Origin of the sequence: Acinetobacter brisouioides (assembly GCF_004331075.1) — a bacterium.
GTDB lineage: Bacteria > Pseudomonadota > Gammaproteobacteria > Pseudomonadales > Moraxellaceae > Acinetobacter.
In genome coordinates, this window is sequence record NZ_SJNX01000004.1 from 173014 (window position 1) to 230684 (window position 57671).

Annotated in this window: 48 protein-coding genes and 2 tRNA genes (1 of these 50 running past the window's edge); 17 read left to right on the plus strand and 33 right to left on the minus strand. The window is 42.5% G+C overall.

Going from position 1 to position 57671, the window contains the following annotated elements; translation table 11 throughout:
* Nucleotides 1-3: 3 nt before the first annotated feature.
* From E0H77_RS07195 to tpiA, 4 genes are all read right to left on the minus strand, one after another.
* Nucleotides 4-1254: an NAD(P)/FAD-dependent oxidoreductase gene (locus E0H77_RS07195; RefSeq protein ID WP_131376327.1), complete on the minus strand. Its 1251-nt coding sequence runs from the start codon at nt 1252-1254 to the stop codon at nt 4-6.
* Nucleotides 1255-1784: 530 nt separating this feature from the next.
* Nucleotides 1785-1869, minus strand: a tRNA-Leu gene (locus E0H77_RS07200).
* 52 nt (nt 1870-1921) lie between these two features.
* Nucleotides 1922-2254 carry a preprotein translocase subunit SecG gene (gene secG, locus E0H77_RS07205; RefSeq protein ID WP_131376330.1) on the minus strand — a complete coding sequence of 111 codons (333 nt, stop codon included), beginning with the start codon at nt 2252-2254 and terminating at the stop codon, nt 1922-1924.
* An 11-nt stretch (nt 2255-2265) separates the two neighbouring features.
* The gene (gene tpiA, locus E0H77_RS07210; RefSeq protein WP_131313738.1) at nt 2266-3063 is read right to left on the minus strand and encodes a triose-phosphate isomerase; all 798 of its coding nucleotides are present in this window, start codon (nt 3061-3063) and stop codon (nt 2266-2268) included.
* A gap of 292 nt (nt 3064-3355) precedes the next feature.
* On the opposite strand from tpiA, the gene pilB reads away from it, so the two are divergent.
* From pilB to coaE, 4 genes are read left to right on the plus strand one after another with little or no spacing between them, the layout of a single operon-like run.
* Nucleotides 3356-5062: a type IV-A pilus assembly ATPase PilB gene (gene pilB / locus E0H77_RS07215; protein ID WP_131376333.1), complete on the plus strand. Its 1707-nt coding sequence runs from the start codon at nt 3356-3358 to the stop codon at nt 5060-5062.
* A 31-nt stretch (nt 5063-5093) separates the two neighbouring features.
* Nucleotides 5094-6320, plus strand: a complete 1227-nt coding sequence (locus E0H77_RS07220) for a type II secretion system F family protein (RefSeq protein ID WP_131376336.1) — start codon at nt 5094-5096, stop codon at nt 6318-6320.
* A complete protein-coding gene (locus E0H77_RS07225; protein WP_131376339.1) occupies nt 6320-7180 on the plus strand; it encodes a prepilin peptidase in 861 nt (286 codons plus the stop codon). The genes E0H77_RS07220 and E0H77_RS07225 overlap by 1 nt, the downstream gene beginning before the upstream one ends.
* Before the next feature lies 1 nt (nt 7181).
* Nucleotides 7182-7790, plus strand: coding sequence for a dephospho-CoA kinase (gene coaE / locus E0H77_RS07230; RefSeq protein WP_131376342.1), 609 nt, complete (start codon nt 7182-7184; stop codon nt 7788-7790).
* Here the strand turns inward: coaE and E0H77_RS07235 are convergent.
* The 3 genes from E0H77_RS07235 to ppnP all read right to left on the minus strand — a co-directional run bounded on the left by E0H77_RS07235 (nt 7782) and on the right by ppnP (nt 9903).
* Nucleotides 7782-8705 (minus strand): DMT family transporter, encoded by a 924-nt coding sequence (locus tag E0H77_RS07235; protein WP_131376345.1) that lies wholly within the window; start codon nt 8703-8705, stop codon nt 7782-7784. The genes coaE and E0H77_RS07235 overlap by 9 nt on opposite strands.
* Nucleotides 8706-8723: 18 nt before the next feature.
* On the minus strand, nt 8724-9473 hold the full coding sequence (gene rlmB, locus E0H77_RS07240) for a 23S rRNA (guanosine(2251)-2'-O)-methyltransferase RlmB (protein ID WP_131376348.1): 750 nt from the start codon (nt 9471-9473) through the stop codon (nt 8724-8726).
* Nucleotides 9474-9579: 106 nt separating this feature from the next.
* Nucleotides 9580-9903 carry a pyrimidine/purine nucleoside phosphorylase gene (gene ppnP / locus E0H77_RS07245; RefSeq protein ID WP_131313745.1) on the minus strand — a complete coding sequence of 108 codons (324 nt, stop codon included), beginning with the start codon at nt 9901-9903 and terminating at the stop codon, nt 9580-9582.
* Nucleotides 9904-10520: 617 nt separating this feature from the next.
* On the opposite strand from ppnP, the gene recN reads away from it, so the two are divergent.
* The 3 genes from recN (at nt 10521) to ruvX (ending at nt 13275) form a co-directional block, all read left to right on the plus strand.
* Nucleotides 10521-12197 (plus strand): DNA repair protein RecN, encoded by a 1677-nt coding sequence (gene recN / locus E0H77_RS07250; protein ID WP_131376351.1) that lies wholly within the window; start codon nt 10521-10523, stop codon nt 12195-12197.
* Nucleotides 12198-12290: 93 nt separating this feature from the next.
* Nucleotides 12291-12845: a YqgE/AlgH family protein gene (locus tag E0H77_RS07255; protein WP_131313747.1), complete on the plus strand. Its 555-nt coding sequence runs from the start codon at nt 12291-12293 to the stop codon at nt 12843-12845.
* Nucleotides 12838-13275 (plus strand): Holliday junction resolvase RuvX, encoded by a 438-nt coding sequence (ruvX, locus tag E0H77_RS07260; RefSeq protein WP_131376354.1) that lies wholly within the window; start codon nt 12838-12840, stop codon nt 13273-13275. Before E0H77_RS07255 ends, ruvX begins: the two co-directional genes overlap by 8 nt.
* A gap of 103 nt (nt 13276-13378) precedes the next feature.
* Here ruvX and E0H77_RS07265 read toward each other — a convergent pair whose 3' ends face one another.
* The 3 genes from E0H77_RS07265 to E0H77_RS07275 are packed head-to-tail and all read right to left on the minus strand — an operon-like array spanning nt 13379 to nt 16701.
* Nucleotides 13379-14395, minus strand: a complete 1017-nt coding sequence (locus E0H77_RS07265; RefSeq protein WP_131376357.1) for an HlyD family secretion protein — start codon at nt 14393-14395, stop codon at nt 13379-13381.
* Between the two features lie 30 nt (nt 14396-14425).
* Nucleotides 14426-14632: a DUF1656 domain-containing protein gene (locus tag E0H77_RS07270; RefSeq protein ID WP_131313749.1), complete on the minus strand. Its 207-nt coding sequence runs from the start codon at nt 14630-14632 to the stop codon at nt 14426-14428.
* A 2-nt stretch (nt 14633-14634) separates the two neighbouring features.
* Nucleotides 14635-16701, minus strand: coding sequence for an FUSC family protein (locus E0H77_RS07275; protein ID WP_131376360.1), 2067 nt, complete (start codon nt 16699-16701; stop codon nt 14635-14637).
* A 431-nt stretch (nt 16702-17132) separates the two neighbouring features.
* Between E0H77_RS07275 and E0H77_RS07280 the strand changes: the two genes are divergently transcribed.
* Nucleotides 17133-17921 carry an IclR family transcriptional regulator gene (locus tag E0H77_RS07280; RefSeq protein WP_004902451.1) on the plus strand — a complete coding sequence of 263 codons (789 nt, stop codon included), beginning with the start codon at nt 17133-17135 and terminating at the stop codon, nt 17919-17921.
* A 68-nt stretch (nt 17922-17989) separates the two neighbouring features.
* On the opposite strand, the gene E0H77_RS07285 is transcribed toward E0H77_RS07280, so the two are convergent.
* The 5 genes from E0H77_RS07285 to lpxO all read right to left on the minus strand — a co-directional run bounded on the left by E0H77_RS07285 (nt 17990) and on the right by lpxO (nt 24814).
* On the minus strand, nt 17990-20179 hold the full coding sequence (locus E0H77_RS07285; RefSeq protein WP_165491503.1) for a solute carrier family 23 protein: 2190 nt from the start codon (nt 20177-20179) through the stop codon (nt 17990-17992).
* Between the two features lie 361 nt (nt 20180-20540).
* Nucleotides 20541-21128: a CDP-diacylglycerol--glycerol-3-phosphate 3-phosphatidyltransferase gene (gene pgsA, locus E0H77_RS07290; protein ID WP_131313752.1), complete on the minus strand. Its 588-nt coding sequence runs from the start codon at nt 21126-21128 to the stop codon at nt 20541-20543.
* Nucleotides 21129-21308: 180 nt separating this feature from the next.
* Nucleotides 21309-23108: an excinuclease ABC subunit UvrC gene (gene uvrC, locus E0H77_RS07295; protein WP_131376363.1), complete on the minus strand. Its 1800-nt coding sequence runs from the start codon at nt 23106-23108 to the stop codon at nt 21309-21311.
* A 73-nt stretch (nt 23109-23181) separates the two neighbouring features.
* Complete coding sequence (locus E0H77_RS14045; protein ID WP_131376366.1) at nt 23182-23766, minus strand: DUF8200 family protein; 585 nt, start codon at nt 23764-23766, stop codon at nt 23182-23184.
* A gap of 130 nt (nt 23767-23896) precedes the next feature.
* Nucleotides 23897-24814, minus strand: coding sequence for a lipid A hydroxylase LpxO (gene lpxO / locus E0H77_RS07305; protein ID WP_131376369.1), 918 nt, complete (start codon nt 24812-24814; stop codon nt 23897-23899).
* A 704-nt stretch (nt 24815-25518) separates the two neighbouring features.
* On the opposite strand from lpxO, the gene fadB reads away from it, so the two are divergent.
* The gene (fadB, locus tag E0H77_RS07310) at nt 25519-27672 is read left to right on the plus strand and encodes a fatty acid oxidation complex subunit alpha FadB (protein WP_131376373.1); all 2154 of its coding nucleotides are present in this window, start codon (nt 25519-25521) and stop codon (nt 27670-27672) included.
* Between the two features lie 12 nt (nt 27673-27684).
* Nucleotides 27685-28857 (plus strand): acetyl-CoA C-acyltransferase FadA, encoded by a 1173-nt coding sequence (fadA, locus tag E0H77_RS07315; protein ID WP_131376376.1) that lies wholly within the window; start codon nt 27685-27687, stop codon nt 28855-28857.
* 42 nt (nt 28858-28899) lie between these two features.
* Here fadA and E0H77_RS07320 read toward each other — a convergent pair whose 3' ends face one another.
* The gene (locus tag E0H77_RS07320) at nt 28900-29403 is read right to left on the minus strand and encodes a GNAT family N-acetyltransferase (protein ID WP_131376379.1); all 504 of its coding nucleotides are present in this window, start codon (nt 29401-29403) and stop codon (nt 28900-28902) included.
* 39 nt (nt 29404-29442) lie between these two features.
* Nucleotides 29443-30537: an SLAC1 family transporter gene (locus E0H77_RS07325; RefSeq protein WP_131376382.1), complete on the minus strand. Its 1095-nt coding sequence runs from the start codon at nt 30535-30537 to the stop codon at nt 29443-29445.
* 361 nt (nt 30538-30898) lie between these two features.
* Between E0H77_RS07325 and E0H77_RS07330 the strand changes: the two genes are divergently transcribed.
* From E0H77_RS07330 to E0H77_RS07350, 5 genes are all read left to right on the plus strand, one after another.
* Entirely contained in the window at nt 30899-31594 is a 696-nt protein-coding gene (locus E0H77_RS07330) for a DsbA family oxidoreductase (protein ID WP_131376385.1), read from the plus strand.
* Nucleotides 31595-31765: 171 nt separating this feature from the next.
* Entirely contained in the window at nt 31766-31951 is a 186-nt protein-coding gene (locus tag E0H77_RS07335; RefSeq protein ID WP_131376389.1) for a hypothetical protein, read from the plus strand.
* 10 nt (nt 31952-31961) lie between these two features.
* Nucleotides 31962-33239: a hypothetical protein gene (locus E0H77_RS07340; RefSeq protein ID WP_131376391.1), complete on the plus strand. Its 1278-nt coding sequence runs from the start codon at nt 31962-31964 to the stop codon at nt 33237-33239.
* A gap of 66 nt (nt 33240-33305) precedes the next feature.
* Nucleotides 33306-34238 carry a hypothetical protein gene (locus E0H77_RS07345; protein ID WP_228258303.1) on the plus strand — a complete coding sequence of 311 codons (933 nt, stop codon included), beginning with the start codon at nt 33306-33308 and terminating at the stop codon, nt 34236-34238.
* 179 nt (nt 34239-34417) lie between these two features.
* The gene (locus E0H77_RS07350; protein WP_131376394.1) at nt 34418-35329 is read left to right on the plus strand and encodes a cation diffusion facilitator family transporter; all 912 of its coding nucleotides are present in this window, start codon (nt 34418-34420) and stop codon (nt 35327-35329) included.
* A 71-nt stretch (nt 35330-35400) separates the two neighbouring features.
* On the opposite strand, the gene htpG is transcribed toward E0H77_RS07350, so the two are convergent.
* The 4 genes from htpG to E0H77_RS07370 all read right to left on the minus strand — a co-directional run bounded on the left by htpG (nt 35401) and on the right by E0H77_RS07370 (nt 39564).
* Nucleotides 35401-37323 carry a molecular chaperone HtpG gene (htpG, locus tag E0H77_RS07355; RefSeq protein ID WP_131376397.1) on the minus strand — a complete coding sequence of 641 codons (1923 nt, stop codon included), beginning with the start codon at nt 37321-37323 and terminating at the stop codon, nt 35401-35403.
* Between the two features lie 100 nt (nt 37324-37423).
* Complete coding sequence (locus E0H77_RS07360; protein WP_131376400.1) at nt 37424-37771, minus strand: lysozyme inhibitor LprI family protein; 348 nt, start codon at nt 37769-37771, stop codon at nt 37424-37426.
* A 161-nt stretch (nt 37772-37932) separates the two neighbouring features.
* On the minus strand, nt 37933-38538 hold the full coding sequence (locus E0H77_RS07365; RefSeq protein WP_131376404.1) for an OmpW/AlkL family protein: 606 nt from the start codon (nt 38536-38538) through the stop codon (nt 37933-37935).
* A gap of 669 nt (nt 38539-39207) precedes the next feature.
* Entirely contained in the window at nt 39208-39564 is a 357-nt protein-coding gene (locus tag E0H77_RS07370) for a YMGG-like glycine zipper-containing protein (RefSeq protein WP_004902478.1), read from the minus strand.
* Between the two features lie 239 nt (nt 39565-39803).
* On the opposite strand from E0H77_RS07370, the gene E0H77_RS07375 reads away from it, so the two are divergent.
* Together E0H77_RS07375 and E0H77_RS07380 are read left to right on the plus strand one after the other, a co-directional pair.
* Nucleotides 39804-41177 (plus strand): amino acid permease, encoded by a 1374-nt coding sequence (locus tag E0H77_RS07375; protein WP_131376407.1) that lies wholly within the window; start codon nt 39804-39806, stop codon nt 41175-41177.
* Between the two features lie 130 nt (nt 41178-41307).
* The gene (locus tag E0H77_RS07380; RefSeq protein ID WP_131376411.1) at nt 41308-42273 is read left to right on the plus strand and encodes a cation diffusion facilitator family transporter; all 966 of its coding nucleotides are present in this window, start codon (nt 41308-41310) and stop codon (nt 42271-42273) included.
* Nucleotides 42274-42331: 58 nt separating this feature from the next.
* On the opposite strand, the gene cysK is transcribed toward E0H77_RS07380, so the two are convergent.
* The 12 genes from cysK to tuf form a co-directional block, all read right to left on the minus strand.
* Nucleotides 42332-43333 carry a cysteine synthase A gene (cysK, locus tag E0H77_RS07385; protein WP_131376414.1) on the minus strand — a complete coding sequence of 334 codons (1002 nt, stop codon included), beginning with the start codon at nt 43331-43333 and terminating at the stop codon, nt 42332-42334.
* Nucleotides 43334-43507: 174 nt separating this feature from the next.
* Nucleotides 43508-44149: a hypothetical protein gene (locus E0H77_RS07390; protein WP_131376417.1), complete on the minus strand. Its 642-nt coding sequence runs from the start codon at nt 44147-44149 to the stop codon at nt 43508-43510.
* 226 nt (nt 44150-44375) lie between these two features.
* On the minus strand, nt 44376-48569 hold the full coding sequence (rpoC, locus tag E0H77_RS07395) for a DNA-directed RNA polymerase subunit beta' (protein ID WP_131315283.1): 4194 nt from the start codon (nt 48567-48569) through the stop codon (nt 44376-44378).
* Nucleotides 48570-48656: 87 nt separating this feature from the next.
* Nucleotides 48657-52742: a DNA-directed RNA polymerase subunit beta gene (gene rpoB / locus E0H77_RS07400; protein ID WP_131376420.1), complete on the minus strand. Its 4086-nt coding sequence runs from the start codon at nt 52740-52742 to the stop codon at nt 48657-48659.
* 307 nt (nt 52743-53049) lie between these two features.
* Entirely contained in the window at nt 53050-53418 is a 369-nt protein-coding gene (gene rplL, locus E0H77_RS07405) for a 50S ribosomal protein L7/L12 (protein ID WP_131315285.1), read from the minus strand.
* Nucleotides 53419-53466: 48 nt separating this feature from the next.
* Complete coding sequence (gene rplJ, locus E0H77_RS07410) at nt 53467-53973, minus strand: 50S ribosomal protein L10 (protein ID WP_004749884.1); 507 nt, start codon at nt 53971-53973, stop codon at nt 53467-53469.
* Between the two features lie 307 nt (nt 53974-54280).
* Entirely contained in the window at nt 54281-54976 is a 696-nt protein-coding gene (gene rplA / locus E0H77_RS07415) for a 50S ribosomal protein L1 (RefSeq protein ID WP_131315286.1), read from the minus strand.
* A gap of 3 nt (nt 54977-54979) precedes the next feature.
* Nucleotides 54980-55408, minus strand: a complete 429-nt coding sequence (rplK, locus tag E0H77_RS07420) for a 50S ribosomal protein L11 (RefSeq protein ID WP_131315287.1) — start codon at nt 55406-55408, stop codon at nt 54980-54982.
* 111 nt (nt 55409-55519) lie between these two features.
* A complete protein-coding gene (gene nusG / locus E0H77_RS07425; protein ID WP_004749886.1) occupies nt 55520-56053 on the minus strand; it encodes a transcription termination/antitermination protein NusG in 534 nt (177 codons plus the stop codon).
* A gap of 6 nt (nt 56054-56059) precedes the next feature.
* The gene (gene secE / locus E0H77_RS07430) at nt 56060-56500 is read right to left on the minus strand and encodes a preprotein translocase subunit SecE (protein WP_131376423.1); all 441 of its coding nucleotides are present in this window, start codon (nt 56498-56500) and stop codon (nt 56060-56062) included.
* 80 nt (nt 56501-56580) lie between these two features.
* Nucleotides 56581-56656: transfer RNA gene (locus E0H77_RS07435), tRNA-Trp, on the minus strand.
* A 50-nt stretch (nt 56657-56706) separates the two neighbouring features.
* Nucleotides 56707-57671, minus strand: partial view of an elongation factor Tu gene (tuf, locus tag E0H77_RS07440; protein WP_131376426.1) — the 3' portion only. Its footprint extends 226 nt past the window's final position; 965 of the gene's 1191 nt are visible here — the last part of the coding sequence; its start codon lies beyond the right edge, outside the window; its stop codon occupies nt 56707-56709.

Genomic DNA, 57671 nt, shown 5'->3' on the forward strand with positions numbered 1-57671 from the left:
TGATTAAACTGCAATTCGGTTCGGAGAAAAAATATTCGGGTCAGAAATTAACTGGACTTTCCCCGTCATCATTTCTGCCAATAAACGCCCGCTGGCTGCACCCAAAGTAAAACCCTGATGCCCATGTCCAAAGTTAAACCACAGCCCTTTGTGTCGTGGTGCCGCACCAATATACGGTTTCATATCGACACTACAAGGGCGGCGCCCCAGCCATGCAGGGCTTGGCAAGGCCTCGCCCAAGTCCAGCCAGTCACGGGCACATTGTTGGGTCTTTTCAAGTTGCACAGGCGTTGCAGGCGCAGAAAAATGCGCGAACTCGGCACCTGTAGTCAGACGAGTGCCTTTTTTCATCGGTGCAAGCACATAACCATATTCGGCATCCAGCATCGGACGGCTCAACTGACTACCGTGAGTATAATGCTGATGATAACCACGTTTAATAAATAATGGATTGTGATAGCCCAGTTCAGTTATAAATTTCGATGACCATGGACCAAGTGCCAGCACCACATTCGGCGCAGTTAAAGCCTGTTGATTGGTTTGGACTTGCCATCCATGGTCTTGTTGTTGTAATTGCTGAACCTGAGCCTGTACGATCACACCGCCAAGCTGTTCAAATAATCGGGCATAACGCTGTACCAGTTCGCCAGGCTCAATCACACTCCACGGCTGCGTCCAGTGAATCCCGCCAATTAAAGGGTGATCGGCTTTTAAATTTGGTTCAAGCTGGTTGATTTGACTCGTATTTAAAATCTGACTCGGCACGCCATAACGCTGCTGACGGCGCTCAGCATCTTGAATAGCTTCTTGCAATGCTGCTTCACTACGATAAAGCTGAATCCAGCCATTTTTTAAAATCAAATCTTCTGCCCGAGCCTGAGCAATCAACTGCTGATGCTCTGACAATGCCACCCGAATCAGCACCGCATAATCCTGCGAGATGACCTGATAATTTTGCGGACTGGAATTACGCCAGTATTGCAACAGCGGTGCAGCATATTCTGGCAAGGCATTCAAATGATAATTCACCGCACTGTCTTGTTTTAGTGCAACTTTAAATAAACTTGCCCAGTCACGCGGAAAGGCATACGGCTCGACCGCTTCACTTTGAATAATCCCAGCATTGCCATAGGAAGTTTCTGTGCTTGGCGCGGACTGGTCAATCACCGTGACAGCATAACCTTGCTGTTGCAAATGGATAGCGGTGCAGATTCCGACCATGCCTGCACCTAGCACCAAAACTTCTTTCGACATTTCTTATCCTTTTATTTTGGCAATCACAGTAATTTCAATCTTTGCCTCAATCACCCAATCTGCTATCACTGTGATTCTGGCAAGATCTAACTGGGTAAAAAAGTGCTCTGGACTTGGTTAAATGCTGCAAAATTGGTTTTATCGGTCAAATACACGATGGCACTGATCAGATCATTGAAACTGACAGGCTGTTGCAACAGCTTGCAATCAATCGTTGCCAAGTCGGTAAGTTAAATTTTAGGTCAATTATGATTTTGATCAAGACATTCATTTAACGACAAGCGCTTGGCACATCACCGACTATCCAATTTTTTGATCCATTTCAAAATTTAGCAGGAATTTATGGTCAGTTTATAAAAGAAAATAAAGCAATTCGACACTTCAAAATCAATTAAATAAAATTATTAATTTCAATATCTTAATTAAATATTGTGATGATTTTTTATTTTAATACAGACAACAAAAAAGGCTGAGTCTTATTCAGACTGAGCCTTTTTGTTTGGTAACAACATTTCATATCTTTGAAATGTTGGTGCGGAAGGGGGGACTTGAACCCCCACGCCCGAAAGCACTACCACCTCAAGGTAGCGTGTCTACCAATTCCACCACCACCGCATTTGCGTGCATTCTATTCTTTTCATTCAAAAAAGAAAAGTCTTTCTTGGCATTAATTTGCAGTTTTCTGCGTATTTGATGAAGTTTCAGTCGAATTTTTTGCAGGCGCTGTCACAGGTGCTGCGGCTGTTCCCAAGCTATATGCTTCCGCCGTTTGCTTCTTGGCAAGAACAGCTAAAGTAATACTGGTCACAAAAAATAGCGCCGTTAAAATTGCAGTTAACCGGGTAAGAAAATTACCTGAACCTGAAGCACCGAACACGGTAGCAGCACCGCCACCACCAAAAGATGCCCCTGCTTCTGCACCTTTACCTTGCTGTACCAAGATCAGGACAATCATCATTACAGCCAATAAAATATGCACAACCAATATAAATGTATGCATGTCGAATCTCCTTACGGTTGGTTTGCAGCAAATGCTTGAGCAATTTGATAAAAAGACTCTGCATTTAATGAAGCGCCACCCACCAAAGCACCATTGATATCAGGGCATGCTGCAAGTTCTTGAGCATTTTCAGGTTTTACACTACCACCATACAAAATTGCCACTTGCTGACCTGCCGCGTTTAACTGGATCAAACCTGCGCGAATTTTTTCATGCATGGCTTGAGCATCTTGTGCTGAAGCGGTTTTACCTGTGCCAATTGCCCAAATCGGTTCATAAGCAATAACCATCTGGTTTTGCCAATGCTGTTCAGAAATCACAGAGGCAACATCGCAGATTTGTTGCAATACCACTTGCTCAGCCACCCCTTGTTCACGCTGTTCAAGGGTTTCACCGACACAGTAAATCACGGTAAGACCTTCTGCCAATGCTTGTGTGATTTTTGCTTTCAGCACATCGGGTGTGTCTCCTAGCAACTCGCGGCGTTCTGAATGCCCGATCAGGACATAACCAATTTGACTATCGGCAAGTAAAGTCGCACTGATCTCACCCGTAAACGCACCTGTTCCAGAAAAGCGTGAAACATCTTGGGCAACAGTATGCACAGTCCGTGGCGCGTTGTCTAATTGCACCTGTACTCGATTTAAGGCAATTGCAATGGGTGCAACAGCTAAATGGCATTGTTGTTCTAAAATTGGAGATTGCTGTAAATGTTGCTTAAATTGTTCAATCCATTGTTGGGAACTCGCCCAAGCAGGGTTCATTTTCCAGTTACCAATCACCCAAGGCACAATTGTCGAACCCGACATACAAGAAAACCCTTTCACCAAAATGGGCTTATTTTACACAGTTTTTCTCAAATTGACGCTTTTTTTGCTTTTTTATACAATTTAATCTCACAAAGCTATTTTTTCTGTCAAAATAAACAACGCTGCATGCTCAAGAAGTTTTATATTTTTTATAATTAGGTTAAATACTCGTAATTCATTGTTGTAACATACTGTTAGCTTGCATTTTTGCATGGCACTTTGTTACAGCAACCGTATAATTTTTTTAATACTGAGTATTCGCAAACGATCAAATCATAAGGCAAATACATTTATGGCAAACATCTCTATTACGCCACGTTTATCAGGCTTTGCCCGTCGTTTAGTTGCAGATGGTCATATTTCTGAAGATAAAATGCTACAAGCGATTGAAGGGGCAAAAAAAGCTCGGCAAAACCTTGTACCTTATTTGATTGATCATTTGCATATTTCTTCATTAACCATTGCAGAAGCGATTGCAATTGAATTTAATGAGCCACTGTTTGATCTCTCTAGTTATGATCCTATACAACTACCTCGTGATTTAGTTGAAGATAAACATATCTTAAAGCACCGAATTGTGCCGCTCATGCGACGGGGCAATAACATCTATGTGGCGATCAGCAACCCGACTGATTTAGAAGCCATTGACGCGATTCGCTTCAACAGCAAGCTCAACCCTGAAATGGTGATTGTTGAGCATGATAAATTAGAAAAATTCATTGAACAGTTTTTCGCTCAGGAAGATCAATTTAGCTTCGGTGATGAAGAGCTGGATATTTCATTAGAGGAGTCTTCGCCCACAGAACCTTCTGAGGATCAATCAAAAGAAGACGAAGCTCCAATTGTCAAATACATTAACAAACTCCTTGTCGACGCGATTCGTATGGGTGCATCAGATTTGCACTTTGAACCTTACGAAAAATCTTATCGAGTCCGTTACCGTGTTGATGGTGTGTTACGCCAAATTGCCAATCCACCACTACAATTGGCAAATCGCCTTGCCTCTCGTTTAAAAGTCATGTCTCAAATGGACATTTCAGAAAAACGAGTTCCTCAAGATGGTCGTATTAAACTCAAGCTCTCGAAAACCAAAGCCATTGATTTTCGTGTCAACTCTTTGCCTACTTTATTTGGTGAAAAGATTGTATTGCGTATTCTTGATCCATCGAGCGCAATGCTGGGGATTGATGCGCTAGGTTATGAAGAAGAACAAAAAGCCCTGTTTTTAGAAGCATTGCACCGACCTCAGGGGATGGTGCTGATTACAGGCCCAACTGGTTCGGGTAAAACCGTATCGCTCTATACGGGCTTGAATATTCTCAACACTGAAAACTCCAATATTTCTACTGCCGAAGACCCAGTCGAAATTAACCTTGAAGGGATTAATCAGGTCAACGTCAACCAGAAAGTTGGCTTAAGCTTTGCAGCAGCCTTACGTTCCTTCTTGCGTCAGGATCCTGACATTATTATGGTCGGGGAGATTCGTGACCTTGAAACTGCCGAAATTGCGATTAAGGCAGCACAAACAGGTCACATGGTGCTTTCAACTTTACACACCAATAGCGCACCAGAAACCCTGACTCGTTTACGTAACATGGGTGTGCCATCATTTAACATTGCAACTTCTGTAAATCTAGTGATTGCACAGCGTTTGGCACGTCGTTTATGTTCTAAATGCAAAATCCCAGCTGACATTCCACAAAACAGTTTGTATGAAATGGGATTTACTCAGGAAGATTTAGAGAATCCAGAATTTAAAGTTTATCAACCTGTGGGTTGCCCTGAATGCCGCGAAGGTTATAAAGGTCGTTTGGGGATTTATGAAGTGATGAAAATCACACCTGAAATTTCCAAATTGATTATGGAAGATGGTAATGCTTTACAAATTGCCGAAACAGCAAAAAAACTGGGGTTTGCTGACCTTCGACGCTCAGGTTTAAAGAAAGTCATACAAGGGGTGACGTCTTTGCAAGAAGTCAATCGTGTCACTAGTGAATAATGCATAGCGAGATTAAAAAAAGGATAATACTATGGCGGTAAAAAAAGCTCAGGCGATGCCAATATTTGCCTATGCGGGGGTTGATCGCAAAGGTATTAAAGTCAAAGGGGAACTTTCGGCGCGCAATATGGCTTTAGCCAAAATTACGCTACGAAAACAAGGGGTTGATGTCAAGTCCATTCGTGAAAAACGAAAAAATCTGCTGGAAAATATTTTAAAAAAGAAAGTATCCACACTCGACATCACCATTTTTACTCGTCAACTTGCAACCATGATGAAAGCGGGTGTACCGTTGGTTCAAAGCTTTGAGATTGTCGCTGAAGGTCTGGACAATCCTGCCATGCGCGAAGTAGTTTTAGGGATTAAAGGTGAAGTGGAAGGCGGTAACACGTTTACAGGTGCACTGCGAAAATATCCACAGTATTTCGATCGACTATTCTGCTCTCTCGTTGAATCAGGTGAACAATCTGGTGCTCTTGAAACCATGCTGGAACGTGTCGCAACCTATAAAGAAAAAAGTGAACTATTAAAACAAAAAATTAAAAAAGCCATGAAATACCCTATGACCGTGATCGTGGTGGCGATCATCGTCACCATTATTTTGATGGTCAAAGTGGTTCCTGTCTTCCAAGACCTATTTACCTCTTTTGGTGCACAGTTGCCTGCCTTTACCCAAATGGTCGTGAACATGTCAAAATGGATGCAGGAATACTGGTTCATCTTGATTATTGGGATTGGCTTGACTGTGTATGGCTTTTTAGAAGCGAAAAAACGCAATCAAAAATTCAGAGATAGCCTCGACAAACTCGCCTTAAAACTCCCTATTTTTGGGGATTTGGTCTATAAAGCGATTATTGCTCGTTATAGCCGCACGCTTGCAACCACTTTTGCAGCAGGTGTTCCTCTGATTGATGCTCTAGAATCTACGGCTGGTGCAACAAACAATATCGTGTATGAAACTGCAGTCATGAAAATTCGGGACGATGTCGCAACAGGGCAACAATTACAATTTGCGATGCGCGCTGCCAATATTTTCCCTTCTATGGCCATTCAGATGGTGGCGATCGGTGAAGAATCAGGTTCTCTAGATGCCATGCTAGACAAGGTTGCCAGCTACTATGAAAATGAAGTTGACAATGCCGTCGATGGTTTAACTGCAATGATGGAACCCTTGATTATGGCAATTCTTGGGGTTCTTGTAGGTGGTCTGGTGATTGCCATGTACCTCCCAATCTTCCAGATGGGTTCTGTGGTCTAATGTTAGAACTTATCAGTTATTTTGCACAGAACTCTATAGCACTCTATCTCGCTATTGGTTTAATCAGCTTATGTGTGGGTAGTTTTTTAAATGTCGTCATTTTTCGCACCCCTCAAATGATGGAACAGGAGTGGAAGCAGGAGTGCCAGCTACTGTTACACCCTGAACAGCCCATCATTGAACATGCAAAACTTACGCTAAGCAGCCCACCTTCAACCTGCCCGAATTGCCATACAGCCATTCGCTGGTATCAGAATATTCCTGTCGTGAGTTGGTTAGCATTGCGTGGGCGCTGTGGCAGTTGCCAACATTCCATCAGCAAACGTTATCCACTGGTTGAACTACTCACCTGTCTCTGTTCTTTGGTTATCGTCGCTATGTTCGGTGCAACATGGCAAATGCTGTGTGGTGTAGTACTGACTTGGGTACTGATTGCCCTCACCTTTATTGACTTTGATACCCAACTGTTACCTGACCGCTTTACCTTGACGTTAGCAGGCGCTGGATTAGCCATTAACAGCTTTGGCATTTATACATCACCAACACTGTCGATTTGGGGAGCTGTGATTGGTTTTCTATGCTTATGGATTGTTTATATCCTGTTTAAGTTGATTACAGGTAAAGAAGGCATGGGCTACGGAGACTTTAAGCTTCTTGCTGCACTTGGTGCATGGATGGGCCCCATGATGCTACCGTTGATTATTTTATTGTCTTCTATGGTGGGTGCTATCATCGGAATCATTTTGCTGAAGATACGTAAAGAAAATCAACCTTTCGCTTTTGGCCCCTATATCGCGATTGCAGGCTGGATTGCTTTTTTATGGGGCAATGACATTATGAAAATCTACTTGGGTCAATAAGATGTATGTGATTGGTCTCACAGGTGGTATTGGTAGTGGTAAAACAGTTGCCAGCGACTGGTTTGCCAAACAAGGCATTCAAGTGGTCGATGCCGATGTGGTTGCACGTGAAGTGGTACAAGTTGGACAACCTGCCCTACTACAAATTCAACAGCAATTGGGTGACTGGGTCATTTTGGAAAATGGTGAACTGAATCGCCGTGCTTTACGTGAGTATATTTTTCAGCATCCCGATGCGAAAAAGACGCTAGAAAATATTACACACCCCATAATTCGGCAAAGCATCGTTCAACAGCTACAAACTGCTGGAAGTCCCTATGTGATTTTGGTATCGCCCCTGCTATTTGAGACGGAGCAAACGCATCTGACTCAGCGTAATCTGCTGATTGACACGCCAGAGCATTTACAATTACACCGAGCTACTCAGCGTGATCAAATTTCACATCAGCATATTCAAACGATTATGTCACATCAAATGCCACGTGAAGAAAAACAACAACGTGCCGATGATATTGTGGTCAATGATGGAGAGCTTGCACATTTATATGCACAGCTCGAACCCTTACATCTGCAATATTTAAACTATGCAAAAAAAACAGCCTCAATGTGAGGCTGTTTTTTTCTGTGCATTTAGTTGCTGTTGCAATGGGTCTTTACGGTTAAACCAGCGCCAAGGCTGTAACGCCCCCACACCCATACCAACCAGTCCGAAAATCATTGCGGTATTTAATGGTTCACCCAAAAGCGGCACAGCGACAATCGCCGCCATAAACGGGGCAAGCGTGACAATACTGCCCGTTTTAAATGCACCTAAACGCTCAATTGCCGCGACATAACTCAGGGTTGCAACAATTACCACCAACACACCATGAAACAAGCCCTGAATGGCTAAATGCATCAGGCTAGCTTCCTGAAAATGTTTCGGCAAAAACAGGATATAAATTGGCAGGTAAATCAGTGCCGACCAAATTGCCACACCACTCATCGACTGCCAAGCAGATAATTTCCAATGTTTAAGCAACACAGTAAAAATACCCCACCAAATGGCAGACAGGAAAAATAAGCCATCGCCAATACTCAGGGCAACATGCGTCTGCTCATACATCATCACACTCATGGCGGAAATTGCCCCGAGCATAATAATCAGGCTGATCCAGGTATGTTTATCAAAAGGTTGCTTAAACAACACATAAGCAGCAACCGCAGTACATAATGGAATACAACCATTGAGGAAAATCGCAGCGTGTGCTGCAGGGACATAATGAAATGCCGAGTACGACGTCAGACAGTACGCGACCCCACCGAGTAACCCTAAAATAAATGGCTCTTTTTTCCACAAAAATGCGGTTTCACGCCGCCAGATTAAAATCGGCATTAAAATCGTAAAACCAATGGCAAACCTGAGCGCACAAATATCCCATGCACTGATATGCCAACCTGCATTCAGTCGGGAAAAGATGGTAAAGCCACCCCAAATCAGCATGGTAATGGCAACAAATAAATACCCTTGGGTACGTGAAGTCATTATCGGCTCAAAGTTGACTTAAACGAGATTACGCTGACGGCAAGCTTCATAGAGTGCCATACCAGCCGCCACACTGACATTTAAACTTTGTAGATTGCCTGCCATTGGAATATACACCGTTTGATCACACTGACCTTGGGTAATCGGACGTAAACCTGTATCTTCTGCGCCCATAACAATCGTCACTGCGCCAGTAAAATCAAACTTTTGAATTGGCAGCGCTTTTTCATCAAGCATGGTGCCAACCACACGCACATGATGTTGGTCTTTGATATGTGCCAAAGTACGTGCCAAGTTCGTCACTTGAATAAACGCCACTTTTTCTGCCCCGCCTGCAGCAACCTTGCGTGCCGTTGGCGTTAAACTTGCAGAACGGTCACGCGGAACAATCACCGCTTGCACGCCCATTGCAGCGGCAGTACGAATACATGCGCCCAAATTATGTGGGTCAGTCACTTGATCGAGTGCCAACAACAATGCATCTGGGTTCTGCTCAAGCAAATCATCAAGGTCTTTTTCATTTAAAGTTGGATGTGCACGCACCGCTGCCACCACACCTTGGTGAAAAGGTAAACCTGCCAGCTTTTCCAAGCTATCACGGCTGGCTTTTTGCACACTAATTCCAAACGGTTCAGCCAACTGTAAAATACGCTGCAAACGCTGATCGTCACGTCCTTTAAGGGTAAATAAAGTCAGTACCCGTTCTGGCTCAAGTTCCAACAGTGATTCCACTGAATGTACGCCATAATAGTATTCTGGTTTTGCCATGAACGGGTGACCTCAAAAACGATACAAATAAAAAAATAAAATCCTGCAAAGCCAACTTTACAGGATTGATGATGAGCATAGTTTAACGGATTTTACCGTGATTTGCTTAACCTTCTAGATGGCAAACATAGTCCAGTACATCGTCAGTTTCAATTTTGAATTTGCTGTTGCCTGGTACATAAAATGATTGCCCTGCACGGAAAAGCTCGCTAGTTTCACTGTCTGCAATTGTTACGCGACATTCACCTGAAATAATTTCCATACGTTCAGGAACATGCGTTTCAAATGTAAGTGGTTGTTCTGTAGGCAAAATAACACCAAGCGTTTTTTTAGTGCCATCTTCAAATTGAACTGTATGGCTAATACATAAACCACCAAAATAAACATTTGATTTTTTTACGACAGAAACATGATCATACTGAGCAGACATGCATATTCTCCAAATAATGTGCATTTATTGTAAATACGTGGATCTAGTTTAAATAGGGCTGAGGCTTGAATCAATCACCATCTGATTTTAATGTAAATTAATATGAGTTCGATGATTTTTTACTCAACACATTGAAAATAAATGAATCATGATGGAGGAGCCTTACAGTTTTGACTCATATCTCAGGGTTAACCTTCAGTTCGACCTGAGAAGCACAACGTCACAAGGCTTTCGGGATGTATAGTATTGCCGCACAAGGACAACCCTCTTGCACACTCAAAATGTATTTTGAGAATGTGGATTGCAAACTCAGTCAAATACCATTATCTTTTTAATATATTGAAAAACAATACCTTAAAAATGCAGTCCTGATCTCAAACAGAGAACAGATGTTTCTGCACATCCTGTTCTTTCTATACATTTCATATTGGTCTCAGGTTAAATGAGCAAATCCTATAGCAAACTGGCTGTTTTACTGTACGAATTGCAGATTGATATAAAAATCTTGTTTACAGTGCCAAGATGTTTTGTATGATCGTTGTCAAAGATGAAGCCGGTATGACTTAAAACCTCATTTATTTCAAACATCATTTCTCGCAGTCTGGATGCGTCCATATATGTTGACTCACTTAACTCTGATTAACTTTGCTTTGGCTGATCATTTAGCCTTGGATATTGAAGCAGGCTTTCATGTCCTCACGGGAGAAACGGGTGCGGGTAAATCCCTGCTACTCGATGCACTTTCTGTCTGTCTTGGGGAACGTACAGACAGTCATATGGTACGTTATGGCACAGATAAAGCCGATGTCACTGCCATTTTTAGCTATGCTGAACATTCTGCCGAAGCACAGTGGTTGGCGACACATGAACTGGCTGATGAATCTGGCGAGATTCATTTACGTCGGGTGATTTTTTCCACAGGACGCAGTAAGGCATGGATTAATGGACGTCCAAGCAGCCTTGCAGAACTCAAAGATCTCGGGCGTTTGCTGGTTCAGCTTTACAGTCAGCATAGTCAGCAACAACTGCTTGAGCCGCCTTACCCAAAACAGTGGCTCGACCGTTATAGCAACTTTGCTGAACCTGCCCAAACAGTACGCGATGCCTACAGCGCATGGCAAAAAGCCATTCGTCAGCATGAGCATGCCTTACATGCTCAAGCCACTCGCCTGCAACGCATTGCCACACTTGAACTGCAACTTGAAGAACTCGAAGATACCTTACAGTACAATTATGCTGAAATTGAGCAGGAGTTTGACCGACTCAGCCACCATGAACATATCATGCAGGACTGTGCCTACGGTTTAAATGTACTCGATGAAGGCGAGCAAAACCTGACTCAGGAACTGGCGAGTGTCGTACGTCGCTTTGAAAGTCACGTCGGACGCAGTGAGCAACTCTCCAGTATTTATACGGCGCTAGTCAACGCACAAAGTGAACTCGAAGATGCAACGGCAAATCTGCGCCAGTTTATTGATCGTCAAAGTTTTGATCCTGAACGCATGGAACAGCTCAATCAGCAGCTAGAGATCTTTCACCGCTTAGCACGCAAATACCGTGTCCAACCCGATGAGTTACATGCTGAATATGCCAAATGGCAGCAAGAACTGGAGCAACTACAACAACTGGATAATCCTGAAACCCTTGCCGAACAAGTCAAGCAAACCGAACAGGAATTTATGGCTTTTGCTCAGCAACTCGATCAACAACGTCGTGATGCTGCAGCACCACTTGCCAAGCTGTTGACTGAGCAAGTCAAACCATTGGCACTACCTGAAGCCTATTTTGAATTTAAATTTGAGCCACTCGAACAACCGAATGCTGAAGGTCTAAGCTTTATTCAGTTATTGTTTACTGCCAACAAAGGTATTCCTGCACAGCCCCTCGCCCGTGTCGCATCAGGCGGTGAATTGTCACGGATTGCCTTGGTCATGCAAGTCATGAATGCTGAAAAAACTGATGCAGAAGTCTTGGTTTTCGATGAAATTGATGTCGGGATCAGCGGCGGCACAGCCGAAATTGTCGGGCGTTTACTTTCAGATTTAGCACAACATGTGCAAATTCTGTGTATTACGCATCAAGCACAGGTTGCCGCACAGTCCGATCATCATTTACTGGTTCAAAAACAACAAAGCGACCCTGCCAGCAGCACCATTTTTGCCCTGAACGAAGAGCAGCGTATTCAGGAACTGGCACGTATGACGGGTGGGATTGAAATCAATGACACGACTTTGCAACATGCCAAGCAGTTACGCCAATTGAAATTTCAGCACACGAAGATCGAAAAATCCTGAGTAAAAACTATTGGCGAAAGCGATTTACTCTTGTATGTTGATAAAAGGTCTCAATATAACATTGAACAACTAGATTTTAGGAGAACGGCTTAGGTGAGCAAACAATATTTGACGCATCGTTGTCTCATTGCTCCCCCTGATATGGCAGATGATTTTTTTGCCAACACCGTGATTTATTTGGCACGCCACGATGCCGATGGTGCACAGGGAATTATTATTAATCGCCCTGCAGGGATTCAGGTCAAAGAGTTACTCAATGACTTGGAAATTGACGCAGACAATGTACAACCGCACGAGGTGCTACAAGGCGGACCACTACGCCCTGAGGCAGGTTTTGTCTTACATACTGGACAACCCGTCTGGCATTCCTCAATTGCGGTCGGTGAAAATCTGTGTATTACCACCAGCAAAGATATTTTAGATGCGATTGCTCACAATGAAGGTGTTGGACGTTATCAGATTGCGTTGGGCTATGCCAGTTGGACCAAAAACCAGCTTGAAGAAGAAATCGCCCGTGGTGACTGGCTGATGTGTGATGCCGACATGGATCTGATTTTTAACCTGCCGTACCCTGACCGTTGGGACGCTGCCTATAAAAAAATCGGCATTGATCGTAACTGGCTTGCCTCCGAGATTGGTCATGCCTGAAGCGATGCAAACCCTTATGGCATTTGACTTCGGCACACAAAAAATGGGCATTGCCGTCGGTCAGTCAGCCATTCAGAATGTGAATCCGCTCCCTCTTTTTCCCATGAAAGACGGTATTCCCAATTGGGATGAGTTGCTAAAACTGGTCAAGCAATGGCAGCCAGATGTATTTCTGGTGGGGCTTCCTTTGAATATGGATGATTCAGAATCTGATTTATCCATGCGCGCACGCAAATTTGCCCGCCGCTTACGCCATCAAACCAACATTACGACGTGGATGCTGGATGAGCGTTTGACCACACGCGAAGCCCGTGAAGAACTCAGTGCCTTTCAGCGTCAAGGGCGTGCCAAACGCGTAGCTGCCGATAGTCTCGCAGCAGGATTATTACTAGAAAGCTGGTATCGTGAACCCGAAGGGATCACACCTTAAAACTTGAAGTTCAAGGCATAAAAAAACCTGCAATTTAATGCAGGTTTTTTTATTGGGAAAATAAGACAAAGTCAAAGTTTAGGTGATGTGCCCAAAGACTGGCTTATTTTTTGGCAGGCTGATTCTCTAAAATGTGAATCGTTGCGGTACGCCCTGCCACAAATGCCAATGTATTTTTTGGCTCTTCATCTAAAATAAATTTGACAGGAATACGCTGTGCCAAACGTACCCAGGTAAAGGTTGGATTCACATTTGCCAGCAAGGTTGAACTGGTTGAACGCTCACGGTCATCAATCCCCGAAGCCACGCCTTGTACATGTGCTTTAATTTTTTGTGAATCGCCCATGAGCTGAATGGTGGCATGATCACCCAAATGAATGCGGTTGAGTTTGGTTTCTTCAAAATAACCCACCACATATAATTGCTTACGGTCAATGAGTGCCGCGACATTATCACCGACTTTGATATAACTACCTGCACGCAAGCTAAAGTTGGATAATGAGCCATCTGCAGGTGCAACCACTTGTGAACGGTGCAAATTCAATGTCGCCAGATTTAATGTACTTTGAGCAACATCAACCGCTGCTTTTTGCTGCTGAATATTGGCTTTGGCTTCTTCAATTGCCGCTTTGAGCTGCCCTTCTTCCGCATGCGACTGATCACGTGTGGCAAACATTTGATCCTGTTCCTGTTTGGACACTGCACCATCCATTAAACTGGAATAACGCACCGCATTTTTTTCTGCCAGATGGGTATTGGCTTGTGATTTCACCAAATTGGCATTGGCTTGCAGCAAATTTGCCTGCATCTGTGCCAAACCTGCTTTAACTTTAGCAAGATCGGCACGTGCTTGTTCAACATCCAGTTGCTGACGGGCAACATCAATTTTGAACAATACCTGACCTTTCTTCACCGTCTGGTTATCTTGTACCAGTACATCAGTAACTAACCCAGAAACATCAGAAGACACCTGAATAATATCACCACGCACACGACCATCACGTGTCCACGGCTCCGCATTGTAGTAATCCCACAAATGCACCACGGCATAAATTGCAATCAGCAATGTTACCAGTGTCACGACAGGTCGAACGACTTTACGTGCATCAAACGAATTCATAACTTTATCCTAAACGTTCATCACCTAAAATTAATACGAGAACTGAGCAAAGACCCAGTGTGTCAATAATAGACAAACCATATACAAACTCAGGTTAAATATGCCTGGAAAGGCAACCCAGTCACGCTGAATCAGGCGATCCGTCCATTTACCCAGCAGCATAAAGACAATGTATGCCAGTAGCGCCTGAATCAACAGACTCGGCACAAAAACACCATATAGATTGAATTCACCCATGCTTATATCCCTGCCTGCGTGGTTGGCATATGAAAAATACTGCTACGGATATTATTGAGGCTAATGCGTAACCGTTGTTCAATATCGGCAGGACTTCCTTGCTGAAGTTGTTGTTCTAGCTGTGTAATCTGTTGCATGACCTGTGCAAGAATATTTTCTGCCAAATGCAATTGTTTTTCCTGATTGCGAAAAGCATCGTCTAATATGCTTTGCAATTCGCCAATCGCTGTTTTCAATTCTGTCGGTGTTTCTGCCCGATTCGCCAGTTCATCCAGGCGACTTAAATCTACAATTGCACTGGTTTCAATCAGTGCCAGATTCATGGCTTGCTTTAACTCAGCAGACTGCACCAACTTAGTATTTAGCACACCAATCCGATCTAGCATACTGCGTAAATGAATCCGAAAATCGACACCATAAGGCAAATACAATGCTTCGCGCATGGCTTTATAATGCAGAGATAAAATTCGGCTGGCACTTTGTTCGGGTGAAATGGCACGAATAAAATACACTGCCAATACTGCAATAACAGGACCTGCAACACTGCCCAAGCAACCTTCAAACGACTTTATAGGGTCAATGCTATAACGATTTTGCAAATTCAGACTCATAATGAACGTCACCATGGTCGGCAATGCCAAACCCGCCAAAGGTGGATGTGGATATAGCATGACAAAGAAAATCAGGACTGGCGCAAGAACTAATCCTAACTGCCAGAAGTCCTTAACCTCAGGCATAATGCCCAAGATATAAATCACCGTTAAAATTCCTGCATAAATACTACCGCGAATAAACATTTTTAGTGCAGGGACAGGGTTATCCATTGCCGTCAAAATACATGCTGTAACGGCTGCCAACTGCGCCATCATATAGCCTGCACTCCAGCCTGTATAAACCCATAATGAAAATGACACCAAAATAGCAACGATCGCGGCAAATGCACCACGCAGCGCCATACCATGATCGCGGTGCAAACTGGGGTAACTGGTGGTCAACGTCGCGACTGATTCTGGAATATGCTTGTCACCACGCTGAATCAATTGCCAGATTAACTTTACCGTAAAGATATTTTGGATCAGATGGCGAATATCCATTTTCAGGCCATCAAGCATCACCTGTTGCTCTGGACGTGCCAGTTGCTGTAAATGTTGGAAATCCTGTTCAAATTCGGGAGGTAATGCTGTTAAATCAGACTCTTGAATCTCTGTTTTACTTTGAATAAATAACCGAATATGTTGATGTAGATTCAATACCCCCTGTTGATAATGGGCATCAATGGTATTGAGCTGACGAATTCGTTCTGCCGCCGCTGTCAGGTTAGAAACAATCATGGTCACTTGATGCAGCAACTCCTGAATCGGTTTCGTCATCCCTTGCAGCTCGCCTTTTTCATACGCTAAATGCGCCACTAAAGCATGAATATCGGCAATATCACTGGTGATTGTACCCAATAGCTCATTATAGTTATTGTCAGCCGTATGCTCAGTTAAAATTTTCTGAAAAATCTGGCGAGTATCATTTAACGTTTTATCAACCCGCTGCTGAATGGCAGGTCCCAAATGCAAAGGGAAAATAGTGGCAAAGACCACCGCAGTACAAACGACCGCCAACGAAATTTCCAGTACGCGCCCTAGTGCCATATCAAAGACACTCACGGTTTCAATACTATTAATCGAGTTACATACAATCATGGCGGTGGTATAACCTGCCAGCATAAAGACATAACTACGTGGTGTACGGTCTAACAACGATATATATAAACAGAATCCCACCCAAGCCGCCACGACTGACATAAACAAAAATGGAGTATTGATCAAATGCGGGGTGATCAGCGTTGCAACCACCGCTCCTGCGGCAGTACCCAATAAACGATAAACTGCTTTGGACGACACCATACCTGAATATGGATTGACAATAATCATCACGGTGCCGATGGCCCACATGGGGTAGGTCAAATCTAAACAAAAGGCGATATACAATGCCAACATGCCTGCAATAAAGGTTTTTACCGCAAAGATAAAATCCATTTTTGAAGGGCGAAATGCCAACAACTGTTTATAGAGCAACATGCATATCTCTCGAATACTCGGTTAGATCTTGATGATGTATCACTCTTTGCTCAAATAAAAGACAATAACGCTCTAACATTTACTCAACGAACAGCAAATGTATGATCTGTCACAATGCCATAGCATACTTAACCCATAGACTTGTCTACAGGAATTGTATTTGGTCGGAGGTTTCTTGCCTGTTTGATGTGCAAGAAAGCAAAGAGTTGAATTCGTTTAATGCAAAGAAGATGCAATTTAACGTCTTCATTCGATATTTGGTTTGCCGATTTTTTCAAAAAAAAACATATTCGTCAACACTAATATCTTAATTTGATAATTTATGTTATTTTAGACAAACATCTTATGTTTTTTTTATGCGAAAAGATGTACCGTTTTATAAACTATAACGACTTCACCACCTTTATTTATTTTTGGGAAATCTATTCTCTATGGCTGTTACGAGCTTTGGTAAAATTTTAACCGTTTTAGATTTATTCTCGATTTCTCGACACGTGATCAATGTCGATATTATTAGTCAGGAACTCGGCTTATCCCGACCGACAAGCTATCGTTACTTAAAAGAGCTGGTTTCAGCAGATTTGTTGCAACGCATTAGCGGTACTTCAGGTGACTATACCCTTGGGCCGAAAATTGCGGTATTGGACTATATTTCGCGAACCACTGACCCGCTGGTTCAAGTCAGTATTCCGTATATGAAAGATATTGTTGAGCATACCGAACTCAGTTGCCTGCTCACATTCTTAAACCATGATTACTGTATTGATATTCATGATGAGTCTTTTCAAGGCAACTTACTGGTGTCGTATGGTCGCGGTAGCCCACGCCCTGTCTATATGGGTGCTTCACCCAAAATTATTGTGGCGCACATGAACAAGCAAGGCTTGCACAACTTCTATGAGCATTATGCAGCACAACTTGCCACAGTTGGTTTTGCTCAGGACGAAAGCCAGTTCATTCAGCACATGCGGAAAATTAAAAAACAGGGTTATTATTTTTCTCAAGGTGAAGTCAATCCGCTATATTCAAGCTTGTCCGTACCGATTAAATATTCTAGCAAAATTGCACCTGTTGCCCTAACGGTTGTTGGTTCTAAAAACCGCTTTGAATACGTCAATCTGGAAAAAATCATTCAGACGTTGAAAGAACATGCTACGGAAATTGAGAAAAAATACTTAAGTCTTGCCGAACAGGTCGAACAGCAGTCTCATCGCGACTAACCCACTTTTTAAAAATCACAAGGCGGATGTTTACATCCGCCTTGCTTGCATCAGATAAGATCTCGTGGTTACTCTAGAAAATCAACTTGACCCGTTTTCACATCGTAAATTGCGCCGACAATTCCAACTTCACCCTTCTCGACCATTTCACGTAGCACATTGCTATGTTTCAGAATATACGCCATGTTGTTTTTGACATTCATCATGGTCACTGCATCAATAAAACTGCGTCCTAGCTGATCATCGGTCATCTGATTTTTAACTGTATCAATTGCCGACATAATCGGTTTCAGTACATATTGAATGTTCGGTGTATTTTGAGCTTGGCTGACATCGAGTTGCTGCTGATGCATCTGACATGCTGCCGTTACTGCACCACAATCCGTATGCCCAAGAACCACAATCAGCCGAGAACCTTTACTTTTACAAGCAAACTCCAGTGAACCAAGTACTTTCTCACCTGCAATATTGCCCGCAATGCGCAAACTAAACAGATCGCCTACCCCCACATCAAACAGCATTTCCGTCGGAGCACGCGAATCCATACAGCCCAATACTGCAGCAATCGGATGCTGTCCATATTTGGCAGTAATCTGAATTTGTCGGGCAATATTATGTTGTAAACGCTGCTGCGAAACAAAGCGTTGATTGCCATCTTTAAGTTTTTGCAAAACCAGTTCAGGGGTCAATTGTTGCTGCATTTCACGAGTACTGACATCGACATCAATCACATCATCTTCATGCAATTCGGGATAATGTGCCTGAAAACCAATCAGCTTCAGATCAATCTGCTGTTGCGTGGCTTTATCTTGCTGAAACTCCTGAATCACCTGATACAAATCAGGATCAATATACGCTGTGTTACTGGCATCAATCACCACCGTTTTATGACGCTTAATTTTGTTGAGTACAGACAACAGCGCAGCGCGGTTTAAAAAGCTGACATTCTGTGCCAGTTCAATCCGCGTCAAACTGCCATGCAAATGCTTTTCATGAATCACTTTAACGCCACTATGCATATTGCTATGTAAAATAAATAGCGCACTCAACACTAAGCCGATCATGATTCCGATCAGCAAATCGGTCAGCAGAATTGCAACAATGGTCACAATAAACGGGAGGAACTGCTTCCAGCCTTTGTTATACAGCTGAATAAACAGCTTCGGCTGTGCCAGTTTATAACCTGTGAGTAATAGAATCGCTGCCAGTGCTGACAGCGGTACAACATTCAGCAAGGGCGTTAAAAACAGAATCGCAATAATCAGCAAAATGCCGTGAAAAATGGTCGACACTTTGGTCTTCGAACCACTGGTGGCATTGACAGAACTGCGTACAATCACCGAAGTCACAGGCATCCCACCCACAAAACCCGACAAGGTATTCCCAATCCCCTGCGCCAGCAATTCACGGTTTGGCGGCGAACTGCGCTTTTGCGGATCCATCTTGTCGGCAGCTTCCAGATTCAGCAAAGTTTCCAACGATGCAACCACAGCAAGCGTCACCGCGCCCACATAAATTTGCGGGTTATTCCAGTAGGAAAAATCTGGAAAATAAAAGATTTTCTCTTCCGAAGAAAATAGGTTGGGTAAATCAATCAAATGCTGATCACCTACCGCAAGGTTCGAACCAGCCTGAATCAACAGCCAGTTCAGTACCCCTGCAAACACCACCGCCACCAATGCCGATGGCAACTGCAACTTCTTTAAAGGCGTTTGATCCCATAGCAAAATCAATGCGACGGACAGTACACCAATCACGGCTGCGCCCACATCAATATGTTGTAAAACCTGAGGGAAATTTTGCAGCCCTAACTGTTTGATCGTTGCCATATGCAAACCAAACAAGTTCGGTAACTGATTGATCATTAAAATTAAACCAATCGCAACCAACAAACCCAAGATCACATTGGTTGGGACAAAGTTGGCAAAAGTTCCCAGCTTTAAGCAGCCAAAAACCATTTGTAGCAAACCTGATAAGATGACACACAGCAAAAATGCCGAATACTGACCATCCAGCGCCATGAGCTGCGCCAAAATAATTGCAGTTAAACCCGCAGCAGGCCCTGAAACACTAATATGTGAACCACTCAATGCACCGACGACAATCCCGCCGATTACACCTGCAATCACACCTGACAATAACGGCGCTCCCGATGCATGAGCAATCCCCAAACACAAGGGTAACGCCACCAAAAACACCACCAAACCTGAGATCAAATCGCTCGGATAAAACTTCCGATCTAAAAACATTGTTTTCATAAATAACCGTCTAAAATGAAATAATAAGACAGCTCGTTATTTGTTGTTCCTGATCCCTTCCCTGTTTTACAACACATCATCCCTAATTCTTGAAGGAAAACTTCACGTGCCGCACAGCATCTTGACAGAGCCCTTTTTAAAAAAAGGTAGTTTTTCTCAACACAGTTGTCAGCATCTGTAATGTTATGCGGTTTTATTGCTAACAACTCTTGCATAAAGCCCAGTTTTTCAATAAGGATTATTTTTATAAAATTTTACTCTATAAATCATTTATATATTTTTTCCATACATGCTATTTCAGTAAATACTCACACCCAAAAATCAGGCACAAAAAAGCCCTGAACATTCAGGGCTTTGGCTCTCAGGGCTGTTTTAAGTACGGCCATGCTGCCTTGAGATAAATAAACATCGACCAAAGTGTCAAAATCACCGCGGTATACAACAGGATATAAGCAAATGTATCGAGAGGCTGCCAGTTCAGCAAGAACACACTTATCGCGATCATTTGAAAAGCTGTTTTGTATTTACCCACTGTGGATACTGCAACACTGGTACGCGCACCAAGTTCAGCCATCCATTCACGCAATGCAGAAACTGTAATTTCACGCGAAATAATCACAATCCCAGCAAACGCCATAATAATGGTCGGTTTCCACTGCACCAGTACCACTAAAGCGGCTGCCACCATAAGTTTATCTGCAACAGGGTCAAGAAAACGTCCAAATGCCGAGGTCTGATTTAAAGCACGTGCCAGATAACCATCAAACCAGTCAGTGATTGCTGCTAAGACAAAAATGGAAGTCAGCAAGACGTGGCGCGATAAGCTACCTGTATGTCCTTCGACACCAATTGCAGGTGGCCAGTACGCCACAAGTAAAAATACGGGAATGAGCACAATTCGTGCAATGGTGAGAATATTTGGAATATTCAGGATTCGCCCTGTTGTCATAGCCACCGCCAATATAGCCCTTGCAAAGTCCGCATAGAGTGATTTTTAAACGTATTTTTGACTGATCAATACAGTCACACTTTATACGAAATGCACAGATGTGTCGACTATAAAGCCAATACAGCAAGGCAAAAGATTCATCGACCAGACCTTTCAGGAATAACCGTGAATTGATGCCCATCACTCATGCAATACCTGATAAATCGTGCGTGCCATGACCTCTCCAAGCCCAGGCACCAAAGTCAGTTCTTTTTCCGAGGCGTTTAGCACCCCTTGTATTCCACCAAAATGTGTTAGTAAATCGCGGCGGCGCTTAGGCCCAAGCCCTGGAATCACTTCTAATACAGAACCTGCACGGCGTTTATCACGTTTGGCACGGTGCTTGGTAATCGCAAAACGGTGTGCTTCGTCACGTACCTGTTGAATCAGATGCAACGCTTTATGATCTTCTGCCAACTGGATTTTTCGTCCATCGGTAAAGTGTAAAGTTTCCAGTCCTGGTTTACGCCCTTCACCTTTAGACACACCAAGCATGAACGCTTCAAGCCCCAAGTCTTGCATCACCTGCATCGCCATGTGCAATTGACCTTTACCGCCATCAATCAAAAGTAAGTCAGGCAAAGGTGCTTTTTTATAACGGCGGGTCAAGGCTTGACGCATGGCAGCGTAGTCATCCCCTGCCTGAATATCTTCAATTGCAAACTGGCGATAATCGCGTTTACGTGCCCCACCCTGATCGAACACCACACAGGATGCAATGGTGGCTTCGCCCATGGTATGACTAATATCAAAACATTCAATACGGTCGATCGGGCGTTCAATAATTTGCTCTAACTGATAAAAACGCTCGTGCAATTCCTGATGTTGATTCAGTTGCCCTTGAATCGCATGTTGTACATTCATTTGCGCCAGCTCAAGCCACTCGGCACGGGTTTCCCGTACATTCGGTTTAATCTGAATTTTCTTCTGGAACTGCTGACTGAGTGCCTGTTCCAGCTCACTACGATCAGGTAGATCCGTATTCACGATCAATTCCTGTGGAATTTCATCGGCCACCTGAAAGTAAAAATTGGCAATAAAATCACTGAGCATTTGCCCCAGATCATCACTGAGCATATCGGGGAAATAGCTTTTTCCACCGAGCATACGCCCATTACGCACATACATGATCTGTACACAGGTCACACCTGCCTGCTGTGCAATCGCCAAAATATCAGCTTCACCTTTGATTTTATACACGGCTTGCTGTGCTGAAACTTGACGCAATAATGCCAGTCGGTCACGATAAAACACGGCCTTTTCAAATTCTAATTGTGCCGCTGCTGCTTCCATATTTTGAATCAGTTCTTGATTTAACTCTTTCGTGTCACCCTGCAAAAAACGAATCGAGTTTTGCACATCTTGCGCATAGTCTTCAGGTGAAATCAGCCCGACACAAGGCGCGGTGCAACGTTTAATTTGATACTGCAAACAAGGGCGTTTACGCTGAGAAAAATAACTGTTTTCACACTGCCGTACATTAAACAGTTTTTGCAAAATCAATAAAGTATCGCGTGCAGCATAAGCACTCGGATAAGGCCCAAAGAATTTACCAATCTGATGTTTGCCCTTACCGCGTCCACTGGCAATCCGTGGATAAGGCTGATCGGCCGAAATGAAAATATACACATAAGATTTATCGTCCCGCAGCATGATGTTATACGGCGGGCGATGCAGTTTAATCAGGTTTTGTTCAAGCAATAACGCTTCAGTTTCAGAGCGCACCACCAGCGTTTCAATATCATAAATACGTGCAACCAAAGCCTGAGTTTTTGGATGTTCAATGGTTTTGACAAAGTAACTCGATACCCGATTTTTCAGGTTTTTGGCTTTGCCCACGTACAGCAGTTCACCCTCCTTACCCAGCATTTTATAAACCCCTGGCAATTGGGTCATTTGGGCAAGCAGTTGTTCAATGTGTTCGCGGGCGTTTGGGTTCACGGCTGACTCAGTAATCAAAACATTTATGACAGTATGTAACGCCTGAACCCACAGATTTCAAGAATAAAATGACTTAACGTGCCGCAGTATTACAATTCGCAAGTTCACGTGAACCACTGCGCCACTCAGCTCCTGCCGAATTGCTATAGCTACTGATTTTGCCAATTTTTGCTACTAAGTTACGGCAAGACTCAACCGACAAATCATTCCCCCAAGGGCCTGACATGCTGCATTCATGTCCATTACAGTCCCACATCACAGGCGCACCGCCTGAAATCTGTGTTTGAACTTTGCCACGATAGTGGCTTGCGGCATACCATATAGTTTCACCACGGTTGCTTGGGCGACTGGCTGCCTGATTACACTGATTCAAAGCAGGTGAACCCACTGACCACATGCGTCCCGCCGAATTGCCATAATAACGTAATTCACCGACTTTGCTTGCCAAGTTCTGACAAGACTCCAAAGACAAATCATTGCCCCAAGGGCCTGACATTTGGCATTCACGCCCATTGCAGTCCCATGTCACCCCTGCACCTCCTGAAATACGAATATTCACATTGCCGCGATGCTCTGAACCCGCAAACCATGTCGTGGCATGCCCCAACACACTCAGCCCCAATGCTGCCAATAAAACTGCCAGTTGTTTGGTTTTCATCTATTTTCCCCAAGATTATTCTGATGAATTTATCTCCAATTTTATGGATTATTTATTTTTAAACAATGAAAAAGAATATTTTTTATCCATAAAAAAACGCCCATCATTGGGCGTTTTAAATCACATGCTTTTATTTAAACACATAAGGACGAATAAAAATCAGGAAGAAAATTCCAAGCATCAGCGCCCATTTTAAAACGTAGTACAGCTGACGATTGGTTTTTTTCAAGGCTTTGGCTTTTAAACGAATCTGATACACATAAGCAAAGGCTTTATTTAACCCGCCTGTTTGATCACTTGTATCATTCGGTGAGCTTGCCGCAGTCATGACACTTTTACCAAACCAGTGGTTAAATTTTTCCATCAAACGGCTTTTGAGGGGACGTTCAACATCGGCAAAAAAGATAATTCGGTTTTGCTCTGTGGTATTTTCAGCATAATGAATATAAGTTTCGTCAAATACGACACTTTGCCCGTCACGCCAAGAATAGCGTTGACCATCGACATCAATAAAACAACGATCATCATTCGGCGTGATTAAACCCAAATGGTAACGCAGTGAACCTGCATACGGGTCACGGTGACGAACCAGACGGCTATTTGGAGCAAGTTCAGTAAACATTGCGGCTTTAATCGTTGGCAAAGTTTTTAGCAACGCCGTAGTTTTAGGGCAAAGCTCAGCTGCTGAAGGGTGTGCTGAGTCATACCATTTTAAATAAAAACGTTTCCAACCCGTTTTAAAAAATGAGTTAAAACCTAAATCGTTGTAGCTGTCTGCTGCCTTAATTCCGCCACGCGAATACAATGCTTTGGCTTCATCACGAATCATTTCCCAATTTTCATCAAGGACTTTCAGGTCTTTAAAGTATTGCGTTTCGATATAAGGCTGATTTGGCACTTTCGAAAAGGCATACATTAAAAAATTAATTGGTGCGAGCAAGGTTGAATGGTCAAAGAACTGACGATAAAACGAATGACGCACTTTGCCGCGATATTGGATATACAGTGCCGATATCACAAAAATCACTAAAATAATCCATTTAATCATAGTGTTACTCAGAATTAATCAATGATTCGATCAGCCTTAAAAAAGCAACTGATTATCATGTTGTGAAATTTTACCAAAAAAATAAAAACTTACTAGAGAAAAGGCTATTCTTAGAGGAATGTTTAAAAATAATTCTAACTTTGATTTTTATAAATTCAGGCAAAATCATTTTCATTGATTATTGGGTAGATTGATCAATCACGCAATGATTATGCTGCTTTCATCACGATTTAGCCCATGTTTATTGTTGGATAATACCGCCTTATGTCACTTCAGTGTGCAGTCTCAAACCTCCATCTGAATTTGCTGATCGGTAATTTCTGGCGAGCCGTGTATTCGAGTTAAAGCTCTGTGGAATTTTGTATGCATCCTCCTTGTAGACCATCTATATAATTGACTCAAATGACAAAAAATACATTTTTATAATTTTTTTAAAACTCCCAGATGATATTTCTTCAAGTCAATGATTTAAGTCATGATAAATTCTAGAAACCTGTATTTTGCGTATGCATATTCAACAAAAAAACTGTCCAGTTCGCTTTTGATGCAAAAAATCAGTGACCATTGCGTCACGGCTTGATACAACTCCAAGCATATTTTTTGTTTAGAGTTATCGTAAGATGAAAAGCATTCAATCATGCGTGCTTTGCACCATAACCCAATAACATCAACGTACAAGTCCTCCAAAAAAAGGAGATCAGGGCATGATCCACGCTGGCAATGCCATTACCGTCCAAATGCTACAGGACGGAATTGCAGAATTCCACTTTGACTTACTCGGTGAGTCGGTTAATAAATTCAATAAAGCCACCATTGATGACTTCCAAGCCGCAATCGCTGCGGTACAAGCGCATCCTGAAATTCAAGGCTTGGTAGTAACCTCTGCCAAATCGACATTTATTGTCGGTGCAGACATTACTGAATTTGGGGAAAACTTTGCTCAAGGTGAGCAAGTGATTCAGGACTGGCTGGTAAGCATTCATCAAGTGTTTAACAGCTTTGAAGATTTGAATATCCCGAAAGTGGTTGCGATTAATGGCATGGCTTTGGGTGGCGGTTTTGAAATGTGTCTGGTCTGTGACTACCGCGTGATGGCACAATCGGCACAAGTCGGCTTACCTGAAATCAAACTCGGAATTTTCCCGGGCTTTGGTGGTACAGTGCGTTTAAGCCGTATCATCGGGATTGACAATGCGGTTGAATGGATTGCCATGGCGGTTCCGAAAAAACCAGATGCAGCACTTAAAGATGGTGCCGTTGATGCCGTGGTTGCTGATGACAAAGTCGTTGCCGCTGCCCTTGATTTGGTGAAACAAGCCATTGCAGGACGCTTGGACTGGAAAGCTAAACGTCAGGAAAAACTTGATCCTGTTAAGCTTAATCAAATCGAACAAATGATGGCATTTACCACCGCCAAAGCTGCGGTGCTATCCAAAGCCAACCCTGCCCAGTACCCAGCACCAAAACTAATGCTGGACTCATTGCAAGCAGGTGCAACACTCACTCGTGATGAAGCAGTCAAAATCGAAGCGCAAGGCTTTGCTAAAGCTGCGGTGACGCCACAGGCAGAAGCATTAATTGGTTTATTCATTAACGATCAGGTTGTGAAAAAAGCCTCGAAAAAACACGAAAAAGGCGCACATCCGATCAACCAAGCTGCTGTTTTAGGTGCAGGGATTATGGGCGGTGGTATTGCCTATCAAGCTGCAAGTAAAGGCACGCCAATCATTATGAAAGACATTGGCAATCCACAACTCGCGTTGGGGATGTCAGAAGCCAATAAACTGCTGACCAAGCAAGTCGAACGTGGCAAACTGACAGCGGCAAAAATGGGTGAAACTTTGACCCGTATTCGCCCATCTTTAAGTTATGACGAATTTAAAGAAGTCGATATTATCATTGAAGCCGTGACTGAAAATCCAAAAGTCAAAGAAATAGTTCTTGCCGATGCTGAAAGCAAAGTGCGTGATAACACCATTCTTGCATCCAACACGTCGACTATTTCTATTACCCGCTTAGCCAAAGCGCTAAAACGCCCAGAAAACTTTGTCGGCATGCACTTCTTTAACCCTGTGCATATGATGCCACTGGTCGAAGTGATTCGTGGTGAACACACTTCTGAAGAGGCAGTTGCAACGACTGTGGTGTTGGCTCAGAAAATGGGCAAAACCCCGATTGTCGTCAATGACTGCCCAGGCTTCTTGGTGAACCGCGTTCTGTTCCCTTACTTTGGCGCGTTCGATCTGTTGCTTAAAGACGGCGCAGACTTCCAGCAAATCGACAAAGTCATGGAAAAATTTGGTTGGCCGATGGGTCCTGCTTACCTCATGGATGTGGTCGGGATTGATACAGGCGTACACGGCGCTGAGGTCATGGCGGAAGGCTTCCCTGACCGTATGAAACCAGACTTCAAAGGTTCAATTGAAACTTTATATGAAGCGAAACGTCTCGGTCAGAAAAATGATGTCGGTTTCTACAAATACGAACTCGACAAGAAAGGCAAAAAAGCCAAAATTGTTGATGCGACAACCTATGAGCTGATCGCCCCTGTTGTCACAGGTGAAAAACACGAGTTTGACCCGCAAGAAATTATTGACCGTATGATGTTGGCGCTATGCAACGAAACGGTTCGTTGTCTAGAAGATAAAATTGTTGCTACACCACATGAAGCGGACATGGCCATGATTATGGGTATTGGTTTCCCTGCCTTCCGTGGTGGGCCATGCCGTTATGTCGACCAGACTGGCGTCGCTGAATACGTGGCACTGTGCAACACCTATGCACATTTGGGCAAAGCCTATGAAGCACCGCAATTGCTGCGTGACATGGCTGAAAACAACAAGAAATTTTACGGTTAAGGAGCAGCGTGAATGACTACTTTAAATCCACGTGACGTTGTGATTGTTGATGGCGTACGTACCGCCATGGGCAAATCCAAAAACGGAATGTTCCGCAATGTGCGTGCCGAGCATCTGTCGGCTGCCCTGATTCGTGCGTTGGTGGCGCGTAACAACTTTGACGTCAATGAAGTTGAAGATGTGATCTGGGGCTGTGTGAATCAGACCCTCGAACAAGGCTGGAACATTGCCCGTAATGCCAGCTTGCTGGCTGGTTTGCCAAAAACCGTTGCAGGTCAAACCATCAACCGTTTGTGTGGTTCATCCATGCAGGCGATTCATGCTGCAGCAGCTCAAATCGCAACGCATCAAGGTGAAATTTTCATTATTGGTGGTGTAGAACACATGGGTCATGTCAACATGATGCATGGCGTTGACCTGAATCCTGAAGCCTCTAAACATTATGCAAAAGCCTCAAATATGATGGGCTTAACCGCAGAAATGTTAGGTCGCATGAATGGCATTAGCCGTGAAGAACAAGACGCTTTTGGGGTTGAATCACATAAACGCGCTTGGGCAGCCACCCAAGAAGGTCGCTTTAAAAATGAAATCGTCGGTGTTGAAGGTCACAATGCCGACGGCTTTAAAATCTTCTGTGATGTCGATGAAGTGATTCGTGCCGATGCGAACTTGGCTGCGTTCCAAGCACTTCGTCCTGCATTTGACCCGAAAGGCGGAACAGTGACCGCGGCAACTTCATCGGCGTTGTCTGATGGTGCATCTGCCATGTTACTCATGTCTGCTGAACGTGCCAAAGATCTCGGTCTCAAACCACGTGCCGTGATTCGCTCAATGGCAGTGGCAGGTTGTGATGCGGCAATTATGGGTTATGGCCCTGTACCTGCGACACAAAAAGCCTTAAAACGTGCAGGCTTAAGTATCTCTGACATTCAAACCATTGAACTGAATGAAGCCTTTGCTGCTCAAGGTTTGTCAGTACTCAAAGGCTTAGGTTTGTATGAGAAACAGGATATTGTCAACCTCAACGGTGGTGCAATTGCACTTGGTCACCCGCTCGGTTGTTCAGGTGCGCGTATTACCACGACCTTGCTCAATGTCATGGAGCAAAAAGATACTCAAATCGGTCTAGCGACCATGTGTATTGGTTTAGGTCAGGGTATTGCGACCATTATTGAACGTATTTAATTTAAGCTTGAAAGAGAATCCCCGCTGAGTGCGGGGATTTTTTTATACGTGCTTCACCAAATGCAACAACCGAATATTCTCAAATAACGGCTGTCCCACATTCGCATCGATTGGATAATCTTCAGTTTCACCTGTCAGCACATAACCCCGACGCAAATAAAACTCGATTAACTCGGTACGACAAGACAACACCGACATTTTAAACCCTGTAACCGCAAAATTTTCCTGAGCAAAATCTTCTGCAAACTGCAACACCTGTTTACCCAACCCTTGATTTTGCCGCTGTGGATGGGTGGTCAACATACCAATATAGGCCTGATCTTTATGTTTCTGCACATGCACACAGGCAACCAGTTCAGCAGCATCAAACAACAACAAGATTTTAGCGTCAGGAACAAATAAATCCTGAAGTTGCTGAGCAGATATCCGCTCGCCTGAAACCACATCAGCTTCTGATGTCCATCCACGCACATCTTGTGAGCGGTAAGATAGATTTACCAGTTTAACAATGTCTGGAATATGCTGTTTTGTTGCTTCTATAAACATGATCAATTCTGGTTTCTTGTATTTTATTTCAGCATTAGATCATGCTTTTTCAAGCATTGACATTAAACATGGTGAAAAAAACAATGAACCTCGATAAGCGCCTTGTATGGTTTTTACCATCACCATTGCCCATAACAGCACAATACATCCTGCAAAGCCTAAACCGATATACAACAAAGCCTGACTCTGGATTTGCTGGGCAAGATTTAAAATCGCCAGATCAAACACACCCAAAGGAAAAGTCAGCCCCCACCATCCCAGATTAAAGCTCAACCCTGTACGGCTATGTTTATAGATCGTAAACAATGCGATAGCGAACCACCACAATCCAAAGCCCAGTAAAATAAAACTGATCCAAATACCAGCATAGTGCATCAAATTGCCGAGTTCGACCAAATGACACGCTGCCAAAATACGAGGGGCTTGTTGTCCCAAAAGCAGCAATGCCAGCGCACCTGTACCAATAGGCCCTAATGCCAGACAAACCGACATTGCCATTTGCGCTTCAGGTAAGCGATGCAGTGCCAAACGCAGCAATAAAATCGTCAATACTGCAAATGCAGGTAAAACTGACATTCCCCATAAAACATAACAGCCAAAGAGTAAATTCATCGCAGCTTGACTGGCAGGAAAATGTGCCAACAGAACACCTCCAGAGCTTGCCACCACTTCTGCCGTCACAATGGGCAATAACCAAATCGCGGTCATGGTGTTTAACTGATGCTGCTGATATACAAACATCAGCATCGGGACACCCACTGCCACAATCACCGCCAAGACGACGTCGACTCCCCATAAGAACTCAGCCAAGGCCAAATGTTGCGGCATGAATTTAATCAGACCATTGATGATGGTTGCCAATCCCATTGGAATCGCGCCAAAGAAAAATGCCATGCTTGAATGTTGAAAAATCTGTTTGGCTTCATGAAAATAAAAAAGCCAACGCAAGCTATACAACACGGCAAATAAGATAAACAGCACAATATTTGCCAGCCACAATATACGCGCCAACTCCTCACAAGATGCTGTCATTATCGGAGATGCACTCAAGAGTAGTGCGACGACTCCAGTTCCCATATTGACCGTGAACCAGTTTGGTGTGAAATGTCGAATCAACTGTTGTGGCTGTTGCATCACAAACATCCTATGAATATTTGTGATTATCTTAGACCAAACCAATTATCAGTAAAATTGATTTATTTTTATTTAAAAAATAAGTTTTATAAATATAAAATACCTAAATCAAGCGGTCTATCCATCTATATACATTTATTCATTCGTCGACTATCCCGAGGCTTTCAATTGCCCGCTTAAATATCTCATTTCCACAAACTCATGAATCCGTCTTTTTCACTGAAGGGAAATCGACTATTTTGCTGATAAAAATAAATACCGTTCTGTTATCGCTCAAATATCAGCAGGCTGTTATGGCACAGCTTTTCATTCCCCGATCTAAGCTTTACTATGCAAAGTCTATTTATCAGAGAATCTGAATATGCGTGTAGATATTTGGTCAGATGTGGTCTGCCCATTTTGCTATATTGGCAAAAAGCGTTTAGAACATGTCGCACAAGAAGCAGGCATTGAACTTGACATTCATTGGCATAGTTTTGAACTCGACCCAAATGCACCTGCTAAACATATGCTCAGCAACACCGAGCGTTTGGCACAAAAATACGGACGTAGTTTTGCCGAAATGCAAGAAATGGAACGTAATGTTGCTGCGCTTGCTGCCAGTGAAGGCATTGACTTCCAGTGGGAAAAAGCCAATTCAGGCAATAGTTTCAATGCACATCGCATTATTCATTTGGCACAAAGTAAAGGCCTGGGGAATCAAGCCAAAGAAGCATTCTTTCATGCCTACATGACCGAAGGTTTGGCGATTGGTGAGCGTGAAGTCATCGAAGAAATTGCCTCACGTATTGGCTTAGATCATGCCGAAGTCGAGTATGTGCTCGATTCAGACGAGTTTGCTGAATTTGTGCGTCATGATGAAAAAATTGCGCATGAGCAACTGAACATTTCAGGCGTGCCTTTTTTTGTTTTTGAACAAAAGTTCGCACTTTCAGGTGCTCAGCCGCGCGAAATCTTCTTACAAGCCTTGCAACAGGCGACTCATATTCAACAGGATACCGATGCAGCTCGTTGTGATGATAAGCAATGTCAAATCCCACCTTCACCAGCGCAGTAAATCTGCGCTTTTCAAAAACCAGAAAATACCACACTATTCATATTAAATATTAATTATATAAACGAGTTATCAATTATTTAACGATCTAAAAATGTTTTTATTAAACATATGTTTTAAACTGAATGAACTTGTTTATAATTAAAGCCATCTGTGCTTTTTCATCAGGCTACCATGCTACAGTTACAAGAATTTTTACAAGAAAAAGTTCGCTATGATCAGCTGAATTTAGACGAACTGATCGAACTTGCAAACCACTATACAAATCAAGAGACTAAAGAATATCGGATGCTGGAATTAGCCCTGAATCAGATACTGACACAATATCTCAACAAAGCTAAAAACTATATTAGCAAGTGAGCTATTAACAATGAATTTATTAGAAAAAGCATTGCTGATTAAAGATATTCATCAAACCATTGCCACGATTGACAATGAGCATGTACCGCTGTTTAAGCGTGCTCAGGCAACCCACCATCTCAAAGAAATTTTTCAACTCTGTGAAAAACCAATTACCTTTCGGACACCGAAAGGTACACATGGTACGTCTGAAGTGCATGTAAATTTAAGCAATGAACTGCTGAAGCTGTCCAAATTTAAAAATAGCTATCGGGGTTTGTTTTATGATCGCTCCTTACTGTTACAGGCTCTGAATCAGAATCCCAACATGGGATGGGCAATTTTATATAATCAGGAACAGCGGCTTTGGCAAGTCTGGCTGATTCCACAAGCACGGCGTGGCGCTATTCATTGTAGTTGGAAAGGACATTTAAACGAAGGCTATCAATGGATGTTACAGCAACAAAACCTGTTGCAGTGTTTACTGACAGATGATGAGTTTAATGAACGTCTAGGTATTCAAACCCCAGTTCGAGTAGAACAGCAAACGCCCGACCAATTGCCAAATGTTGCACTACTAAACGATCTCCCCCAAAAGCTTTCTCCAGAAAAAACCGATCATTCAATCAATATTCACCAAACTTCACCGATTCGAATTGAGGGTTTTAGCCAGTTATGTTTTGAAGTCATTTTTCAAAGTCATGACCATATTTCCAGCTACCTCACCTGCTTTAGTTTGTCTCAGCGGGTCGATGAAATGCAGCATGCTCCGACCGTCGTTGCTGAACGCATCAATACAAACGGACAATTTTTAGGCTATATTGCTATTTTAGGCATTCGTGATATTCAGACCGCGGGGCAACTCGCACAGCAATACTGTTTGCAAACCGATACGATCTTAGCCAGCGTCAAAACTCTCTCATGGGGCCAGTTTCAGGCCAGTTATGAACGCATTGAACTCCTCTTCAATGAGTATTTACATGCCAAAAATCTGTGGCAACAGCAATATATGTACCCGTTTATTCCAGCCTCAATGATTTTGCCGCAGCGTTTTATTCCTTTTGAAGAAAGTGAAGCCAATTTAGAAACGCCCTTGCTTCTGATTAAAGAACGACAAAAGTATCGGGTCTTGCATGGTGAAAAACGGTTACAACTTGCCCCTGACGAGCTTGGTTATCCATGTATTTTATTTTCACGCCAAGATGGCGTGAGCTGGCAGCTATTTCGTGAAATTATCGAGGTATTGCCTCAGCCGATTCGTGCAGAAACCTTATATGCTCAAACCCAAAAACTGTTGGCAGAACATTAGTTTTTAAGCAGCTTTTAAAATAGCAGATTTATTCTCATATGCTACATCAATGTTTTTGATGCCTTTATGCCCATGATTTATTTCAATGCTTTTCTAGATCGAAAATTGCTGATTGTGGCACTACTTGTTTCTACAAATACTGCTGCCAACCAACTGCTTAGCCAAGAACAGCAACACCACTTATTCTCATTTTCCAATGAAAATATCTGCCGGTTACACAATCTGCAACCCACATATTTATGGTCGCTTTCGCCATTCCAAAATGTACCCGAAAATACGTATGCGCCTGAGTTTGACCCCTATTCACAACAGCTCAGCAATGAACTCATGGCTGTATTTTCTCAAGATTCTTTGTCACAAAAAGCACAAAAAGCTGAGCAAAATCGCCGTAAACGCCGCATTTTTGGCGAAAATCATACAGAGAAGACAGCGCGTAAAAAAATCAGTACAGACAATCACTGGGTCAAGCATGTGCTCTCTGATTTATCCCAAATGTTACCTTTTCAAAATGATATGAACCTCGGTTCAAATTCGCCTTCTGATGTCTATGTTGAACTCAGTGCCGAGAAAAACTGGAAGCTCACCCCCAAATTTAGCTTTGACGCAGCGCAAACTTTTCGCTATGGCGCACAAAGCCGTAACTATTCGGAAACCAATTTTAAACTGACACAGCACGAGTCTAAAACAACGCTTGCATCAACACAGTTTTCAGTCGTCAAAACCTTTGATGAAACCTACACTTGGGATAACCATCTCTTTCGTCAGCAGCAATTTCCTAACGACAAGCGTTTAACTTATGGTATTTATTCGAGCGGTATTTATGACAAGACCAAGCGTGATATCGAATTACAAAGCTGGGGACCTTATGTCTCTTGGCGAAGACCATTATTGTACAACTGGATTTATATCGAAAATGAAGTGTCTTATTACAAGGAGTTAACCAGTAATGAGGGAAAACATATTTTTAGTACCTCACTACAATTTGAAACTAACTTCTAAACCGACGAATGTGTTGATCAAGATAAGAAGCATTTCTAAAGTGAAATTATTTTCAATATCCTCAAGATTATTATTAATTAAATAACTGATTTTTAAATATTTTTTAAAAAATACCAATTCAATTTGGTTAAAAAATAGCGTAAACTTGGCTTTCCTTCTGCTGATCTTGCATTTTAATTATGTTGATACCGCATTTTGATGATACTCATGAAGATGATTTGATTCATCCAGAACAACGGGCTAAAGCTGCCAGTAAAACCACTTGGGTCAGCGTGGTCGTCAATTTATGTCTATCTATTTTGCAAATCCTGATCGGTATTTTTTCTAAATCGCAAGGTCTAGTGGCCGATGGTATTCATTCTTTAAGTGATTTAGTTGCTGACTTTATTGTATTAATTGCCAATCACTTTAGCCAGAAAGATGCCGATGATGATCACCCATTTGGGCATTATCGCTTTGAAAATGCAGCTTCTTTTGTGCTAGGACTTCTATTGATCGGTGTCGGGGTTGGCATGTCGATCTCTGCAATTAATAAAATTATGCATCATGAACAGATTGCACAAGTACATAGCGTTGCGATTTATGTTGCAGCGACTGCCCTGATCGCTAAAGAACTGCTATTTCGTTACATGCTTCGTATCGCCAAACAAGTCAAATCCAGCATGCTGGTCGCAAATGCGTGGCATGCGCGTTCGGATGCGGCGTCATCTTTGGTGGTGATGGTCGGGATTATTGGAAATCTCATGGGTTATCCGATTTTAGACCCGATAGCAGCCCTAATTGTTGGCTGTATTATTTTAAAAATGGGTGTTGAGTTTGGATGGGATGCACTCAGTGATTTAATGGATCGTGCTGCCGATGAACATGAAGTCGAAGCCATTCGTAAAACCTTTTTAACCACAGCAGGCATCAGTGGTGTGCATAATATTCGTAGCCGTAAAATGGGTGACATGATTATTGTTGATGCACATATCGAAGTGGATGGTTCACTCAGTGTACGTGAAGGTCATGATATTGCAGTCAATGTACGCAATCAGATTATGCAAAAACATCGCGTGATTGATGTGATTACCCATATTGACCCGGTATAAATCTAGCTTCATCTCGATAAAGAAGCAAAAAAGCCTCTGATTTACAGAGGCTTTTTAGATTTAACAAACTATTATTTTAATAACAGGCTGTTAATTCGTTTTACATATGCTGCTGGGTCTTCAGGCAAGCCACCTTCTGCAATCACTGCCTGATCAAAGATCACATTGGCTAAGTCATCAAACTGCTCTGAGTGATCAAGTTTTTTCACCAATGGGTGTTCAGGGTTAATTTCAAGAATTGGTTTACTTTCAGGAACCGCCTGACCTGCCTGTTTCAACATACGTAGCAACTGTGGTGATAGCTCGCCTTCACTCGTCACCAAACATGCAGGTGAATCGACCAAACGTGTAGTTACACGCACTTCCTTGGTTTTGGCTTTAAGTGAGTCAGACAGTTTGTCGACTATAGGTTTAAAGTCTTCGGCAGCTTTTTCTAGCGCTTTCTTCTCTTCAGTATCCTGTAAGTCGCCCAAGTCCACCGCACCTTTAGACACGCTTTGCATTGGCGTACCATCGAACTCATGGACAAAGTTCATTGCCCATTCATCGACACGGTCTGCCATGAGCAACACTTCGATGCCTTTTTTCTTGAAGATTTCTAGCTGTGGCGAGTTTTTCGCAGCCGCCAAACTGTCAGCAGTCACGTAATAGATGGCTTTTTGCCCTTCTTTCATGCGTGCTTTATAGTCAACTAAAGAGGTGCTGATCTCATCATTGCTTGAAGTTGCAAAACGTAAGATTTTTAAAATACGTTCACGATTACCAAAGTCTTCACCCAAACCTTCTTTCAAGACAGCGCCAAATTCAGCATAGAACTGCTTGAATTTTTCCTGATCTTTTTCATCTTCTGATTTTGCCAAGCCATCAATCACGGTCAAGATACGGCGCGCATTACCTTCACGAATAGTTTTTACATCGCGGCTTTCTTGCAGTAATTCACGGCTGACATTTAGTGGCAAGTCAGCACTGTCCACTACACCTTGTACAAAACGCAAATAGTTTGGAATCAGGTTATCCGCATCATCCATAATAAACACGCGTTTTACGTACAGCTTAATGCCTGCTTTGGCTTCGCGGGTGAAAATATCTTGGGATGCTTTGCTTGGAATATACAACAATTGTGTATATTCAGTATTGCCTTCAACACGGTTATGCGCCCACGCCAATGGTGCTTCATAGTCATGGGTTAAATTCTTATAGAACTCAACATACTGTTCTTCCGTCACGTCACTCTTGCTACGTGTCCACAATGCATTTGCCGAGTTAATTGCTTCCCACTCATCAGTTTTTACATACTGACCTGCTTTCGGTTCTTCACCCTCTACGGTTTCTTCTTGTTGCCAAACTTCTTTTTGCATTTGAATTGGCAAGCTGATGTGGTCAGAGTACTTATTGATGATTTGTTTAACTTTATAAGATTCTAAGTAATCGAGTGCATCTTCACGCAAATGCAAAATAATGTCTGTACCACGCGATGCTTTTTCAATTTGTTCAACTTCAAACTCGCCTGTACCACCACTAATCCAGCGAACCCCTTCAGAGGCAGCCACACCTGCACGGCGTGACTCGACTGTAATTTTATTGGCAACAATAAAACCTGAGTAGAAGCCAACACCAAACTGACCAATCAGTTGTGCATCGGATTTTTGATCACCTGTCAGCTTCGACATAAAGTCTTTAGTACCTGACTTCGCAATCGTACCCAAATTTTCAATGGCTTCTTGCGCGCTTAAACCAATTCCGTTGTCGGAAATAGTGATGGTTTTCTGGTCTTTGTCCAGACTGACACAGACATGTAAATCAGCATCATCTTCATAAAATTCTGGGTGATTGATGCCTTCAAAACGCAATTTATCACACGCATCTGACGCATTCGAAATCAATTCGCGTAGGAAGATTTCTGGGTTGGAATATAGTGAATGCGTCACGAGATGCAAAAGCTGGGCAACTTCTGCTTGGAAACTATAATTTTGTGAAGCTTTTTGTTCGCTCATGAATCACTCCTTTAAATATACATCGGTATTTTTTCTTGAATGCATTATGAATGGAGTAATTCTGAAATTTTTCAATGCTTACCCTATAATTTTTTTCACACTAAAAAGGCCCATGATTCAAAATACGTTGCTGAATGATTGTATCGAGCTGTTGTTGGCGCTGCTGATAAGCTTTGATTAAGCAAGAAATATTTGCTCCACAGGCATTACGTGATTTGAGCCATTGCCATTGAATTTCTTTCTGTTGGTCACGTCCACCCATTGGCAAAGCGTGCAGAATAATTTGATAGGTGGTTGCCATTTTCACGTCAGCATCATTCAGTGAACGTCGCTGGCAAATGGATTTTTCTGCCTTTAAACTGGCTTTGTCACAAGAAAAACTGGCAGCCTGAGCTTGCGAATAAACTCCCAAGACCAAAATACAAAATCCCATAGATAATCGAGTCATCACACTTTCCTCTACAATCCATTTGATCACTCTAATCTAAAGCTTCAAGCTTATCCAACCCATCATATTTATATGGCAATTCAGTACATCACTGTATCAGGCATAAAAAAACCTCATTCAAATGAATGAGGTTTTTAATTCTAACTCTGTTGCAAAGAGACTTAGAAACGGTAGCTATAACCGATAGTATAAACCCAAGGATTCACATCTAAAGTACCAATTTTTGTACCATTGAGTTTAAGGTCAGAACCAATATCTGCATAACGGACATCTACGAAGACACCCCAATTTTTCGCATCAGCAGGTTGGAAGTTAAAACCAACCTGACCAGCAACGCCATAAGCATTGTCGGCTTTAAGCTTAGCACCATCAACAGCAATTTTTTCACCCCATGGGATCACTGCTGTCGCACCTACACCAATATATGGGGTAAAGCGAGTCGAGTTTTTAAAATTATATTTAACAGTCAATGTCGGTGGTAATTCTTTAAAAGACGCAATTTTTTGACCATTTGTTTTTACATCATGCTTCAATGGTGTTGCCAACAACAATTCAGCAGAAACATTACTTTCACCAAAGAAATATTCTACAGATGGTGTAAAGCTGTATGCACTGTCAGCTTTAACATGCGTTAATGCACCATTTGCCAATGTATTATTATCTTCTGATGGAGCAACAACACTACCACCAACTTTCACTTGCCAATTACCTGCAAATGTTGCAGAAGAAGCCGCTAATAATGCTAGGACTAATGTTTTTTTCAACATGTTTACAACCCCTTTTATAAATTAACTAAATATTAAAAGCTGATTTAAACGAATGCAATACATTTTTTAACAACAATCAGAATATTATTTATAATATATTGTTTTAATTAAAATTTATTTTTAAATCATATTAATTTAGTTGGGTTTTTAAATCTCAATTTATTATATCAAACCATTTTAATCTGATTTAATTTTTATTAATCCAACCATTTTAATATGATTATAAAATCATTATTCAAACTATTTTAATCTGATTTATTATAATTAATTATCATAAACAAAATAGATTATGAAACAAGTTTATTTTAAAAATAATATTTGTGATTTGTGATTTGTGATTTGTGATTTGTGATTTGTGATTTGTGATTTGTGATTTGTGATTATTATGCTGAGCTTATTTTTTACTTTTGCAAAAAACCAGTATCTCTAATACAAGATTCAACCTGTACCAAGATCTGACTCCAAGACATTTCCATAGCACGGCACAACTGTTTCAATTTGGCAAATCTGGATTCACTTAAATAGCTGAACAGGCGTTAACCAAACTGATGTTTAGTTTTAAAAAAATTAAATAATTTATTGTTTTAATTAAATTTTATGACATGATTGTTGATTAAAAAAATAAAGGGCTATCCGAAGTATAGCCCTATGAACCCATACGAAAACCGTTTATTTGTTTTCTTGGATGGCAGCGCCAGCGCCCCCACCAATTGCACCACCGATTGCTGCGCCTGCATCACCACCTAATACCGCTTTACCAATGACCGCGCCCACACCTGCGCCAATTGCGCTACCTGTTGTGGTTCTTGAACTACCATTTTGGGTATGGCTAGCGATACCTGCACCTGCAGCAGCACCAACGCCTGCACCTAGACCACCGCCCACATGGTTCCCTGCACCACCACCAATTGCACCACCTAACGCTGCCGCACCAATACTTTGCTCAGAAGGTGACATACTTTGGCAGCCAACCAGCATCATGCCAGATAAGGCAGTAAGTGCGCATAAACCGAGTAATTTTTTCATCATTTTGCTCCTAATAGACTATGCTGTTGTTCAGTATCAGACTAAACTTTTTTGTAGTAAAAAATCATCACATTTTGTTACAACCAATCGTTTTATTACTTTTTTTTGTAATTGATCAAAAGACACGCATATAGCACAAATTCTTCAGTATTCATCAGGAAATACTGAAGCTGGGCAAATATTGTGTGAACTCACAGTCAAGCTTCTATACAATATGCGCGCATGAATTGGAGTGAACAATGTCAGAGACATCTACTTTACGGCGCGGGTTAAATACGCGCCACATCCGTTTCCTTGCGCTAGGTTCAGCGATTGGAACGGGGTTATTTTATGGTTCGGCATCTGCAATCAAGCAGGCAGGACCATCTGTTTTACTTGCCTATATGATTGCAGGTGTCGCCATTTATATCGTGATGCGCGCACTCGGTGAGATGGCGGTACACAACCCTGTTTCAGACTCATTTAGCCATTATGCCTCTGAGTATCTCAGCCCATTGGCAGGTTTTACCACGGGTTGGACGTATGTCTTTGAAATGGTCATTGTGGCGATTGCCGATGTGACCGCATTTGGTATTTACATGGGTTTTTGGTTTCCCGATGTTCCGCGCTGGATTTGGGTACTCTCAGTCATTTTATTCTTGGGCGCGATTAACCTGATTCATGTCAAAGTCTATGGTGAAGTCGAGTTCTGGCTGTCTATTGTCAAGGTCACGGCAATTATTGCCATGATTTTGGGTGGTTTTGGCATCATGCTGTATGGCATGCACATACCAAACAGTGACTTTACCCCAGGCATCGCCAATTTGTGGCAGCATGGTGGCTTTATGCCAAACGGAATTTCTGGTTTTATTGCCTGTTTCTCCGTGGTGGTATTTGCATTTGGTGGAATTGAAATTATTGGGGTGACTGCAGGCGAAACCCAAGACCCGAAAACTGCGATTCCACGTGCCATCAATGCCGTGCCGATCCGTATTATTCTGTTCTATGTCCTCACGATTTTTGTATTGATGTCAATTTTTCCATGGAACCAAATTGGAACTGCAGGTAGCCCATTCGTTCAGATTTTTAAAGGTCTAGGCATTAAATCAGCAGCAGCAATCCTGAACATCGTGGTCATTACTGCCGCTATTTCTGCCATCAACAGTGATGTATTTGGCGCAGGTCGCATGATGTACGGTATGGCACTCAAAGGTCATGCACCCAAAATTTTCTGTAAAACCTCAAAAAATGGCGCACCACTGATGCCTGTTGTGGTCATGACCCTCGTGCTTTTGGTTGGTGTGGTTTTAAACTATCTGATTCCAGAAAATGTCTTTGAAATCATTGCTTCAATTGCAACATTTGCAACCGTTTATGTATGGCTCATGATCTTACTGGCACAAATGGGCATGCGTAAAAAACTCAGTGCGGAAGATATCAAGAAACTGGATTTCCCAATTATCGGTTGGCCTGTTGCGCCAATCATTGCCACAGCATTTATGATTTTTGTGATTGCCATGATTGGTTATTTTCCAGACTCACGCCCAGCGCTCTATGTCGGAGCAATTTGGCTCGTCCTCCTTGCAGTCGCACATAAGTTTTTAGTTAAACCGAAAAACCGATCAAAACTCTAGAACTTATTTCACATGATTTGAATGCCTTGCTGGCACACCCAGCAGGGCATTTTTTATGATTATCAATTGGTCAAAGCGTACAATATCAATTAATCAAAACCAGATTCCTAGATTATTTTGAGGGCCATCTATGAAAAAAGCCTACAGCAACCGCCGTGTCATTTATATTGCTTTACTTGGCAATCTAATTATTGCGGTGGCTAAGTTTATTGCGGCTTTTCTCACCTCTAGTGCCGCCATGCTCAGCGAAGCGGTGCATTCGGTGGTCGATACACTCAACGAAATTTTGTTATTGCACGGTTTAAAAAAATCCCAGCAAGCGCCCGATGAAGAGCATCCGTTTGGTTATGGGCGTGAACTGTATTTCTGGTCATTTATTGTAGCGTTACTGGTTTTTGCACTGGGTGCAGTGGTGTCGATTTATCAAGGCCTTCATCATATTGCTGAACCTGAAGCCATTACTTCACCAATGATTAACTATGTCATTCTTATGATTGCGTTTGTGTGTGAAGGGTTTTCTTGGTTGCTGGCACTCAAAGGTTTTCGCAAATACAAAGGCAATATGGGATATTTTGAAGCCTTTCGCAAAAGCAAAGACCCCACCACTTTTACCGTTTTATTTGAAGATAGCGCGGCACTATTAGGTTTAATGATTGCCTTCTTGGGTGTATTTCTCTCGCATTATTATCACGCCCCTGTGCTGGATGGTGTTGCATCTATCCTGATTGGCTGTATTTTGGCGGTGGTGGCATTTTTTATGGCACGGGAAACCAAAGGTCTACTGATGGGAGAATCTGCCGATCCTGCGCTGCCGAAGCATATTTTAGAACTGGTACAGCAAGATTATGCTGTACTACATGCCAATGGCGTACTGACCCAGCAAATGGGTGCACATCAGGTGATCGCCTCACTCAGTTTGGAGTTTAAAGATAATCTGACTTCAGATGAGATCGAAACTTGTGTTAACCGTCTGGAAACCCATGTCAAACACATGCACCCTGAAATTGTCGGTTTATTTATCAAACCACAGACTAAGCAGGTCTGGCTACAACGCTTGGCAGAACGTCGCCGCAGCGTACAGCAAGATAAAACCTAAGATAAAAAAGACAAGGCATTTACCTTGTCTTTTTACAACTTCACTTTGTAGGCTAGGCTTATGCTTCAGCAAACAAACCTTCAAACAAGACTGAAGACAAATAGCGCTCGCCGCTATCTGGCAAAATCACGACTATAGTTTTTCCAGCATTTTCAGGACGTGCAGCCAGTTTCGCTGCTGCTGCCAATGCTGCACCACATGAAATACCCACCAAGATCCCTTCTTGGGTTGCAGTTTTACGTGCCCATTCCAAAGCTTCTTCACTGGCAATTGGTAAAACTTCATCGACTAAACTCAGGTCTAAGTTTTTAGGAATAAAGTTTGCGCCAATACCCTGAATTTTATGTGGTGCTGGAGTAAGATCTTCGCCACGTTGGTGTTGGCTAATAATTGGTGATTCTGCAGGTTCAACAGCAACTGAGTACAATGGCTTGTTTTGTACTTGTTCAAAGTAGCGTGAAATTCCCGTAATAGTACCGCCAGTTCCAACGCCTGACACCAAAATATCGACTTGACCGCCTGTCGCCTGCCAAATTTCAGGGCCTGTCGTGTCTTGGTGGATTTGCGGGTTGGCAGGGTTTTCAAACTGCTGTGGCAGGAAGTAAAGTTCTGGCTGTTCAGTGGCAAGGCGTACTGCTTCATCTACCGCACCTTTCATCCCTTTTGCAGGTTCAGTCAGTACCAAGTTTGCACCAAGTGCCTTCAGTACTTTACGACGCTCTAGACTCATGCTGGCAGGCATAGTTAAGGTAATCGGATAACCTTTTGCAGCCGCAACAAATGCTAAAGCAATGCCCGTATTACCACTGGTTGGCTCAACAATATGCATGCCTGCTTTCAGCACACCACGTTTTTCAGCATCCGCGACCAGTGCTGCACCCACGCGGCATTTCACTGAAAATGCAGGGTTACGGCTTTCAACTTTTGCCAGTACAGTTGCCCCACCTTGAATAATACGGTTAATGCGAACCAGTGGCGTGTTACCAATTGCTTCGGCGTTATTGGCATAAACCGCAATACCTAAATTGGCTGGCGTTGGAAATTGTGCATCTGTTGTCATAAGTCTTCCTGAATAGTTTTTTAAAGGCTATTTCAAGATCATAAACCGTTTTAATTCACAATCTCAAATAATCCAGAATCCTATTTATGAATTTTTATGCTAAACATATTCTTTAAATGGCTAAGCAAAACCTGTTCTACTTAATTAAGTTCTAAAGAGATTTAACTAAAAATTTTAATATAAATATTTGTCAAAATTTATTGGCTCTTTAGCATTTAGTACACTTTGAGAATTTGATATATTCTGAACCAGTAAGAATTTATTATGTTTCATTAATTTGATAATAAGAGGCTCAATTCTCAAAAAATCACATCGTATCAAACCATCTACAGTATGTAAGAATATTTCTCTTTTTATGTTCTGATCATCTAAATATCTATCAAAATTTTCAATTTCTTGTGCTTGAAAACAAAATTTATCTCCAGTAATTACCTTAACTAATGTTTCATAAGGTTTTACTATTTCAAAGTTGGTCACACTATGATTTGTACCTTCACATTCAAGTTGAACAAAGACTTTATTATTTAGTAATAAGTAAAATGAATTAATTATTAATGGCTTATCCTTCTTGTTTACAAGAATTAATGTTCTCTCTCCATTTGCAATCCCAAAAGCAGCTGCTACTTTATTTCCATGTTTCCTTAAATAATTTTTAATACTAATATACAAACCCAATAAAGTTAGAATTATTGTAAATAGCCCCTTAATTCCAGTAACTTGTAGAATAGCAACTAGATAACTCATAAAACTAAAAGTAGAGTGCTTATCTTGTAATTTACTAGCAATATTAATAACTTCATTGATAAATATTGCCAACTATCCTATAACAAGTATGAAGATAATATACCTTAGCGCTATTAATATCTTTTCTAAAAAAAATTCATTTTCCATTCTGTAAATCTCTTCTTTTTATTGAAGCTTAAGTTTTTTAACTACCTCTAATTTAAGCAATTTAATCATTATTAGATAACAATTACTTGCAAAGTATATAAACAAAAAAAGAGCCTCGAAAGGCTCTCTTTTTTAGTCAGTCAATTCAAACTTAGAATTGGCTTTCATTTAATGCTTGGCTAAACGCTTGGTCAACATCGCTAAAGTCGTTGTGAAGTTCAAACTCCGCAGCTTCAGCTTCTTGACGACGACGTTCCAAGTGATACGCAAGACCTGTACCTGCAGGAATCAAACGACCTACAACCACGTTCTCTTTCAGACCACGCAACTCATCTTCTTTACCTGTTACAGCCGCTTCAGTTAACACACGAGTGGTTTCCTGGAACGATGCAGCAGAAATGAACGAGTCAGTAGAAAGCGACGCTTTGGTAATACCCATCAATTGACGCTCAAATTTCGCTGGGAATTTGTTTTGCGCTGCAACTGCTTGGTTTTCTTGTACCATGCGGATGTAATCGACTTGCTCACCTTTGATGAAGCTTGTATCGCCACCATCAGTGATATCAACTTTACGCAACATTTGACGTACGATGACTTCAATGTGCTTATCGTTGATTTTTACACCTTGCAGACGATAAACGTCCTGAACTTCGTTCACGATGTAGTTGGTCAACGCCACTTCGCCTTTCAAGCGTAAGATGTCATGTGGGTTTTGTGGACCATCAGAAATGGTTTCACCACGGTTGACATGCTCGCCTTCGAACACGTTAATGGTACGCCATTTCGGAATAAGCTCTTCATAGATTTCAGAGCCATCATCTGGAGCAATAACCAAACGGTTCTTACCTTTGGTTTCTTTACCGAAGCTTACAACACCTGACACTTCAGCCAAGATTGCATGTTCTTTCGGTTTACGCGCTTCGAACAAGTCCGCAACACGTGGCAAACCACCAGTAATGTCACGAGTACGTGACGTTTCTTGTGGTACACGACCAATAACGTCACCCACACCAATCGTTTCACCATCACGTACGGTTACGATTGTGTTTTGTGGCAAGAAGTAGAACTGTTCAGTACCATCAGCCGTATCAAGCACGATCGCAGGACGCATATCTTTACCAGCGACAGGACGTGCAGTTACAGGCAAGATTTCAACTGTTGTCATACCAGTTGCATCATCAGTTTTAGATGTTGCAGTTACGCCATCAGCGATTTGCGAGAAGCGTACTTTACCAGCAACTTCTGTTACCAATGGATGGGTATGCGGATCCCAAGTCGCAACGATACCACCAGCTTCAACCACTTCACCATCTTTCAGTACAATGCTTGCACCGTAAGGAAGTTTATAACGCTCGCGTTCACGACCTAAATCATCTGCAATACCGATTTCACCTGAACGTGAAACAGAAACCAAATGACCTTTGGTATGTTGTACAGTTTTCACATTGTGGAAACGCACAGTACCTTTGTTACGCACTTGTACGCTGTTTGCCGCAGAAGTTCGGCTCGCTGCACCACCTACGTGGAACGTACGCATGGTTAACTGTGTACCTGGTTCACCAATTGACTGTGCTGCCATTACACCAACAGATTCACCTGGGTTTACCAAGTGACCACGAGCCAAGTCACGGCCGTAACAACGTGCACATACACCAAATGTAGATTCACAGTTTACAACCGAACGAACTTTAACTTCATCGACACCTGCTTCTTCAAGATAAGCTGCAATTTTCTCGTCAATTAAAGTACCACGAGGCAATACAACTTCATCATCAGATGCACGTTTTACGTCTTCTGCAGTTACACGACCCAATACGCGATCACGTAATGGCTCAATCACGTCACCACCTTGAATGAGTGGAGTCATGACTAGACCGCCCGCTGTACCACAGTCAGGTTCAGTAATTACCAAGTCTTGTGCAACGTCTACAAGACGACGTGTCAAGTAACCAGAGTTCGCAGTTTTTAATGCAGTATCCGCCAAACCTTTACGCGCACCGTGGGTTGAAATAAAGTACTGAAGTACTGTCAAACCTTCACGGAAGTTCGCTTTAATTGGCGTTTCAATGATCGAACCATCTGGTTTCGCCATCAAACCACGCATACCTGCCAACTGACGAATCTGTGCAGCACTACCACGCGCACCAGAGTCAGACATCATATAAATGCTGTTAAATGATTTTTGCTTCTCGTCTTCACCTTTCTTGTTTTTCACAAAGGTATAAGACAAGTTGTCCATCATCGCTTTAGCAACTTGGTCGTTGGTACGTGCCCAGATATCGACCACTTTGTTATAGCGTTCACCCGCAGTTACGAAACCTTGTTCGAACTGTTGTTCGATTTCACGAACTTCGGCTTCTGCTTTGGCAATAATTGCTTGTTTTTGTGGTGGAATGAGCATGTCTTCCATACCCACAGATACACCAGAGCGAGTCGCTTGACGGAAGCCCAAGTACATCAATTGGTCAGCAAAGATAACGGTATCTTTTAGACCTAATTTACGGTAGCAAGAGTTGATCAGTTTTGAGATGTTTTTCTTGGTCATCTCAAGGTTGATTGACTCGAAGCTTAGACCTTCAGGTACGATTTCCCAAAGTAAGCAGCGACCAGGTGTCGTATCAACAATAATGGTTTGTTTTTCACGTTCGCCATTTTCGTTAATTACAGTTTGGTGTACACGTGCTTTTACACGAGCGTGCATTGCCACTTGACCTGTTGCAAGCGCACGGTTCACTTCGTGAGTATCCGCAAACACCATGCCTTCGCCATTGGCATTTACCGCATCACGTGTGATGTAGTAAAGACCCAAGACCACGTCCTGAGAAGGTACGATAATCGGCTCACCGTTGGCAGGTGACAAGATGTTGTTGGTTGACATCATTAACGCACGAGCTTCAAGTTGAGCTTCAAGTGTTAATGGTACGTGTACCGCCATTTGGTCACCGTCGAAGTCGGCGTTAAACGCTGTACATACGAGTGGGTGTAGACGGATCGCTTTACCTTCAATCAGGATCGGTTCAAATGCTTGAAGACCCAAACGGTGAAGTGTTGGCGCACGGTTCAACATCACTGGATGCTGACGAATCACAGATGCAAGAACGTCCCAAACTTCTGGAGTCTCGCGTTCAACCATTTTCTTCGCAGCTTTAATGGTTGTTGCCTGACCTGAAGCTTGTAGTTTCGCGAAAATAAACGGCTTGAATAGTTCAAGTGCCATTTTCTTCGGAAGACCACACTGGTGCAAACGTAAAGATGGACCTACGGTAATTACCGAACGGCCAGAATAGTCAACACGTTTACCCAACAAGTTTTGACGGAAACGACCTTGCTTACCTTTGATCATATCAGCCAAAGATTTAAGCGGACGTTTGTTCGAACCTGTAATCGCACGACCACGACGACCGTTGTCTAACAAGGCATCCACAGACTCTTGTAACATACGTTTTTCGTTACGTACGATGATATCTGGTGCAGCCAAGTCAAGAAGGCGTTTCAAACGGTTGTTACGGTTGATCACACGACGGTAAAGGTCGTTCAAGTCAGAAGTCGCGAAACGACCACCTTCAAGTGGTACAAGCGGACGCAAGTCTGGTGGAAGTACTGGAAGTACATTCATCACCATCCATTCTGGCTTGTTGTTTGACTCTTTGAATGCTTCCATCAATTTCAAGCGCTTAGACGCTTTTTTCAACTTCGTTTCAGAAGTTGTTTGAGGAATTTCTTCACGTAAACGTGTGATTTCAGCTTCAAGATCGATGTCTTTCAACAAGTCTTGAACTGCTTCTGCACCCATTTTCGCAGTGAATTCATCACCGTGTTCTTCAAGTGCATTGAAGTATTCTTCATCAGTCAGAAGTTGATACTTCTCGAACGGAGTCATACCAGGATCGGTAACAACGTATGATTCGAAATACAATACACGTTCGATATCACGAAGTGTCATATCAAGAAGCAAACCTATACGGCTTGGTAATGATTTTAAGAACCAAATATGTGCAACTGGTGATGCAAGTTCAATGTGACCCATACGTTCACGACGAACTTTCGCAGTTGTTACTTCAACGCCACATTTTTCACAAATGACGCCTTTATATTTCATACGCTTGTATTTGCCACACAAGCATTCGTAATCTTTTACTGGACCAAAGATTTTGGCACAGAATAAACCATCACGTTCTGGTTTAAAAGTACGGTAGTTGATTGTCTCTGGCTTTTTAACTTCACCGTGAGACCACGACTTAATCATTTCTGGTGACGCAAGACCAATACGGATGCGATCAAACTCTACTGGAGCATGACCGTCAGAGTCCGTCTTCTTACGCATGATATCGAGCAAGTCTTTCAATTTTTTTCTCCGTGTGCCGAGGAGCATAACTCGCTCGGCTGGGTCACAAATATTGTTTTTTCCTGAAAAATCTAAGCAGTTTAGGGCTTAGTCACCATTTTTCAGTTCAATGTTGATACCTAAAGAACGGATCTCTTTGGTCAATACGTTGAATGATTCAGGCATACCTGGATCCATATAATGGTTGCCATCTACAATGTTCTTATAGATGCGGGTACGACCTTCAACGTCATCCGACTTCACAGTGAGCATTTCTTGAAGTGTGTATGCTGCACCGTATGCTTCAAGTGCCCAGACTTCCATCTCACCGAAACGCTGACCACCGAACTGTGCTTTACCACCAAGCGGCTGTTGAGTTACAAGCGAGTAAGAACCTGTTGAACGCGCATGCATCTTGTCATCAACCAAGTGGTTCAATTTGAGCATGTACATATAACCAACAGTGACAGGACGATCAAATTTCTCACCTGTACGACCATCGTACAAGTCCATCTGACCAGTCTTCGAGTAGCCTGCAAGGTCAAGTAACTCTTTGATTTGGCTTTCTTCAGCACCATCAAATACAGGTGTTGCCAAAGGCACGCCTTTACGTAGGTTACCTGAAAGTTTCAAGATTTCTTCATCAGTCAATGAGTCAAGTTCTTCTTGCTCGCCACCGACTTTGTTATAGATCTTGTCAAGGAAATCACGCAGTTCAGCCAGCGTGCGTTGCTGTTTAAGCATCTTGTCGATTTGCTCGCCCAGACCTTTTGCAGCCAAACCTAAGTGAGTTTCCAAAATCTGACCCACGTTCATACGTGATGGTACGCCTAGTGGGTTTAATACCACGTCGACAGGAACACCATTGGCATCGTGTGGCATGTCTTCTACAGGCAAGATGTTTGATACAACACCTTTGTTCCCGTGACGACCCGCCATTTTATCACCAGGCTGGATACGACGTTTCACTGCCAAGTAAACTTTTACAACTTTCAATACGCCAGTTGTAAGTTCGTCACCTGTTGCAAGTTTGCGTTTTTTCTCAGCAAATTTCTCATCAATTTCAGCGCTCTTCTCTTTCAAGAACACTTGAATTTGACTTAAACGTTCAGCGATTGCTTCATCAGTCGGTTGGATTTCAAGCAGATCAACCAGCTCAAGACCTGATAGAACAGATTCAGCAAGCTTGTCACCACGTTTAGTTGTACCGCCGCCATTAGATTCTTGATCTGTTAACAAGCGAATAATACGTTCACGTGCTGCTTCTTCAAAGATTTTGAATTCTTCTTTCAAATCTTTACGGTAAGCATCAAGTTGTGCTTTTTCAATTGCTTGTGCACGATCATCTTTCTCTAAACCATCACGAGTAAAGACTTGAACGTCGATGACTGTACCTTTAGTACCTGATGGCACACGCAAAGAAGAGTCTTTTACGTCAGCCGCTTTTTCACCAAAGATAGCACGAAGCAATTTTTCTTCTGGAGTTAACTGAGTTTCGCCTTTTGGTGTCACTTTACCAACAAGGATGTCCCCTGCTGTTACTTCAGCACCAATGTAAACGATACCAGACTCATCCAGTTTAGACAGTGCAGCTTCACCAACGTTAGGAATATCAGCCGTAATTTCTTCTGCGCCCAATTTAGTATCACGTGCAACACATGACAATTCTTGGATATGAATAGAGGTTAAACGGTCTTCTTGAAGTACACGCTCAGAAAGCAAGATCGAGTCTTCGTAGTTGAAACCGTTCCATGTCATGAACGCAACACGCATGTTTTGACCAAGTGCCAACTCACCGCCATCGGTAGAAGGACCATCAGCCAATACATCACCGCGACCCACTTTATCACCCAAGTTCACAAGAACTTTTTGGTTGATACATGTGTTTTGGTTTGAACGTGTGTATTTGATCAAGTTATAGATGTCGACACCGGCTTCACCAGCAATCATCTCATCTTCATGAACACGAATAACCACACGCGAAGCATCAACAAACTCGATTACACCGCCACGGTTAGCAATCACACACACACCAGAGTCACGTGCTACGTTTGCTTCCATACCTGTACCAACAAGTGGCTTGTCAGCAAGTAACGTCGGAACAGCCTGACGTTGCATGTTTGAACCCATCAATGCACGGTTCGCATCATCGTGTTCAAGGAATGGAATCAATGATGCAGCAACAGATACAACCTGCTGTGCAGATACATCCATATGCGTCACTTTTTCAGGAGGCATACGTACAGTTTCACCTTGGTGACGAACTGTAACCATCTCATCGATCAAGTTACCTTCAGCATCAACTGCTGAGTCGGCTTGCGCAATTACTGTACCCACTTCTTCAATTGCAGAAAGGTATTCAGTTTCTTCAGTAACACGACCATCAACAACTTTGCGGTACGGAGTTTCCAAGAAACCGAAGTCATTGGCCTTCGCATAAACAGAAAGCGAGTTAATCAAACCAATGTTTGGACCTTCAGGCGTTTCAATCGGACATACGCGACCATAGTGTGTATGGTGTACGTCACGCACTTCAAAGCCTGCGCGTTCACGTGTCAAACCACCAGGTCCAAGTGCTGATACACGACGTTTGTGTGTAATCTCAGACAACGGGTTGTTTTGATCCATAAACTGAGACAACTGGCTTGAACCAAAGAATTCTTTGATTGCCGCAGCGACAGGTTTAGCATTGATCAAATCTTGTGGAGACAAGTTATCAGTTTCTGCTTGGCTTAAACGCTCTTTTACAGCACGTTCAACACGAACCAAACCAACACGGAATTGGTTCTCAGTCATTTCACCAACAGAACGAACACGACGGTTACCCAAGTGGTCGATATCGTCAACTTCACCTTTACCGTTACGGATTTCGATCAAGATACGCATTACATCAATGATATCGTCGTTCGACAAGATACCTTCAACTTCGCGAGATTTCTGATCTGTACCCACTTCGTATGGGCGACCCAAACGACGGTTAAACTTCATACGGCCTACAGGTGACAAGTCATAACGTTCTGTAGAGAAGAACAAGTTATGGAACAAGTTTTCTGCTGCTTCTTTGGTTGGTGGCTCGCCTGGGCGCATCACTTTATAAATTTCAACCAATGCTTCATCACGACTAGACGTTGTATCTGCGCGTAAAGAATCTGCAATAAATGAACCACGGTCAATATCATTGGTAAACAGGATGTTAAATTGCTTAACACCACCTTCAGCCAATTTCACCATAATGTCATGGCTCAGCAAGGTATTTGCAGGAATCACTTCACCATCACGTAAAGTCACGTTTTCTGCAATAATACGCTCATACAAGTATTCATCTGGAACAGGCAGTTTAGTCAGGCCTGAAGCTTCCATTTGACGTACATGACGTGCGTTGATACGTTTACCTTGTTCAACAATCACTTTACCTGAGTTGTCTGCAATATCGAACTGTGCCATTTCACCACGCAGGCGATCTGGAACCAATTCAATCTGGTAACTACCCATATCGACATATACAGGAACTTTTTCATAGAACAAGTTCAGGATTTGTTCGTCAGTGTAATTCAGCGCACGTAAAATAACCGTTGCCAACAATTTACGACGACGGTCAATACGTACATAGACCAAATCTTTAATATCAAATTCGAAATCCAACCATGAACCACGGTAAGGAATAATACGAGCAGAATATAAAGTTTTGTTGGCGTGAGTTTTACCTTTGTCACTGTCAAAGAATACGCCAGGAGAACGGTGCAACTGAGATACGATTACACGCTCAGTCCCGTTAATCACGAACGTACCATTTTCCGTCATGAGTGGCATTTCACCCATATAGACTTCTTGTTCACGAACGTCTTTGATTGATTTAGTTTCGCGATCTTTAATGATCAAGCGAATTTTTACGCGCATTGGTGCCGCATAAGTTGAGCCACGAAGAATACATTCGCGAACATCAAACTCTGGCTTACCAAGGCTATACTCAACAAATTCTAAAGCAGCATTGCCAGAATAACTTTCGATTGGAAAAACTGAACGAAATGCGGCCTGAAGACCGATATCTTCTCGATTTTTTGGTGTTTTACCATCTTGTAAGAATGTTCTGTACGAGTCGACTTGAATCGAAAGCAAGTACGGAACGTCCATCACTTTAGGCAAATTACCAAAATTCTTACGGATCCGTTTTTTTTCGGTATATGAGTATGCCATTTGGAGTCCTCGGAAAGTACAAAACTAAATCCGCCTGCAGTTCAGATTTAGATGGAATGACGCAAGCCGATATGGCCACCACTACTTACAAATGCTGCAATTTAGAGTGGTAATAAAACGCTTAACAATATTTTTTATTGAAAAATATTGGTAAGCGTTTGATATATTGCGTTATTTTATAAAATATTCGTTTTCATTCGATAAGAACAAAAATCGAGCCGATTATTGTAACGCAAAAAGGCTGATGACCCAAGAGCCATCAGCCATTTTTTAGGAGCCAATTAAAAACAATTGACTCCTCTGCAAATTACTTAAGTGTAACTGTAGCACCAGCTGCTTCAAGTTTTTTCTTAAGTTCTTCGCCTTCTTCTTTAGAAACTGCTTCTTTAACAACTGAAGGAGCGCTTTCAACAAGATCTTTAGCTTCTTTAAGACCAAGGCCAGTAGCTTCACGAACTGCTTTAATAACCGCAACTTTGTTAGCACCGAAAGAAGTCAACTCAACGTTGAATTCAGTTTGTTCTTCAACAGCAGCAGCAGCGCCAGGAGCAGCAGCAACAGCTACAGCAGCAGCAGATACGTTGAATTTCTCTTCAAAAGCAGAGATAAGTTCAACAAGTTCAAGAACAGTTTTTTCAGCAACTGCGTTTAAAATTTCTTCGTTAGTTAAAGCCATGAGAATAACTCCAAATGGAAATTGAATGGTGTGTAAATAAATTTAAGCTTATGCAGCTTCTGGCTCGTTTTTCTCTTTGAGCGCTGTAATGAGGCGACCCAATTTCGAAATAGGAGCTTGAAGAACACTGGCAAGCATAGTAAGCGCTTTTTCTTGGTTCGGAAGATTTGCAATTACGCTAACTTCAGCACCTACATAAACCTTGCCATCAAATGCGGCAGCTTTAAGTTCAAATGCTTTGTTAGTTTTTGCAAATTCTTCGAACAAGCGTGCAGCTGCACCCATGTCGTCTTCAGAAGTTGAAAAACCAAGGATTGTTGGACCAACAAGGTTGTCGTTCAAGATATCAAACTGAGTACCTTCGAACGCACGTTTAGCCAAAGTGTTACGAACGATACGCGTATTAACACCTAGCTTACGAGCTTCAACACGTAATTGTGTCAATGCTTCTACAGTTAAACCTTGGTAGTCAGCAACAACAGCAGAAAACGCTTTAGAAGCAACTTCGTTTACTTCTGCAACGATCTGTTTTTTGTCTTCGATAAGAAGAGCCATCGTAAACCTCCTAACGGTGATCTATGTACTTTTTACAAGTACACTCCCAATTCGTAAGCTCTTTCGAACTTACACGCGGAGGATGAATAAATCACACCACCGCGTCTACTCGGACTGAATTTTTAAGAAAAAAGTTCTAAAAAAACTTTCCTCGCCCGAGGTCTTTGACGCTGATAAATTTACATTTATCAATTCAAAGTCCGCCTGATGAGAAAGCAATACATTGCTTAAGTGTAAAAGAAAATCAATGACTTACTATTAACACTTTTCCCTATCAGGGCTTTAAAATTCTGTTCTAAGCCGGAACTTAGTTAGAAACGTTGCTTACATCAACAGTAAGACCAGGACCCATAGTTGAGCTCAAAGTGATCTTTTTGATGTATACACCTTTAGAAGTTGCTGGTTTTAACTTTTTCAAGTCAGCAATCAAAGTTTCAACGTTTTGACGAACAGCTTCAGCAGAGAAACCTACTTGACCGATCGCAGCGTGGATAATACCCGCTTTGTCTACACGGTAACGTGCTTGACCAGATTTTGCATTTTTAACTGCATTTGCAACGTCTGGAGTAACCGTACCCACTTTCGGGTTTGGCATCAAGCCGCGTGGACCAAGAATCGTACCCAATTTACCGACAACGCGCATTGCGTCTGGAGCAGCAATGACTACATCAAAGTCAAGGTTGCCACCTTGGATGCTCTCAGCAAGATCATCAAAACCAACGATGTCTGCACCAGCAGCTTTAGCTGCTTCTGCATTTGCACCTTGAGCAAACACTGCAACACGTACAGTTTTACCAGTACCTGCAGGAAGTGTAGTCGCGCCACGAACAACTTGGTCAGATTTACGAGGATCAACACCTAGGTTTACCGCAACATCCAAAGACTCTTTGAATTTAGCAGCAGGAAGGCTCGCAAGAACTTGTACTGCTTCTTCCAAAGTGTAAACTTTGTTTGCTTCAACAGCAGCAGCAATGGCTTTTTGACGTTTAGTTAACTTTGCCATGTCTTATAGCTCCACTTCCAAGCCCATAGAACGTGCAGAACCAGCGATGGTACGAACACGTGCGTCTAAATCAGCACCAGTTAAATCTGGTTCTTTAGTAGTCGCGATTTCTTCCAATTGAGCACGAGTCAACTTACCAACTTTAGTTTTGTTTGGTACAGGTGAACCCTTTTGGATACCGGCAGCTTTCTTAAGAAGAATAGATGCAGGAGGAGTTTTCATGATGAATGTGAACGATTTATCGTTGTACACAGTGATCACGACAGGAATTGGCAAACCAACTTCAAGTTTTTGAGTCGCAGCATTGAATTCTTTACAGAATGCCATGATGTTTACACCACGTTGACCCAATGCAGGACCAATCGGTGGAGATGGATTTGCTTTACCAGCTGGAACTTGCAGCTTGATATAGCCGTCAATCTTCTTAGCCATTTTAAATTACCTCTGGGTGCAAACGCCGCTAGGCTCCCCAACTATCTTTTGCAACATAATTGTTACAATAACAATGCCCGAATAAATCGGGCGTTTTCCAACCAGTTCAAATTAAATGGTTTTTTCGACTTGGCGAAATTCCAATTCAACTTGAGTTGGTCGATTAAATACATTAATCGTCAACGTTAAACGTGACTTCTCGTATTGAACTTCTTCCACCACACCTTTAAAGTCTGTGAATGGACCGTCAATAACCAATAATTCTTCACCTGGTTCAAACATCGTCTTAGGACGAGGTGCTTCACCCGTACTACGTACACGAGCAAGAATCGCATCTGCTTCGCGCTGAGTAATTGGTGCAGGTTTTTCTGGTGTACCACCAATAAAGCCCAATACTTTTGGACATTCTTTAACAATGTGCCAAGTATCGTCATTCATTTCCATTTCGACTAACACATAGCCAGGAAAGAATTTACGCTCAGACTTGCGTTTTTTACCGTCCTTCATTTCTACCACTTCTTCGGTAGGAACAAGAACGTCACCAAAACTATCGGCAACAGTACTACGCTGGATTCGGTCTTTGAGTGAGCGCATCACTTGTTTTTCATAACCTGAATAGGCATGAATAATATACCAACGTTTCATAGCTTCTTACCCGATAATCAACTTCACTAACCAGCCCAAAGCGTAGTCAAAACACCACAACACAATTGAAGCAATAACAACAACAAGTACAACTTGCCATGAGGTTGTTACGGTTTCTTGCTTGGTTGGCCAAGTTACTCGACGTAATTCTACGCGTGCGTCCTTCAGTAAATGGATAAATCCTTTACCTTGGTGGGTGGCGTATAATAAACCTAAAGCAACGATGATACAAGCTAAAATTGCACCTATGCGCGTCCAAACATTATTGGCTGGCGCCCAGTATGCTGGCAGATACTGATTCACCAAGGTTGCACAAACAAGTAAAATAATCGCAACAATCCACAGGACAACATCCAGGGGGGAGCCAGAACGAACAACTTCAGCAGAATTATTTCTTTGAGGGATTGGCGCGTCGCTTAATGCGTCACGCGATTTATCATTCGACATGGGTGTACTCGTCGTAGAATTCGCGACTTATTATAAGACAATTTAGCTTAGTCAGCATCAAGCTTTAACTTTGAAATAAATGGCAGGTTAGGAGGGACTCGAACCCCCAACATTCGGTTTTGGAGACCGACGCTCTACCAATTGAACTACTAACCTACAAAGTAAACCGAGAATCTAAATTCTCGGTTTAAATATCACTATAAGTATTATGCAATTACTTTCGCAACAACACCAGCACCTACAGTACGACCACCTTCACGGATCGCAAAACGTAGACCTGGGTCCATTGCAATCGGGTGGATCAATTCTACTGACATTTCTACGTTGTCACCAGGCATAACCATTTCAACACCCTCTTTAAGAGAGATCGCACCAGTTACGTCAGTTGTACGGAAGTAGAACTGTGGACGGTAACCGTTTAGGAATGGAGTATGACGGCCACCTTCGTCTTTAGAAAGTACGTATACTTCTGCGTCGAATTTAGTGTGTGGCTTGATTGAACCTGGTTTAGCCAATACTTGACCACGTTGTACGTCTTCACGTTTTGTACCACGTAGAAGAACACCACAGTTCTCGCCCGCACGACCTTCGTCTAGAAGTTTACGGAACATTTCTACGCCAGTTACAGTTGTTTTAACTGTATCTTTAATACCAACGATTTCAACTTCTTCGCCAACTTTAACGATACCAGACTCAACACGGCCTGTTACTACTGTACCACGACCAGAAATTGAGAATACATCTTCGATTGGCATCAAGAATGCTTTGTCGATTGCACGTTCTGGCTCTGGAATGTAAGAGTCAAGTGCTGCAACTAGATCAAGAACTGATTGCTCGCCATAAGGACCAGCTTCACCGTTAAGTGCCGCAAGAGCAGAACCACGGATTACAGGAGTGTCATCACCAGGGAAGTTATAAGTAGAAAGAAGTTCACGAACTTCCATTTCTACCAACTCAAGTAATTCTTCGTCGTCTACAAGGTCGCATTTGTTCAAGAATACGATGATGTAAGGTACACCTACTTGGCGAGAAAGAAGGATGTGTTCACGAGTTTGTGGCATTGGACCATCAGTCGCTGCACATACAAGGATCGCACCGTCCATCTGAGCAGCACCAGTGATCATGTTTTTAACATAATCGGCGTGTCCTGGGCAGTCAACGTGCGCGTAGT

Coding starts and splice junctions, on each gene's coding strand:
- E0H77_RS07195 (WP_131376327.1), bottom strand. CDS start 1,254: ATGTCGAAAGAAGTTTTGGTGCTAGGTGCAGGCATGGTCGGAATCTGC.
- secG (WP_131376330.1), bottom strand. CDS start 2,254: ATGCATACATTTATATTGGTTGTGCATATTTTATTGGCTGTAATGATG.
- tpiA (WP_131313738.1), bottom strand. CDS start 3,063: ATGTCGGGTTCGACAATTGTGCCTTGGGTGATTGGTAACTGGAAAATG.
- pilB (WP_131376333.1), top strand. CDS start 3,356: ATGGCAAACATCTCTATTACGCCACGTTTATCAGGCTTTGCCCGTCGT.
- E0H77_RS07220 (WP_131376336.1), top strand. CDS start 5,094: ATGGCGGTAAAAAAAGCTCAGGCGATGCCAATATTTGCCTATGCGGGG.
- E0H77_RS07225 (WP_131376339.1), top strand. CDS start 6,320: ATGTTAGAACTTATCAGTTATTTTGCACAGAACTCTATAGCACTCTAT.
- coaE (WP_131376342.1), top strand. CDS start 7,182: ATGTATGTGATTGGTCTCACAGGTGGTATTGGTAGTGGTAAAACAGTT.
- E0H77_RS07235 (WP_131376345.1), bottom strand. CDS start 8,705: ATGACTTCACGTACCCAAGGGTATTTATTTGTTGCCATTACCATGCTG.
- rlmB (WP_131376348.1), bottom strand. CDS start 9,473: ATGGCAAAACCAGAATACTATTATGGCGTACATTCAGTGGAATCACTG.
- ppnP (WP_131313745.1), bottom strand. CDS start 9,903: ATGTCTGCTCAGTATGATCATGTTTCTGTCGTAAAAAAATCAAATGTT.
- recN (WP_131376351.1), top strand. CDS start 10,521: ATGTTGACTCACTTAACTCTGATTAACTTTGCTTTGGCTGATCATTTA.
- ruvX (WP_131376354.1), top strand. CDS start 12,838: ATGCCTGAAGCGATGCAAACCCTTATGGCATTTGACTTCGGCACACAA.
- E0H77_RS07265 (WP_131376357.1), bottom strand. CDS start 14,395: ATGAATTCGTTTGATGCACGTAAAGTCGTTCGACCTGTCGTGACACTG.
- E0H77_RS07270 (WP_131313749.1), bottom strand. CDS start 14,632: ATGGGTGAATTCAATCTATATGGTGTTTTTGTGCCGAGTCTGTTGATT.
- E0H77_RS07275 (WP_131376360.1), bottom strand. CDS start 16,701: ATGTTGCTCTATAAACAGTTGTTGGCATTTCGCCCTTCAAAAATGGAT.
- E0H77_RS07280 (WP_004902451.1), top strand. CDS start 17,133: ATGGCTGTTACGAGCTTTGGTAAAATTTTAACCGTTTTAGATTTATTC.
- E0H77_RS07285 (WP_165491503.1), bottom strand. CDS start 20,179: ATGAAAACAATGTTTTTAGATCGGAAGTTTTATCCGAGCGATTTGATC.
- pgsA (WP_131313752.1), bottom strand. CDS start 21,128: ATGACAACAGGGCGAATCCTGAATATTCCAAATATTCTCACCATTGCA.
- E0H77_RS14045 (WP_131376366.1), bottom strand. CDS start 23,766: ATGAAAACCAAACAACTGGCAGTTTTATTGGCAGCATTGGGGCTGAGT.
- lpxO (WP_131376369.1), bottom strand. CDS start 24,814: ATGATTAAATGGATTATTTTAGTGATTTTTGTGATATCGGCACTGTAT.
- fadB (WP_131376373.1), top strand. CDS start 25,519: ATGATCCACGCTGGCAATGCCATTACCGTCCAAATGCTACAGGACGGA.
- fadA (WP_131376376.1), top strand. CDS start 27,685: ATGACTACTTTAAATCCACGTGACGTTGTGATTGTTGATGGCGTACGT.
- E0H77_RS07320 (WP_131376379.1), bottom strand. CDS start 29,403: ATGTTTATAGAAGCAACAAAACAGCATATTCCAGACATTGTTAAACTG.
- E0H77_RS07325 (WP_131376382.1), bottom strand. CDS start 30,537: ATGCAACAGCCACAACAGTTGATTCGACATTTCACACCAAACTGGTTC.
- E0H77_RS07330 (WP_131376385.1), top strand. CDS start 30,899: ATGCGTGTAGATATTTGGTCAGATGTGGTCTGCCCATTTTGCTATATT.
- E0H77_RS07335 (WP_131376389.1), top strand. CDS start 31,766: ATGCTACAGTTACAAGAATTTTTACAAGAAAAAGTTCGCTATGATCAG.
- E0H77_RS07340 (WP_131376391.1), top strand. CDS start 31,962: ATGAATTTATTAGAAAAAGCATTGCTGATTAAAGATATTCATCAAACC.
- E0H77_RS07345 (WP_228258303.1), top strand. CDS start 33,306: ATGCCCATGATTTATTTCAATGCTTTTCTAGATCGAAAATTGCTGATT.
- E0H77_RS07350 (WP_131376394.1), top strand. CDS start 34,418: ATGTTGATACCGCATTTTGATGATACTCATGAAGATGATTTGATTCAT.
- htpG (WP_131376397.1), bottom strand. CDS start 37,323: ATGAGCGAACAAAAAGCTTCACAAAATTATAGTTTCCAAGCAGAAGTT.
- E0H77_RS07360 (WP_131376400.1), bottom strand. CDS start 37,771: ATGACTCGATTATCTATGGGATTTTGTATTTTGGTCTTGGGAGTTTAT.
- E0H77_RS07365 (WP_131376404.1), bottom strand. CDS start 38,538: ATGTTGAAAAAAACATTAGTCCTAGCATTATTAGCGGCTTCTTCTGCA.
- E0H77_RS07370 (WP_004902478.1), bottom strand. CDS start 39,564: ATGAAAAAATTACTCGGTTTATGCGCACTTACTGCCTTATCTGGCATG.
- E0H77_RS07375 (WP_131376407.1), top strand. CDS start 39,804: ATGTCAGAGACATCTACTTTACGGCGCGGGTTAAATACGCGCCACATC.
- E0H77_RS07380 (WP_131376411.1), top strand. CDS start 41,308: ATGAAAAAAGCCTACAGCAACCGCCGTGTCATTTATATTGCTTTACTT.
- cysK (WP_131376414.1), bottom strand. CDS start 43,333: ATGACAACAGATGCACAATTTCCAACGCCAGCCAATTTAGGTATTGCG.
- rpoB (WP_131376420.1), bottom strand. CDS start 52,742: ATGGCATACTCATATACCGAAAAAAAACGGATCCGTAAGAATTTTGGT.
- rplL (WP_131315285.1), bottom strand. CDS start 53,418: ATGGCTTTAACTAACGAAGAAATTTTAAACGCAGTTGCTGAAAAAACT.
- rplJ (WP_004749884.1), bottom strand. CDS start 53,973: ATGGCTCTTCTTATCGAAGACAAAAAACAGATCGTTGCAGAAGTAAAC.
- rplA (WP_131315286.1), bottom strand. CDS start 54,976: ATGGCAAAGTTAACTAAACGTCAAAAAGCCATTGCTGCTGCTGTTGAA.
- rplK (WP_131315287.1), bottom strand. CDS start 55,408: ATGGCTAAGAAGATTGACGGCTATATCAAGCTGCAAGTTCCAGCTGGT.
- nusG (WP_004749886.1), bottom strand. CDS start 56,053: ATGAAACGTTGGTATATTATTCATGCCTATTCAGGTTATGAAAAACAA.
- secE (WP_131376423.1), bottom strand. CDS start 56,500: ATGTCGAATGATAAATCGCGTGACGCATTAAGCGACGCGCCAATCCCT.